This is a genomic window from Priestia koreensis, from assembly GCF_001274935.1.
In the GTDB taxonomy this organism is placed as follows: domain Bacteria; phylum Bacillota; class Bacilli; order Bacillales; family Bacillaceae_H; genus Bacillus_AG; species Bacillus_AG koreensis.
Genome location: NZ_LILC01000002.1, coordinates 173,015 through 229,851 on the forward strand (window position 1 = coordinate 173,015; position 56,837 = coordinate 229,851).

The 56,837-nt window shown below is 41.2% G+C and carries 58 protein-coding genes, 1 tRNA gene, 3 pseudogenes and 2 riboswitches (2 of these 64 running past the window's edge); of the genes and pseudogenes, 40 read left to right on the forward strand and 22 right to left on the reverse strand.

All coding sequences use genetic code 11. The features are described 5' to 3' along the window. From AMD01_RS00865 to AMD01_RS00875, 3 genes are all read right to left on the reverse strand, one after another. On the reverse strand, positions 1–910 hold the 5' portion of the coding sequence (locus AMD01_RS00865) for a CgeB family protein (protein WP_169775913.1). Its footprint begins 77 nt before the window's first position; 910 of the gene's 987 nt are visible here — the first part of the coding sequence; it begins with the start codon at positions 908–910; the stop codon falls past the left edge of the window. Next, complete coding sequence (locus AMD01_RS00870; RefSeq protein ID WP_053399496.1) at positions 907–1,719, reverse strand: hypothetical protein; 813 nt, start codon at positions 1,717–1,719, stop codon at positions 907–909. The genes AMD01_RS00865 and AMD01_RS00870 overlap by 4 nt, the downstream gene beginning before the upstream one ends. 252 nt (positions 1,720–1,971) lie before the next feature. Then, positions 1,972–2,670 (reverse strand): BMQ_0737 family morphogenetic spore coat protein, encoded by a 699-nt coding sequence (locus AMD01_RS00875; protein WP_053399497.1) that lies wholly within the window; start codon positions 2,668–2,670, stop codon positions 1,972–1,974. Between the two features lie 318 nt (positions 2,671–2,988). Between AMD01_RS00875 and AMD01_RS00880 the strand changes: the two genes are divergently transcribed. From AMD01_RS00880 to spoVIF, 6 genes are all read left to right on the forward strand, one after another. Next, positions 2,989–3,408: a hypothetical protein gene (locus AMD01_RS00880; RefSeq protein ID WP_053399498.1), complete on the forward strand. Its 420-nt coding sequence runs from the start codon at positions 2,989–2,991 to the stop codon at positions 3,406–3,408. Between the two features lie 91 nt (positions 3,409–3,499). Continuing rightward, positions 3,500–3,667, forward strand: a complete 168-nt coding sequence (locus AMD01_RS23795; RefSeq protein ID WP_157052567.1) for a hypothetical protein — start codon at positions 3,500–3,502, stop codon at positions 3,665–3,667. A 193-nt stretch (positions 3,668–3,860) separates the two neighbouring features. Beyond that, positions 3,861–4,682, forward strand: a complete 822-nt coding sequence (gene bacA / locus AMD01_RS00885; RefSeq protein ID WP_053399499.1) for an undecaprenyl-diphosphate phosphatase — start codon at positions 3,861–3,863, stop codon at positions 4,680–4,682. A 216-nt stretch (positions 4,683–4,898) separates the two neighbouring features. Next, a complete protein-coding gene (locus AMD01_RS00890; RefSeq protein WP_053399500.1) occupies positions 4,899–5,087 on the forward strand; it encodes a hypothetical protein in 189 nt (62 codons plus the stop codon). A 115-nt stretch (positions 5,088–5,202) separates the two neighbouring features. Beyond that, positions 5,203–5,337, forward strand: coding sequence for a YjcZ family sporulation protein (locus tag AMD01_RS24560; protein WP_083446362.1), 135 nt, complete (start codon positions 5,203–5,205; stop codon positions 5,335–5,337). Positions 5,338–5,487: 150 nt separating this feature from the next. After that, the gene (gene spoVIF, locus AMD01_RS00895) at positions 5,488–5,745 is read left to right on the forward strand and encodes a sporulation-specific transcription regulator SpoVIF (protein WP_053399501.1); all 258 of its coding nucleotides are present in this window, start codon (positions 5,488–5,490) and stop codon (positions 5,743–5,745) included. Positions 5,746–5,793: 48 nt separating this feature from the next. Here the strand turns inward: spoVIF and AMD01_RS00900 are convergent, their stop codons facing one another. Then, positions 5,794–8,127, reverse strand: a complete 2,334-nt coding sequence (locus AMD01_RS00900; RefSeq protein ID WP_053399502.1) for an ATP-dependent helicase — start codon at positions 8,125–8,127, stop codon at positions 5,794–5,796. 186 nt (positions 8,128–8,313) lie between these two features. Here AMD01_RS00900 and AMD01_RS00905 point away from each other — a divergent pair, with 186 nt between their 5' ends. Continuing rightward, positions 8,314–8,586, forward strand: a complete 273-nt coding sequence (locus AMD01_RS00905) for a hypothetical protein (RefSeq protein ID WP_053399503.1) — start codon at positions 8,314–8,316, stop codon at positions 8,584–8,586. Between the two features lie 110 nt (positions 8,587–8,696). Then, positions 8,697–9,029 (forward strand): chaperone CsaA, encoded by a 333-nt coding sequence (gene csaA, locus AMD01_RS00910; protein WP_053399504.1) that lies wholly within the window; start codon positions 8,697–8,699, stop codon positions 9,027–9,029. Positions 9,030–9,065: 36 nt separating this feature from the next. Here the strand turns inward: csaA and AMD01_RS00915 are convergent, their stop codons facing one another. From AMD01_RS00915 to AMD01_RS00930, 4 genes are all read right to left on the reverse strand, one after another. Then, positions 9,066–9,758 (reverse strand): DUF421 domain-containing protein, encoded by a 693-nt coding sequence (locus tag AMD01_RS00915; RefSeq protein ID WP_053400086.1) that lies wholly within the window; start codon positions 9,756–9,758, stop codon positions 9,066–9,068. A gap of 111 nt (positions 9,759–9,869) precedes the next feature. After that, positions 9,870–10,292 (reverse strand): GNAT family N-acetyltransferase, encoded by a 423-nt coding sequence (locus AMD01_RS00920; RefSeq protein ID WP_053399505.1) that lies wholly within the window; start codon positions 10,290–10,292, stop codon positions 9,870–9,872. Between the two features lie 4 nt (positions 10,293–10,296). Further along, positions 10,297–10,809, reverse strand: a complete 513-nt coding sequence (locus AMD01_RS00925) for a YjcG family protein (RefSeq protein ID WP_053399506.1) — start codon at positions 10,807–10,809, stop codon at positions 10,297–10,299. Between the two features lie 132 nt (positions 10,810–10,941). After that, positions 10,942–11,670: an alpha/beta hydrolase gene (locus AMD01_RS00930; protein WP_053399507.1), complete on the reverse strand. Its 729-nt coding sequence runs from the start codon at positions 11,668–11,670 to the stop codon at positions 10,942–10,944. 229 nt (positions 11,671–11,899) lie between these two features. Between AMD01_RS00930 and AMD01_RS00935 the strand changes: the two genes are divergently transcribed. Beyond that, positions 11,900–12,439 carry a phosphatidylglycerophosphatase A family protein gene (locus tag AMD01_RS00935; RefSeq protein ID WP_053399508.1) on the forward strand — a complete coding sequence of 180 codons (540 nt, stop codon included), beginning with the start codon at positions 11,900–11,902 and terminating at the stop codon, positions 12,437–12,439. A 401-nt stretch (positions 12,440–12,840) separates the two neighbouring features. On the opposite strand, the gene AMD01_RS00940 is transcribed toward AMD01_RS00935, so the two are convergent. Continuing rightward, positions 12,841–13,320 (reverse strand): GNAT family N-acetyltransferase, encoded by a 480-nt coding sequence (locus tag AMD01_RS00940; protein WP_053399509.1) that lies wholly within the window; start codon positions 13,318–13,320, stop codon positions 12,841–12,843. Positions 13,321–13,495: 175 nt separating this feature from the next. Here AMD01_RS00940 and AMD01_RS00945 point away from each other — a divergent pair, with 175 nt between their 5' ends. Continuing rightward, positions 13,496–14,155: a hypothetical protein gene (locus tag AMD01_RS00945; RefSeq protein WP_053399510.1), complete on the forward strand. Its 660-nt coding sequence runs from the start codon at positions 13,496–13,498 to the stop codon at positions 14,153–14,155. 37 nt (positions 14,156–14,192) lie between these two features. Here AMD01_RS00945 and AMD01_RS00950 read toward each other — a convergent pair whose 3' ends face one another. Further along, entirely contained in the window at positions 14,193–14,852 is a 660-nt protein-coding gene (locus tag AMD01_RS00950; protein WP_053399511.1) for a DUF3885 domain-containing protein, read from the reverse strand. Between the two features lie 64 nt (positions 14,853–14,916). Then, a complete protein-coding gene (locus AMD01_RS00955) occupies positions 14,917–15,675 on the reverse strand; it encodes an arylamine N-acetyltransferase family protein (RefSeq protein ID WP_053399512.1) in 759 nt (252 codons plus the stop codon). Between the two features lie 201 nt (positions 15,676–15,876). Here AMD01_RS00955 and AMD01_RS00960 point away from each other — a divergent pair. Together AMD01_RS00960 and AMD01_RS00965 are read left to right on the forward strand one after the other, a co-directional pair. Then, positions 15,877–15,948, forward strand: a tRNA-Val gene (locus AMD01_RS00960). A gap of 462 nt (positions 15,949–16,410) precedes the next feature. Beyond that, complete coding sequence (locus AMD01_RS00965; RefSeq protein WP_053399513.1) at positions 16,411–17,157, forward strand: class I SAM-dependent methyltransferase; 747 nt, start codon at positions 16,411–16,413, stop codon at positions 17,155–17,157. 63 nt (positions 17,158–17,220) lie between these two features. Here the strand turns inward: AMD01_RS00965 and AMD01_RS00970 are convergent, their stop codons facing one another. Both AMD01_RS00970 and AMD01_RS00975 read right to left on the reverse strand, forming a co-directional pair. Next, on the reverse strand, positions 17,221–17,469 hold the full coding sequence (locus AMD01_RS00970; protein ID WP_053399514.1) for a hypothetical protein: 249 nt from the start codon (positions 17,467–17,469) through the stop codon (positions 17,221–17,223). A 113-nt stretch (positions 17,470–17,582) separates the two neighbouring features. Then, the gene (locus AMD01_RS00975) at positions 17,583–17,795 is read right to left on the reverse strand and encodes a hypothetical protein (RefSeq protein ID WP_053399515.1); all 213 of its coding nucleotides are present in this window, start codon (positions 17,793–17,795) and stop codon (positions 17,583–17,585) included. Between the two features lie 574 nt (positions 17,796–18,369). On the opposite strand from AMD01_RS00975, the gene AMD01_RS00980 reads away from it, so the two are divergent. The 7 genes from AMD01_RS00980 (at position 18,370) to AMD01_RS01010 (ending at position 26,355) form a co-directional block, all read left to right on the forward strand. Continuing rightward, a complete protein-coding gene (locus AMD01_RS00980) occupies positions 18,370–18,936 on the forward strand; it encodes an SPOR domain-containing protein (RefSeq protein WP_169775914.1) in 567 nt (188 codons plus the stop codon). 407 nt (positions 18,937–19,343) lie between these two features. Further along, a riboswitch (cyclic di-GMP riboswitch) is annotated at positions 19,344–19,440 on the forward strand. Between the two features lie 113 nt (positions 19,441–19,553). Continuing rightward, a complete protein-coding gene (locus tag AMD01_RS00985; protein WP_053399517.1) occupies positions 19,554–20,651 on the forward strand; it encodes a glycosyl hydrolase family 8 in 1,098 nt (365 codons plus the stop codon). Positions 20,652–20,779: 128 nt separating this feature from the next. After that, entirely contained in the window at positions 20,780–22,468 is a 1,689-nt protein-coding gene (locus tag AMD01_RS00990; protein ID WP_053399518.1) for a polysaccharide deacetylase family protein, read from the forward strand. 426 nt (positions 22,469–22,894) lie between these two features. Next, positions 22,895–23,659: a hypothetical protein gene (locus tag AMD01_RS00995; RefSeq protein WP_053399519.1), complete on the forward strand. Its 765-nt coding sequence runs from the start codon at positions 22,895–22,897 to the stop codon at positions 23,657–23,659. After that, positions 23,656–24,885 (forward strand): glycosyltransferase family 2 protein, encoded by a 1,230-nt coding sequence (locus AMD01_RS01000; RefSeq protein WP_053399520.1) that lies wholly within the window; start codon positions 23,656–23,658, stop codon positions 24,883–24,885. The genes AMD01_RS00995 and AMD01_RS01000 overlap by 4 nt, the downstream gene beginning before the upstream one ends. Next, the gene (locus tag AMD01_RS01005; RefSeq protein ID WP_053399521.1) at positions 24,882–25,895 is read left to right on the forward strand and encodes a hypothetical protein; all 1,014 of its coding nucleotides are present in this window, start codon (positions 24,882–24,884) and stop codon (positions 25,893–25,895) included. The genes AMD01_RS01000 and AMD01_RS01005 overlap by 4 nt, the downstream gene beginning before the upstream one ends. A gap of 241 nt (positions 25,896–26,136) precedes the next feature. Then, positions 26,137–26,355 (forward strand): hypothetical protein, encoded by a 219-nt coding sequence (locus AMD01_RS01010; protein WP_157052568.1) that lies wholly within the window; start codon positions 26,137–26,139, stop codon positions 26,353–26,355. A gap of 58 nt (positions 26,356–26,413) precedes the next feature. On the opposite strand, the gene AMD01_RS01015 is transcribed toward AMD01_RS01010, so the two are convergent. Further along, on the reverse strand, positions 26,414–27,859 hold the full coding sequence (locus tag AMD01_RS01015) for a phospholipase D-like domain-containing protein (protein WP_053399523.1): 1,446 nt from the start codon (positions 27,857–27,859) through the stop codon (positions 26,414–26,416). 202 nt (positions 27,860–28,061) lie between these two features. Between AMD01_RS01015 and AMD01_RS01020 the strand changes: the two genes are divergently transcribed. The 3 genes from AMD01_RS01020 (at position 28,062) to AMD01_RS01030 (ending at position 31,111) form a co-directional block, all read left to right on the forward strand. After that, positions 28,062–28,973 carry an ROK family protein gene (locus AMD01_RS01020; protein WP_053399524.1) on the forward strand — a complete coding sequence of 304 codons (912 nt, stop codon included), beginning with the start codon at positions 28,062–28,064 and terminating at the stop codon, positions 28,971–28,973. Then, positions 28,970–29,914 carry a mannose-6-phosphate isomerase, class I gene (gene manA / locus AMD01_RS01025; protein ID WP_053399525.1) on the forward strand — a complete coding sequence of 315 codons (945 nt, stop codon included), beginning with the start codon at positions 28,970–28,972 and terminating at the stop codon, positions 29,912–29,914. Before AMD01_RS01020 ends, manA begins: the two co-directional genes overlap by 4 nt. A 165-nt stretch (positions 29,915–30,079) precedes the next feature. Beyond that, the gene (locus tag AMD01_RS01030; protein ID WP_053399526.1) at positions 30,080–31,111 is read left to right on the forward strand and encodes an STAS domain-containing protein; all 1,032 of its coding nucleotides are present in this window, start codon (positions 30,080–30,082) and stop codon (positions 31,109–31,111) included. Positions 31,112–31,159: 48 nt separating this feature from the next. Here the strand turns inward: AMD01_RS01030 and AMD01_RS01035 are convergent, their stop codons facing one another. Beyond that, entirely contained in the window at positions 31,160–31,450 is a 291-nt protein-coding gene (locus tag AMD01_RS01035; RefSeq protein ID WP_053399527.1) for a DUF3817 domain-containing protein, read from the reverse strand. 124 nt (positions 31,451–31,574) lie between these two features. On the opposite strand from AMD01_RS01035, the pseudogene AMD01_RS01040 reads away from it, so the two are divergent. After that, positions 31,575–31,736 (forward strand): annotated as a pseudogene (locus AMD01_RS01040) (SulP family inorganic anion transporter); the annotation flags it as partial. A gap of 266 nt (positions 31,737–32,002) precedes the next feature. After that, the gene (locus AMD01_RS01045; RefSeq protein ID WP_053399529.1) at positions 32,003–32,428 is read left to right on the forward strand and encodes a MerR family transcriptional regulator; all 426 of its coding nucleotides are present in this window, start codon (positions 32,003–32,005) and stop codon (positions 32,426–32,428) included. 780 nt (positions 32,429–33,208) lie between these two features. Here the strand turns inward: AMD01_RS01045 and AMD01_RS01050 are convergent. Beyond that, a complete protein-coding gene (locus AMD01_RS01050) occupies positions 33,209–33,955 on the reverse strand; it encodes a CPBP family intramembrane glutamic endopeptidase (protein WP_053399530.1) in 747 nt (248 codons plus the stop codon). Between the two features lie 112 nt (positions 33,956–34,067). On the opposite strand from AMD01_RS01050, the gene AMD01_RS01055 reads away from it, so the two are divergent. Further along, complete coding sequence (locus tag AMD01_RS01055) at positions 34,068–34,841, forward strand: Cof-type HAD-IIB family hydrolase (protein WP_053399531.1); 774 nt, start codon at positions 34,068–34,070, stop codon at positions 34,839–34,841. A gap of 145 nt (positions 34,842–34,986) precedes the next feature. Here the strand turns inward: AMD01_RS01055 and AMD01_RS23275 are convergent, their stop codons facing one another. Beyond that, a complete protein-coding gene (locus AMD01_RS23275) occupies positions 34,987–35,118 on the reverse strand; it encodes a YflJ family protein (RefSeq protein WP_083446364.1) in 132 nt (43 codons plus the stop codon). A 278-nt stretch (positions 35,119–35,396) separates the two neighbouring features. Here AMD01_RS23275 and AMD01_RS01060 point away from each other — a divergent pair, with 278 nt between their 5' ends. The 3 genes from AMD01_RS01060 (at position 35,397) to AMD01_RS01070 (ending at position 38,272) form a co-directional block, all read left to right on the forward strand. Continuing rightward, entirely contained in the window at positions 35,397–36,599 is a 1,203-nt protein-coding gene (locus AMD01_RS01060; protein ID WP_053399532.1) for an MFS transporter, read from the forward strand. Positions 36,600–36,728: 129 nt separating this feature from the next. Then, positions 36,729–37,601 (forward strand): alpha/beta fold hydrolase, encoded by an 873-nt coding sequence (locus AMD01_RS01065; protein WP_053399533.1) that lies wholly within the window; start codon positions 36,729–36,731, stop codon positions 37,599–37,601. A 71-nt stretch (positions 37,602–37,672) separates the two neighbouring features. Next, entirely contained in the window at positions 37,673–38,272 is a 600-nt protein-coding gene (locus AMD01_RS01070) for a histidine phosphatase family protein (RefSeq protein ID WP_053399534.1), read from the forward strand. A gap of 153 nt (positions 38,273–38,425) precedes the next feature. After that, a riboswitch (SAM riboswitch) is annotated at positions 38,426–38,531 on the forward strand. 211 nt (positions 38,532–38,742) lie between these two features. Here AMD01_RS01070 and AMD01_RS24615 read toward each other — a convergent pair. Beyond that, positions 38,743–39,348 carry a methyl-accepting chemotaxis protein gene (locus tag AMD01_RS24615; RefSeq protein WP_342666961.1) on the reverse strand — a complete coding sequence of 202 codons (606 nt, stop codon included), beginning with the start codon at positions 39,346–39,348 and terminating at the stop codon, positions 38,743–38,745. Between the two features lie 156 nt (positions 39,349–39,504). Continuing rightward, positions 39,505–40,041: pseudogene (locus tag AMD01_RS24620) on the reverse strand (protoglobin domain-containing protein); the annotation flags it as partial. Positions 40,042–40,221: 180 nt separating this feature from the next. On the opposite strand from AMD01_RS24620, the gene AMD01_RS01080 reads away from it, so the two are divergent. Next, entirely contained in the window at positions 40,222–43,455 is a 3,234-nt protein-coding gene (locus AMD01_RS01080) for a hypothetical protein (protein WP_083446365.1), read from the forward strand. A gap of 243 nt (positions 43,456–43,698) precedes the next feature. Next, positions 43,699–44,697, forward strand: coding sequence for a LacI family DNA-binding transcriptional regulator (locus tag AMD01_RS01085; protein ID WP_053399536.1), 999 nt, complete (start codon positions 43,699–43,701; stop codon positions 44,695–44,697). Positions 44,698–44,720: 23 nt separating this feature from the next. Here AMD01_RS01085 and AMD01_RS01090 read toward each other — a convergent pair whose 3' ends face one another. Then, on the reverse strand, positions 44,721–45,605 hold the full coding sequence (locus AMD01_RS01090) for a hypothetical protein (RefSeq protein ID WP_053399537.1): 885 nt from the start codon (positions 45,603–45,605) through the stop codon (positions 44,721–44,723). A 380-nt stretch (positions 45,606–45,985) separates the two neighbouring features. Beyond that, positions 45,986–47,020, reverse strand: coding sequence for an AbrB family transcriptional regulator (locus tag AMD01_RS01095; RefSeq protein WP_169775915.1), 1,035 nt, complete (start codon positions 47,018–47,020; stop codon positions 45,986–45,988). Positions 47,021–47,350: 330 nt separating this feature from the next. Between AMD01_RS01095 and AMD01_RS01100 the strand changes: the two genes are divergently transcribed. The 7 genes from AMD01_RS01100 (at position 47,351) to AMD01_RS01130 (ending at position 53,783) form a co-directional block, all read left to right on the forward strand. Next, a complete protein-coding gene (locus AMD01_RS01100; protein WP_053399539.1) occupies positions 47,351–48,685 on the forward strand; it encodes an NCS2 family permease in 1,335 nt (444 codons plus the stop codon). A gap of 240 nt (positions 48,686–48,925) precedes the next feature. Further along, positions 48,926–49,627, forward strand: a complete 702-nt coding sequence (gene pxpB / locus AMD01_RS01105) for a 5-oxoprolinase subunit PxpB (protein WP_053399540.1) — start codon at positions 48,926–48,928, stop codon at positions 49,625–49,627. Further along, positions 49,624–50,625, forward strand: coding sequence for a 5-oxoprolinase subunit C family protein (locus AMD01_RS01110; RefSeq protein WP_053399541.1), 1,002 nt, complete (start codon positions 49,624–49,626; stop codon positions 50,623–50,625). Before pxpB ends, AMD01_RS01110 begins: the two co-directional genes overlap by 4 nt. Before the next feature lie 5 nt (positions 50,626–50,630). Next, positions 50,631–51,392 carry a LamB/YcsF family protein gene (locus tag AMD01_RS01115; protein WP_053399542.1) on the forward strand — a complete coding sequence of 254 codons (762 nt, stop codon included), beginning with the start codon at positions 50,631–50,633 and terminating at the stop codon, positions 51,390–51,392. A gap of 12 nt (positions 51,393–51,404) precedes the next feature. Beyond that, positions 51,405–52,586 carry an NRAMP family divalent metal transporter gene (locus AMD01_RS01120; RefSeq protein ID WP_053399543.1) on the forward strand — a complete coding sequence of 394 codons (1,182 nt, stop codon included), beginning with the start codon at positions 51,405–51,407 and terminating at the stop codon, positions 52,584–52,586. Between the two features lie 105 nt (positions 52,587–52,691). Next, positions 52,692–52,934, forward strand: a complete 243-nt coding sequence (locus AMD01_RS01125; protein WP_053399544.1) for a zinc ribbon domain-containing protein — start codon at positions 52,692–52,694, stop codon at positions 52,932–52,934. A gap of 12 nt (positions 52,935–52,946) precedes the next feature. Next, complete coding sequence (locus tag AMD01_RS01130; protein ID WP_053399545.1) at positions 52,947–53,783, forward strand: GNAT family N-acetyltransferase; 837 nt, start codon at positions 52,947–52,949, stop codon at positions 53,781–53,783. A 30-nt stretch (positions 53,784–53,813) separates the two neighbouring features. Here the strand turns inward: AMD01_RS01130 and trhA are convergent, their stop codons facing one another. After that, the gene (trhA, locus tag AMD01_RS01135; RefSeq protein ID WP_053399546.1) at positions 53,814–54,464 is read right to left on the reverse strand and encodes a PAQR family membrane homeostasis protein TrhA; all 651 of its coding nucleotides are present in this window, start codon (positions 54,462–54,464) and stop codon (positions 53,814–53,816) included. Between the two features lie 269 nt (positions 54,465–54,733). On the opposite strand from trhA, the gene AMD01_RS01140 reads away from it, so the two are divergent. The 3 genes and pseudogenes from AMD01_RS01140 to AMD01_RS01150 all read left to right on the forward strand — a co-directional run. Continuing rightward, positions 54,734–55,165 (forward strand): hypothetical protein, encoded by a 432-nt coding sequence (locus tag AMD01_RS01140; RefSeq protein ID WP_053399547.1) that lies wholly within the window; start codon positions 54,734–54,736, stop codon positions 55,163–55,165. Positions 55,166–55,318: 153 nt separating this feature from the next. Beyond that, positions 55,319–56,641: an amidohydrolase family protein gene (locus tag AMD01_RS01145; RefSeq protein WP_053399548.1), complete on the forward strand. Its 1,323-nt coding sequence runs from the start codon at positions 55,319–55,321 to the stop codon at positions 56,639–56,641. Positions 56,642–56,756: 115 nt separating this feature from the next. Then, a pseudogene (locus tag AMD01_RS01150) lies at positions 56,757–56,837 on the forward strand (autorepressor SdpR family transcription factor) (it continues 186 nt past the right edge of the window).

The following is a 56,837-nucleotide window of genomic DNA, read 5'->3' on the forward strand; positions in this document are numbered from 1 at the left end:
GATCTCTTTGCGCTCTGATCATCGCCTGCTGCGCAATGTCCTGACGTTCGGTTTCATTTTGTAAATAGTACGCTAGCTTTTGAAGTAGCTGACCTTCATCCTGATATGAAACGATTTCTTTTCCAATTTCAAAAGCAGTTGATAAGCCTTCTATATGAGGGAGAAGTTGAAATGATCCGCAAGAAGCGATATCAAAAGTCCGATTGTTTATGCTGCTATTGGGGATACCCGTTTGGTTTTCATTCATGCTTTCCTGTGAGTCACGAAGCGTGTTTAAGTTGATTTTAGAACGCCTGTAAAAGGATGCGATCGTACGCGGAGGAAACCACCCTTCGTGAACATGAAGTCGAGAGGAAGCAAGATGTTCTGCCACATGCTTTTTCCATTTCCCAACGACCGTTACGTGGTGTGGCGTTTCCTGAAGAATGAGCTTTAAGAGATCGAGCCGGTTTTGATACGGATAGCCAACAAAGCTAACCTCATGTTGAGCGGGCTCATCATTCTTATAAAAAACGTTTGAATTTGTACCAAGCGGCAAATGTAAGACGTTTGGATGAAACGTTTTATAAAAGCGAACAGAGTTGGCTTCAATGGACATGACAGCATCATATTCACGAATATAAGTAAGCGTACGGTCTGTATAATAAGGGTCTTCTGTGAGCCAAACGCCGCACGTAATACGGCGCTTACGCAAGTATTGCAACTTATAAAGAGGGAGCTTATCGCCAACCATGGTGATCATAATGGTTGGACGAAATGTTGTGATCTTTGTCAAAAATGACGTCTCGGTCTCAAATGGATGAGAGACAACGTGTGGAATATTGAGCTTGCTTAAAGCCTGTACGAACCACTCGTCAAATGTTTCATAAATACGTTTATAACCAGACGGAATATAAAGAACGCGTGTCATACCGGGAAATTGAGAATGATTTTGTTTAATAAAGCCGTTCCTTCCTTCCATTCATCGGTGTACAAGTAGCCTTGAAATAAGATGGATGAGATGGACTCACTAGGCGTCACCGAAAGCTGGAAGCTGTCAAAGGACAAAAGCCCCCCTGGAGGAATAACGGATACAGAGCTTGGTTTAAGCCAGTATTCACCGTCTTGCTTAATCTTTTCTTTCCAATTCGGTAAGGCATAATACCATTGCTCAGAGGAAGATTCCTGAAGAACGCCGGATCTTGTGTCCGTATTGTCTAGACCAGGATCCGTCATTTTTCCACTTAGCTGTGTGACTGACGGTTGATTCACTTTTAAGCAAAGAATAGGTGCATGAAGAGACTTTGTGGTTTGATTTCGGATGACTACATTTCCAACGACCGTAATCGGATCGTCCGTTTGTTCCGGCCAAATAATCGAATACATAAAAAAGGCGATAAGATCGCTTTTTAAAAACCGCTCTTCCTGAACGGGTTGAGGAGGTTCTCTGCGGGCTAGTTTTTGTTTAAGTCCATCTGCTACCATCCGTTGTTCAATCAGTTCATTTTTTACTAAATTCAGCTGCTTTTCTAATTCTTCGATTTCGGCATCTTTTTCGCTTGAAATGAGTGCTTCTGAATGTTTATTACGCCAAAACGCCGTATTTTCTTTTTCCTGCTCAAGCGTACGCTCAAATTGTCTCACTTGCTGTTTATAATGATTAAGCTCGGCCTTGTAATGGATAAGCTTTTGTTTGAGTTGAATGTCATCATCATGTGAAGAAGGAAGTTTTCGGTTCATACAAGAGCTCCTTTCTAACAGTCTTCGATGATTTTATCGCCTTTTTTTAATGGTTAAAAAACGTAGCAGACAAAATGGATCAGTTCTTTTTTATATGTATGTATGAAAAAATAAATGTAGTCATAAATCAAAGCCCTCACCAAAAAAAATCCATGAATATCCAATTTGTCCACTCCATACATATAAAATGATCTTCCATCATTTTATCGGTATAAAGAAAATAGAGGAGAATTCTCTCCTCTATGGTGCCTCTCAGCAGAAATCATCGTCCGATTGGTGCGCTGGGAAAAGTTCTGGGCATTGTGGTGGGATGTGAACAGTATCACAAGAGTTAATTGGAAGCTCGGAGCGAGGTGTGCAGAAGCGTCCTTCAACTTCGATTTTAACTTCAGCTTCCATTTGAACGTCTAGGCAGAAAGAAATAGATACGTCTAATTGAGCGAATCTGCCGCCGACACAAATTAAGCTAGCATCTCCAATTTCACCATCAATTGTTGTTACTTTTCCATTTAATTTTGTTCCTTTTGGTGCACATAAGAAGAATGTTTGCGCTGTTGCAAATGGTTTTGCATCAGATACACACACATGGCCCATACGGTCTGTAATTTCAACCGTGAAGAAACCTTTTACAAGTACTTTTACTTTGTAAAGAGTGATGGTATCACCGTTAGGTAATGTCACTTCTACAGGTGTTCTGCCATGAGGCTGTTTAATTTCGCTTACTTCTACATCTTTTGTTGGCTCGCCAAACTCGTTTGTTAAAAGAACCTCTACGCTAAATGGCTCTTCTAATACAGCACACGGATCATCGTTAGATCCTGTAGCACCTTCACAATCAAAACCTAGGTCTCTAACGTTTGTATAGCTGAGTAACGGTAAATCAACTTGACGCTTTACCCAGTCATACACTTTTGGTACGCGAATACAAAGATTTTCCACAATATCATGCATGAATATTGACCTCCTAATCATAATTGTCCTTCCTCTACGCCCTTCATATGGGTGACGGACTACTATATTGTATGAATGACTATTGTTTGTGTTCCTTGACAGGAGCGGAATTTCTTCACGCAGCAACAAGGGCATAAAAGGCGACGCATACGTTATTCACCCATATCATATTCAGGGATGAGAAAAAGGTTATAAAAACGAGGGGAAAAAAGAGCCAGCTTCAACAGGGAAAGGTTCAGACGTGGAAATAATGTAAATCTTCATCATATAAGTAAGACTTTTTTTTGAAGCGCCTATTTTTTAAAAGGAGGAGATCACATGAGAAATCCATTTGCTAACCAGGACTCACTTCGAAAATATGTGGCATCATTAAAAACGGAGCTTGAATTTTATAAGGAGAAATACGCCGAGTATCAGCGAACAGAAATTGCGCAGGAAGATTGGAAAGATCAAGTGCTAGATCTACAAAAGAAGCATGAAGAAGAAAAAGAGCAGCTGTTAGAACAAATTCAATGGTTGAAAGCCCTTGTGATGACCACACCATCTGTTCGAGAAGAAGAGAAGCAAACGTCTACACCGACACCTGCCGCAGAAGTGGAGAAGCCAGCTACTCAGGCTGTGCCTGCAAGGTCTCCGAAAGTCTCGGAGGAGTCTTGGTTTGTTCAGGCTAATAGCAGTGAACGGAAAGGAGATGAGCCACCAAGAAAAAAACAGGGGACATTTTTAGATTTTCAGTAAAAATGAGACAATTACTAGAGCACACGAGAAATAATACTAGAATATACTATCCCATAACGCACCTTAAGAGAAGAAAAGAGGTGGAAGCGATATGTATTATGGACAATATCCAGGTTATTACAGCAATCAGCAATCTGGTAAGAAAAGCAAAAACTCAGGTTCTGAAATGAAAGTTTATACTTCTGGCGGCTACAATCAGCAAAAAGCTCCGCAAAAATCAAGCGGCTGTGGCTGTGGTTCAAAGCTTCCTAAACGCTAAACAATAAGTGAAGCAAAAAGGCATCACCGTCTTGGTGATGCCTTTTTCTTGTTGATTTTTTAGGGGCATTCTTCTTAACATTTCTGTAACACGTCTGTTAGGGAAAATAAACGTAAGATGACTTGTTTTTTTAATGTTCATCATATAAGATTGAAAGGTCAATCAAACTAAGTAAATAAATGGGGAATTAAAGATGATAGATTTTTTAGTTCTAGTAAAAGCATTCATATTAGGTTTAGTAGAAGGATTAACAGAATTTTTACCCGTTTCATCCACAGGACATTTGATTTTAGCCGATCACTTCCTCAACTTCCGTCAAGGAGTGATTACGAAACAGGTGGCGACAACATTTGAAGTTGTCATTCAGCTCGGATCTATTTTGGCGGTCGTGGTCGTGTTTTGGAAGCGTTTATGGTCTTCAGTTGACTTTCGTAAGCGAAACTTTACGCATTCCTTTAACATTTTCCACATCATCATCGGAATCGTTCCAGCTGGTATCCTAGGGGTATTATTTCAAAGTGATATTAAAGATAAATTATTTGGTCCACAAACGGTTGTTTATGCCCTCATTGCAGGTGGGATACTTATGCTTGTAGCAGAGTTATACAGTCGTAAAACCGTTCCAACAACGGTAACAATGGACGAGCTTTCTTACAAACAGGCATTTGCGATTGGACTGTTCCAATGTCTTGCATTATGGCCTGGGTTCTCTCGTTCAGGTTCGACGATTGCTGGGGGATTGTTTGTTCGTGCTTCTCACCAAATTGCAGCGGAATTTTCATTTATCGTAGCGGTGCCGATCATGTTCGGTGCAACGGCGCTTGATTTATACAAAAGTGCCGAATACTTATCGATGGATCTATGGCCGGTGTTTGCGGTAGGTCTTGTGACGGCATTCCTTGTCGCATTACTTGCGATCGTCACATTCTTAAAGCTTGTGTCACGCTTAAAGCTAATCCCATTTGCGATTTATCGCTTTGTGATTGCGATTATTTTATTACTTGTGTTTCTATAAGTAGAAACCCCTCAGGCTTCGCGCCTGAGGGATTTTTTTATATTTTCCATTCTTTAATTGTCTCCGTTAGCTCCGAGGTCTTGAAGGGAGAATAGTGAATTATTGTGAGCAAATGATGATGAAGGAGTAAGACATATCACCCGCTTCTTTTTTTATTCATATGTATAGAAGAGAGGGTTACTAAAAACCCCCAGTGAAATGAAGGGGAAGATGAAAATGACGAATATCTTTGATCAGCTGGAAAAGTTTTTTGAGACGCATATTATGAAGCCACACCATGATAATTTGCGCAAGCTTGAGGGCAGCTTATCATCAAAGAATGACACGTTCGGGAAGCTTCATTCTCTCGATGCGACAATGGATGAGATGGAGAAACAGAACTTGAAGGATCCATTTGGTCAGTAATCATGAGGCGACAAACGACACAGAAGAAAAATTACCTAATTCCATAATTGCCTATAACACTTTCTTGCTCAATGACATACTTTGGTAAAGAGAAAGAGAAGAGGAGGTGTAACATATGTTTGGATACGGATGTAATCCTTGTGTTGGCTACGGCTATGGCGGCGGATGTGGTATCGGTAACGGATTTGCTTTAATCGTAGTATTATTCATTCTATTAATCATCGTAGGTGCAGCTTGTTTCTGTGGCTAATCATACTAACTAAAAGTTGCACTTCAAGTACGGGTGATGAGCCCGTACTTTTCCATTTTTAGAGAATCAAACGCAAATTTTAGGCAAATGTATCACACACCCAGTGTCCCATACATACGATGTAGGGAATGTTAAGGAGGGAACTTACGAATGGATAATCATTTATTTAAAAACATTGAAAAGAAAACGGGCGTTAACATGAAGGACATTTTGGAGCTTGCTAATTCCGTACAAACGGCTAACTTTTCGGATGAAACGACGGTTCGTAATATCGTAAAACGCGTGGCTCAAATCGCCAACAAGCCTGTTTCACAAGAAAAAGAGGATAAGATTGTAAAGGCAATTACAGCAAACGGTCAGTCATTAGATTTCGGTACGATCGCAAAAATGCTTAACACCAAAAAATAACAGCAAAAAACGACCTCTTCGATCTGAAAGGTCGTTTTTTGATTCTACCTATTTCGGGGACAGTAAGGGCTGTTTTATAAGCAACGGCTTAATGAAGCGAGACGGATAGGCGGTTTTCCCGCGTCTTGTTTGCAAAATAGACAGAGCAAGTGCTTCCTTCGCACGCGTCATGGCTACATACAGCAAACGACGCTCCTCCTCAAGAGCCTCTGTTTCACCGTTTCGATAGGACTCAAGCGCGTAATCATGGGGAAGACTGCCGTCTACACCACCAAGAACATAAACGTACTTATATTCTAGACCCTTTGCACGGTGAATCGTGGTAAGCTGAATGCTATCATGAAACTGCTTGCTCATAACTTTCATCTCTTCATTCATCGCAATCATGTGATCGACGTGTTCAAGAAATTCGGGGATCGTCTTGAATTTCTTTGCGACAACCTTTAGGTCACGAACATCATCCGAGCCCTTCTCCATCTTATTCCCTTCATTCCCGCGCTTTTTAACGAAATCATCAAATCCCATATCCTTTGATACCATCTCAAGCGCCGCAAGCGGTGAAAGGTTTGAGAGTGATTTGAAACGCGGTACGATTCGCTGTATTTTTTTCTGCTGAAACGCCTGCAGATTCTCAATTTTTCCAAGCGCCTCGACGAGTGACAGGTCTTCTAAAATGCTAATTGCCTTTATATCATTTACAACGGACTGCTTAAGGAACAGGGCCATCACTAAATCTTGAATGGCAGACGCATGATTTGGATCAAGACTCAAACGTAAAAATGACAGCATGCTTCTCACCATTCTTCTCTTATAAAAGGAGTCGCTGTCTTTATCAAGAACAAAAGGTAAGTTCGACTGTGTTAGTCGCTCAAATACGGCACGAGAAGCCGAATGAGTCCGATATAAAATCGCAAAGTCTGACGGGTTGTCGCCGTTTTGAATGCGTTCTTTAATATCTGTCACAATCATTGTTGCTTCTTCTTCTTCATCATATGGATAGAAGAGAAGAGGGGCGTGATCATTGTGAAACTGTGCGAACATTTTTTTCACGCGGCGCGCTTTATTTTTAGCAATCACTCCGTTAGCAGACGTAACGATGCTATGAGTTGAGCGATAGTTTTGTGAAAGCGTCACGACTTGTGTGCCGGGAAAGTCGGTATCAAAATTCAAAATAAAGGACGGATCACTCCCACGGAAAGCGTAAATGGACTGATCATCGTCTCCTACAACGCAGAGGTTTTTGGATTCTCTGCTCAGCAATTTGATAATTTCATATTGTACTTTGTTAATATCCTGAAACTCATCAATAAGGAAATAACGAAAGCGCTGCTGATAGCGAGCGAGAAGCGCAGGATTTTCAAGCAGCGTCTGATAACAGCCGTACAGCATGTCATCAAAATCAAACAGACCGTCTCTTTTTTTCATTTCTTCATAGCGCTTGTACAAATAGTGCACGCGTTCTTCCCACTGATCTTGAGGACGAACGTCTCGTACGCCTATTAGCGTGTTTTTCCAATAGCCAATTTGCTGAAGCGCCTGATCAAACGGAAATTCCTTTTCATCAAGGTGCAGCTCACGGGCAGCTGTTTTAACCATTTGTTCCTTTTGCCATTCCCATTTTAATAAGTTGTTCATGTTCCATGTATGAGGATCATGATGAGCAACCATTCGGTAAAAAATGCTGTGGAACGTGCCGACGAGCATTTGATTTAATACTCGGTCATTCATTTGTGGATATGAACGGAGACGTTCCTTCATTTCTTTTGCCGCTTTTGCCGTAAACGTCACGAGCATAATCGAACGTGGGTCGATGCTTCGTTCATGAATCATGAACGCTGTACGTGCTGTTAATACGCGCGTTTTTCCACTTCCAGCACCGGCAAGAACGAGAAGAGGGCCTTCGGTTGTTGTCACGGCTTCCTGCTGATTTGCATCTAATAATATATGTTGATCTTTCAACATCTGCTGATAGCCTGTGTCATGTGCACTATTTTTTTGCACGGTCGGTTTAAAAGCAGGGAAATTCGATAGAGTTGTCGTATTTTTCCATTTATCGTCATTTGATTGGGCAGAAGAGGAAACAGAGCGTGAAACAGGAACGCGAAAGCCGTTTCGCTCCACATACGTAACGTTTTCTTTCGGCTTGGTTGCTGGCTTTTCCGCTCGTTTTCGATCTTTCTTTATACACTCGGACCGTTCAAAAGGTGATGTTGCATGATGAAAATAAGGATGCTTTTGAATCCCTATGTACAGCTTCAATGGTTCTTCGCAGTAAGGACAGGTCACTTGCCCACTAATACTTGCCTCGTAGATGGATTGATACATGGCTCTTGATAAGCTTGATAAACGTATGGTTTTTCCTTGATACACCGCATGCTCCATGAATCAAACCTCCTGTTCAAAAATTTTCGCTACAAATAGTCAAAATCAATGATATCAAAACGAATTGTTTTATAAAAGATTTGATTTTTAGTAAATAGGATTAAATGCGGTATTACGGGGGTAAAATCATACTATCTAATGAAGAACAAGCATATATATGAACAAAAGAGTGAGGAGGGAAGCAAGATGGGGTATATTTTGCCAGTAAATAACGAGCAATACGCGCAGTATGCAAATCGGGTGTTAGCACCGAGAAGGCAGTATCAGCAGCTTGAAGGTGTGCAACCGATTCAGGTGCACACAAAATCTGAAGAAGAAATTCCGTTTTTACAAGCGGCACAAATGGCACCTCCGTCCAAAAAGAAAAAGCGCGAAAAATCATCTCTGAAAAAAGAACACATCCAAAACCTTTATTCGAACTTAACTGGGAAGGGTCAACTTGTGAATGAAATGGTGTAAATTTAATTATTTGAATATTCCGTTTAAAGGGTATTCAACAACGTAAAAGTAGGTGTACAATCATCATATGTACAACTACTTTTTTTATTGGAAAGAAGGAGGGGATTGTCATGGCAACCATTGAAGATTTTTTGAAGCTAGATTTGCGAGTAGGGACGATCGTTAAAGCAGCACCGTTTCCAGAAGCAAAGGTGCCAGCTATTAAGGTCGAGATTGATTTTGGCGAAGAGCTAGGTATAAAGCAATCAAGTGCTCAAATTACAAAGCGCTATGACGCCGATCAGCTAATCGGAAAGCAGGTTGTAGCCGTTGTGAATTTTCCACCGCGACGCATTGCCGGCTTTAAGTCCGAGGTGCTTGTGCTCGGAGGAGTACCTGAAAAAGGTGATGTCGTATTACTTCAGGCAGATGCTCCTTTACCTAACGGAACGCCGATTGCATAGCGCTCCCTTCGTACATACGAAAAGGATGACTCGTTGTCATCCTTTTTTTTGTTCTTTATACGTTTGAATAAAAAGAGGCTGTCCGTCTTCCCACTCCGCGTACATCACGTCAGAATAGCGCCTTACCTTTTGTTTTGCAAGCTCCGTCTTCAGCCATGTTTCATCAAAGCCGCTTGCTCGTAAATTGTGACTAAGCAGACGACCGTCACTAATAAACGTGACGGGAAGAGCGATTTTTTCCTCTTTAAGCTGAAAGTCACTTTTTGTTAGCCCTGCAAACGCTGATTTTTTCAGCACGTTGACCGTTCCGTCCGTTTCTAAAATCGCATATTCCACTTCTCGTATTGAGAAAGCGTCTTTCGAACGGAGAAGGTGCTGCAGCTGATTAATATCAAGGTGATTTTTTTTGAGCTCCTTGTAATTAATCTTTCCTTTGTTTATGACAATTGAGGGACTGCCTTCTAAAAAGGTGCGAATACGAATGTTTTTTTGGGTGAGAATTTCGGTAAAATAGATGAGTACGCCCCAAAAAATCACGGCAAATAAAATCTCCATAATTCCGATTTCATGGTCATATAGCGCGTTCCCAACGAGCTCCCCCAGTACTAAAGCAGAGATAAAGTCGAACGTGGTAATTTGCGTGATCGTCATTTTCCCGAGCAGTTTCGTTAGTAGAAATAAGCTAATGAAGCCGACAAAAAGCTCGACTGCAATTCGAAAGTAGTCCATATAGTCGTTCACATATATCCCGCCTAAACGTCCGTTTTTCGTTAGTATGGATTGAGCGGTTCTATTTTATACGAAAAGAAAACGTGAAGGATGGTCTCCTTCACGTTTTCACTATAGCTCTTTGATCATCGTCACATGCGGCATTCCGGCATCTAAAAATTCGTCGGACACGGTTTCATAGCCAAGGTGCTTGTAAAACCCTTCTGCATGCGTTTGAGCATTCAATTTAAGCTTTGGTACACCTTGTTCCTTTGCGACTTCCTGCATTTTTAGCATGAGCTGCTTGCCAACCCCATCTTTGCGATGAGAGGAAAGGACACACACACGCTCTACTTTGCCGTAGCCGTCAACAATTCGAAAGCGCCCCGCACCAACAGGGCGTTCGTTGTCATACGCTACAATATGTACCGCAGTTTTGTCGTGCTGATCAATTTCTAATTCAGCTGGAACGCCTTGTTCTTCAACAAATACGGTTTTTCGAACAAAATAAGCATCATCCTGCTGTTGTTGTGTTCGTGCTGTTATGATTTTCACGTGCTTATTTTCCTCCTAAATGGAATGTTTCGTAGACGGTCCATGTTCCATTTTCAAGCTGATACAGTAAATGAAAGCGATCGACCTTTTCCTCATGTGATACGTCAACAAGCTGTAGCTGACTATACATGTCTAGATGTTCATCATCCGATAGCTTTTGGCCGATCGTAATGTGTGGAACGAAGGAATATGGAACTTCCTGATCAAGCATTCCGCTATGTACACGATCATACAAGTGCTGCAGCTCGTCCGTTGGTTCTACTTTTAAATAAACCACGTTGTTAACAGGCGAGAACGAACTTACTTTACGAATTGTAAGGTCAAAGGGGTTCGTTTCCTTTGCTGCTAACGCTAAAGCGCTCGTTACGTCTTTTAATTCCTCTTCTGATGCTTCAAACACTTCTTTAATCGTTAAATGAGGGCTAATTAGTGCATAGTGCGGATCATAGCGTTTGCGGTAAGAGTTTGCAACATCTTGTAACTTTTTAGATGGAAAAATAACAACACCAAATTTCATCATGTTCCCTCCCCGGAATGTATAGCAATCTAGCCATAGGTAGACTAGTAAAAGCTTAGCTGAACGTCATCTAGCTGAATTGAAAATATTATAACAAATTTTCAAATAACTAGATAATGAAAACAAGGAAAATTAGTTCTTCAGCATCATTTCTAATGCGCGTTTTAAATCTTTTTGCCAATATTTCCATGTATGATTACCCGCAAATTCCTCGTAAAAAACGCTATAGTTTTTTTCTTGCATAAGCGTATGAAGAGAGCGGTTTGGCTCTAAGAAATCTTGCACTTTACCATCTGTTGTGGATACGGCCGTTTCTTCTGTACCGATGATGTGATACAAATCAAGCAACGAAACGTGCTCGGATTGTTTCACTTGCTCTAAAACAGATTCGTCAACGTAAGGAGACTGCATAATCACTTTTCCAAACGTATGAGGATATGTCAGTGCAGCAGTAAGTGAAACCGTCGCCCCGAGGGAGTCCCCAATAAGTGCGCGTGCTTTGCCCATTTGAAGCGTTGGAAAACGTTCGTCTAAAAACGGAACGAGTTCGTGTGCAAGAAAACGAACGTACTGGTCACGCTGTGCGCCCTCTGGATGGTATTTTTGACGGCGATCCTCAACCGATTTATACGGAATGCCAACGAAGATCGTTTGCTCAATGTTCGCTTCGGAAAGCAGCTCTTCGAGAACACGAGGAGTACGTCCGAGCGTATAATAATCGCGACCGTCTTGTGCAATGAGTAACGTATATTTGTAAAGCGGTGAAAACGTAGAAGGAAGATAAATCATAAGCGTGAGATCTTCTTGAAGCGACTCACTGAAAAACGTTATTTCTTCTACTTTTCCTTGTGCCTGAGCCATTGTGTCATCTCCTATAGTAAAATATTGAAAGCGCTACCTAATCAGTGCGCAAACGGACTTTAATTGGGATAAAAAGCACCGTTATTTGATCTACTTCTATATTAGCATAAATTACAAAAAAGAAGCACGTTCCTCGTATTAGAACACACATTTCTCGGTTCATTTTAGTTGGTTTTTGGAAGTATTTATGTCATTCTAGTCATATAGTCATCAGAGAGGAGAATGCATGATGAGTGAACAAAAATTTGTCCCAAGTAAAGACGTAACGAAAGCAACGCTTGACGCTTTAACGGAGCGCGGCGTCACCATTTTAGACATTGCAGAAATCGTGTATGAAATGCAAATTCCCTATAACCCGTCTCTAACGATGGAGGAATGCACAGCGAGCGTGGAGCGCGTTCTGCAAAAACGTGAAATTCAGCATGCGCTTCTAGTCGGAATTGAACTTGATAAATTAGCAGAGCAAGGCAAGCTATCAGAACCACTGCAAACGATTATTGAACAAGACGAAGGTCTTTTTGGCGTTGATGAAACGATTGCGCTCGGTGCAGTGCTCACATACGGAAGTATTGCGGTCACAACGTTCGGTCACTTAGATAAAGTAAAGCGCGGAATTATTAGTAAGCTAGATTCCAAGAAACTAAGCGGGGTGAATACGTTCCTAGATGACCTCGTTGCAAGCGTAGCAGCAAGCGCGGCAAGCAGGGTCGCTCATCGTCACCGTGATCAAATTGAGCAAGAAGCAGAAAAAGATGCACCGGCTTTATAAGGTAGAGAAAACGCTGTTGGGGGATGCTCAGCAGTGTTTTTTTATGTAACAGAAGGATATTCATTTTTTTAAAAAGAATTTTACATACATCTACTTTTTTATTTAGCGATCTTTCTTACTATTGAACAAGTAACGAATCACGTTACAACACAACTCTTTAAGATGGAGGAGTGACAAAGAGGAGGTCTACACTGTGGAAAATTCCCTGCAATTTGCGCCTATTCTCGTTTGGGCCATTCTGACGATTATTGTGGTATACATCGTTATACGGATTTTGAGAAAACGATAAAAAAATGCTGTTGAGATGATCAACAGCATTCTTTTATAAGATGTGGCTATTTCAATACAGCGAGGGAAGAGGGAGGAGTTGATTCTAGCTTTGTTGCAACACGAAAATGAGGCTATTCATGAAGTGGAATGGTCATGAGCTTGTTGAGTTCATGCATTCCTACTCCTTCATAAAATTTAACCGCGTTGTTGTTCACTGACCACACCGTCAGCTGCAAATCAGAAGCGCCCTTTTGTTTGGCCCATTCCTTTGACACATGAAAAAGCTGCTTTCCGATGCCGCGATGCCGATGATCTCGGTGTACGCCAAAATATTGAATATACGCGGTATAGCGAGGTGGATATTGATTCACAGCGGGGGTGTACATCAGCTCAACGACTGAAACACCAACGATTTCCTGGTTATAAACGGCTACTAAAATATCGTTCGTCGAATAAAAAAGCATCGATTGATATTGAGTAGGAGAGAGAACGGTCGCGTTTTTTTCAAAATTCATTGGCAGCATTTCTGCATGAAGCCGCTGTGTATCGCTTAGTAACTTGTTCACCTCATGATAATCCTGCGTATTGGCAGGCCGATACGTAATCATCATGCTTTCAACCTACTTTGTAGAGAAAATTTCGTTAAAGCAATGCTGAGAGATCATTGTTTCTTCTTCATCATATGTATAGGCCGGGCTCTTGGTTAGCAGATATTTTTTTACGTGCTTCTCAAATAAAAAAGGAATTATTTCTCATACTAAGGAAAACAACGTAGGAGTGAGTCGCGTGAGAAAGCTCTTTTTGATTGGTCTATTTTTTATTGCAATGGGAACAAAAGAGGCAGGAGCATCAGGCTTTGAAGCGATTAGAAGCTGGCCACATCAGCAAACCATTCTATCTGCAAAAGAAGAACAAGGAAGGTATAAGGGATTTGTCATCAACATTCAGCAATCCAAAAAGTATTTTCCGTATTGGACTGCCCTTAAGGACCAGCGCGCACAGCCAAGCATGCGCACATTTGATTTAGACGGAGATAAGCGAAATGAATATATTGTCTTCTTGCCCCAAAAGCACGAAAACGGTGAATTTGTCAACGAGGCAAAGGTGCTGAAGCTCACAAAAGCAGGTATTCAAGAAATTGGCGTCAGCGATGTTCGGAAGCTTTTAGTAAAGGAAGTAAAGTACTACATCAACAAGCAAAACTTCTACGTACAGGTCGATCAAAAAAACGTGCTGAAGCTAAAACATGAAACGCAGGCACCGAAGCTACTCATTGACTCTTTTGTACTTTATGATGTCGAAGATGAGCAGCTAAAGGCAAAGGTACGATTAGTTGATCACAAAGGAAAATACCTTGGGGTGTTTGAAGTGCTCTATGACTACAAGCAACCGGCGAAGATGACTCCAGTTAAGACGGTGTTTAAGCAGGCGGGTTCTACGAAGTGAACGAAAAGGCATGCGAACGAGCCGCATGCCTTTTCCATTATTTAATTCTAAGACGTTCTTCAATATCCTGCCGATCGTACTCAGCGATCCAGCTTTTGTATGTTTCGTAAAGAGGGCGTATCGTATCCGCATTAAGAGAAGTGACTTCGCATCCACGATCATCATATAAGAAAAAGGTTACATTTTTCGTAGTGTTCACAAAAAGCACGTCTGGATAGCCGATAGCGTATCCACCAAATCGCGGCTTCAATGGAAAGTCTTCATGGATGGCGCTTTTTAGTAAAGGTAAAATACGAATATCATTGCGCTTACAGTTCAAGGAAAACTGCTGCATTTCATCGCCTTCCTCATCGTTTTCAAAGGGATAAGGATATGTATGAACGTGAAGTCGATATAGCGCTCTTTTATCTTTTAGATAAGGTTGGTACACCTTCAACGGTCGAACGTTTTTCTTCTCGTACTTTGATTTATACATGTTTGTTACCCAAATAAGCTCATCATCAGGATGAAATAACTCGTCAAAAATGGTCATGGCCTGCTGGTAAACGAGTTGGAAGTAGTCATTATTTATGCCATCTACATCATTTAGTGGTGAAAGATCGTCACCTAGGGAAAAGTGAATCCCAAACTCGCTTTGATGATAGAGGTGAGGAGTTCGCCTAAGATTAGGGTGGTAGGTTTGTAAATAATCATTCATGTTCTATATGTCCTTTCATAAAAACCGCACGTCAAATGAAATCATTTGACGTGCGGCTGCAATTTTAGCGCACGGGCACTTTATCAATATGAAAGCAGTGATCCAAAATTCCTTTTAAGTGTTCAGAAGGAATGTGCTGCTTTAGTTTCTTTTCATTTGTTGTAATCGTAAGCGTATTTCCAGATAGCGTAATTCGGCCGTCCTCTGTTGCAACCGTTGTTAAGTTCGTCTGTGTGAACGGAGACTGTGGAGACGTTTGATTGAACTCACACATCGGTGTAAAATCAAGCAAATCCTTCGGCTCTTTTTCCAGGCGATATTTCGTTTTCCATTGGCCGTTTTCGGCCTTTTGGAAGTCATACGTACGATCCTCAAGGTGAACAATACGATAATCACCGCTCACATCGGATACAACGTCACCTGTCAGTGGAATAGGCTTACGAACGGAATCACCAAACCCAACATCCACAATATATTCCTCGCCGTCTAACAGAACGAGAGTAGTTGCATGGCTACCGGTAATCGTCCACGTTTCATCAGGCTTTCTAACTGTTGCTGAAATAAGCTGTGCTTCATAGCCAAGTTCACGTAGCAATGTACAAAACAAGCTGTTTAACTCATAGCAAAAGCCGCCCCGGTGATGGCGAACAACTTTATCATAAAAGCGCTCCACGTCTAACACAATGGGCACCTGATTAATTACATCTAAATTCTCAAAAGGCACGTGCAGCATATGTTGCTCCTGCAAGTAGCTCAAATACTCAAAACTCACATCATGTCGGTATGCGGCATGAAATCGATCCAAATACGTTTGTACATCCATATTTCATTCCCCCTTATCCCTAATAATGTATCCTTTATTCCCTAACGATCTCTTATCATCATAATGATCACTCATTTTCAAAAAACACTTAAAAACAGTGTACCAAACTTCCCTCAACGCTTCCAACTTCAACTCCATTACCCTTAAAAAAGCGTTGACAACCCTACCAAAAACTTCATATAATATACCTATACTAAACATGACTTGTTAGCTCAGTGGGAGAGCACTTCCTTGACAGGGAAGGGGTCGGGGGTTCAAGTCCCTCACAGGTCATACGATTAAAAAGCTGAAACTTTTGTTGAAACAGGGTTTCAGCTTTTTTGTGTTCAAGAAATAACATAGCCCAGTTTCATATTGAGCTGAGCTAATTGTTTTGACTTTTTAAATTGATAAAGCGGGAGAACAGTAAGTAGCTTATTAATACTAGCTAACAAAAATAATTCCAATCATATCTCGTCTCACCTTATATCAACCCCTAGTTTTTAAAGTTCACTAACTAAATTTTAATAGTTTTATCCGCTTTGTTGTGTTAAAATTTGGTAAATTATAGATGGAGAACATAGATTAAAACGATAACATCCTGATAAGTCCATTCAACTTATATTGTTGAGGTGTATCTACAGTCTCTTTTAAATGGTCTATCACATAAAGCCAAATTATAAATTTCTTCATTAATGAAACTAAATTTATAACGTATCAACTTACCGAGTAGCGTCTCAGATTGGAGGGAAATCCATGAAAAATGAATTTAAAAACAAAACAAAAGAATACGTAAAGGGAAGACCTACCTATCCAGCAGAAGTATTAAAGATGATGAGGCAGCTAGGTGTGAATCAGGAGTCTATCATCGCAGATATTGGAGCCGGTACGGGGATTCTTACTCATATGTTAGGGAGTTTAGGTTGTAGTGTTCTTGCAATTGAGTCAAGTGAACAAATGGTAGAAGAGTGCAAAGTCTACTGTGAGGATGTTCACAATATCGAGATTATTAAAGCTTCAGCAGAAGAAACCACATTAATAAACAATAGTGTGGATGTAATTACGGTTGCCCAAGCTTTTCATTGGTTTGATAAGGAATTATGTAAGCCAGAGTTTCAACGAATTTTGAAAGAGGACGGATATGTGGTGATTGTCTGGAACGATATGCAGTTAGAAAGCCCACTTGCGAAAGAATACACACAGCTGTTAAAGAAATATACAGTTAAAACAACGGCTGCAATTGCGAAATTTGATCCGGATGAAGAAAAGCGTCAATTCTTTGGACAAGACTATACAAAAATGTATTACGACAACTGGCAAACCGTATCAGAGGAAGGGTTTGTAGCAGGAGCGCTATCACTATCTTACACACCGTCAGAATTGGATTCTACGTACGACGAGTTTGTCACAGATCTTCGCGAACTTTTCTCCAACTATCAGCAAAAAGAGCGGGTGACGTTTTATTATAAAACTGAAGTATACATTTGTCAGTTTGCAAAATAATGGATTGCTTGTATCAAAAAGAGCCCTGCTTAAAAGCAAGGCTCTTTAACATTGAACGATTTATCACTTCAAATACGTGCGCAGCTGATCATCACAGCTTTCCAACCGCTTCACCTCGGAATGGGGATACCCATCCACATTCGTTTTTACTGCACAAAGACAGCAAGAGCAGTGCACTTTTCCTTTTGCAAAATAGCCAACAGAAGGAACGTGCCAACCTGTATGTTCGGCAAGCCTCGTCTTACGCTGGATAACTCTTCTACGATGATAGCGATAATAGGAATGTGTTCGATTTTTGTGATTTGGTTTCATGACCAACAACTCCTTGGGATAAGGCTCAGCCTCTAAAAGTCCCCCAAAGAACGATTTAGACGATTACAGGCTGAGTATGTTGGTCGTTACTAATTGATTACTATTCACGTATATCACTCCGTATGTGATTTGACTGTTTTTGCTGAGCGCCACTGTACGCCTAACACATTAATGATTAAAAGCGCAATGAGTCCTCCAAGAACAATTCCTTGAACATTTTTCATAAAGAGGAATGGAAAGATAAAAATTCCGAACAACGTCACAATCAAATTCATAGCTGAAGCTAGTTTTGGATGCTGCTGAAAAAACTTTCTGATGTGTTTCACAAGCTGTTCACTCCAAAATATGTATTCTGTTTCATTCTATCATTATATTGGAAAATAAACCAAAAATATGGGAGGTTTAAAGGACGTATTTTTCCTTTTTATAATGAAAAAGAGAAAGGAGGAATTTGTTTGGTTTATCGTCTAGCTTTGTTTATTTGTATCTATGTCATATGCCTTACATTTGATTATTATGATACGAAGAGCGTAGAGTTGGCTGAGAACTTTGTTCAAAGTATTGTTATTGTGGGCGTATATGTAATGTTGAATAAGTTATTTACGAATAAAAGGCATTTTTATAAGTAATAAAAATAAGAACCAATTTAAATAAAAAACTAGAACTTTTAACCTATAAATATATTGTCTAAATGACTAATGAAAGGTAAAATTTTGTAGTTGGCTTATGTGACAATGAAAAGTAAGTGGTGCCAAGAAAACAATAGAATTTAGTACATAGTAAAGTCGCTACATTCTTTCAAAGTATGACGTGAAGAGATGATTAGCTATCGGAAGCTATTGAAGTTACCTTTCAGCAGGTGCAATTTCAAAACAAATAAAAGATAGAGATGAAGAGGTTATGATGAAAAAGGAATTATTGTTCGTTGCTTCTGTAGCGATGGTGATGGGATTAGCAGGGTGTGGAAGCACGACTGTGTATGTGACGGACGAGTCTAAGACTGAAGCTTCGGTTACAAAGGAAGAGAACGATACAAGTGTAGAGGTTACTCCTCCTGATGAATCGATTTCAGATGAGGATGTTTCTCCCCCAGAGAACGAGGACGAGGTCTATAGCGAAGAGGATTGGACAACCGATGAGTCCGTTGATGGCGTCAGCGACTGGGTCGACGAAGAGGACGCAGAGGAAAGCGAATGGACAGAAGATGAAGAGGTAAGTGAAGGAGGCGCAGCTGCTTCTGCTTCGTCAGATAAGCTATATCGAATACAAGCAGGCGTTTTTTCTGATAATAAGCGTGCAGTCGTGATTCAAAACGAGATTTTACAGAGCGGACTAGAAGCCGTTGTGACTGAAATAGACGGCCAGTTCGTGGTGTATGCGGGAGCCTTTCGAGAAAAAGCGAACGCAGATCAACGTGTTCAGGCGCTTAAAGACGCAGGATTTGATGTTTTCATGAAATATGAATAAGTTACCGAAAAAGCATCGTCATGTGACGGTGCTTTTTCTCATTAAAACAGAAGATTTGATCGATCATTAACAGAAAGTGACCGATAAAATCAGCAAATTAGTCGATAGCTCTCAAAAAGTGATCGATAAAACGAGCAAATTGATCGATAGAGCGGTGCCTTAACTCTAAAATACGTATTGAACAACTTCCATTAATAAAACTATGTTCCAATAGAAAAAATTTTCTACCATAGCAATCCTAAATTACTCGTAAACTAGTAATCTCCCAACTCAATTAATTCCTACTTCTCAAATCTACCAAATAAGACTTTAGGCTCAATACCTATTTCATCCTAATTTAAAAATATTTTTAGAAAAAACAAAAAAACTGTAGCAATTTACCTACAATGTAATATAATAATAGTAAATTAATAATAGGGCATACTTACTGAAAGGTAAGGACGCAAAGCTATGGGTCTAAGGGTGAAATTACTAGATTTCACCTATGATTGCCAGGTTGCAGATTCTAAATTCTTATTTTAGAGCTATGCCCTTTTCTGTTTGTCTGGAAAAGGGCTATTTGTAGTTCTAGGAGACTTCTTAGATCTGAATCCCTATGAAAACTTAGGAGGATTCATGTGAAAAAAGTTTTGTCTTTGTTGTTTGTTGCGATGTTTTTTGTGACTAGCATGAGCGTACCTGCGAATGCGCAAACAGATTTGACGACGGGAACGGAGAATTTTATTAATTCCGCTCTGATGAATGGAAACGGCACGTTGGCTACGTATTTAGTAGAACAGCAGTCAATTGATCCTGATTTTGCAGCGGGCAGAGAATCACTATCAGAGTCAATGGGTCTTATGATGATGTATCTTGCTCAAAAGGGCGATCGCGTGACGTTTTCAAAGTATTACCAGGAGCTCAAGCAATATTACCTTTCAAAACAGACAAACATTGTCTATTGGAAACTCAGCAATGATGGAAACACTCATGCGACGATGAATGCGATCATTGATGATTGGAGAATTGCTGATGCCTTGTTCATGGCAGGTGAGGCTTGGAACAACAAAACGTATATTCAAACAGCCCTTGATATTTCAAATGCGCTGAACAAATACAATCAAAAACAAAAACATTTCGTCGATTTTTACGACGAACAATATAAAGTAAATAACGACACGATTAGTCTTTTCTATATCGACCCAGTTGCGTTGAACTACATGGTGAAATACGGTGTGATTGATAGCACGATGTATAACCGAATGGTTGCCGTTCTTCGTAAATCAGCAGGAGACGGGCCGTTCTTTCCGCAAAATTACAACGTGCGAACAAAAGCGTATCAGTACAACGATCAAGTGAACTTAATTGAACAGATTTATACCGCTTATTTTAGAAAACAAGCAGGGATTAATTCCCCGGCATTTTATTCGTTCTTGAAAAAAGAGTTTAATACAAATGGAGTCATTTATGGTCAGTATGATCGCGTGACTAGACAGCCTGCGGTAGACTTTGAATCAAATGCTGTATATGGCATGACGATTCTTTACGCACTTCAAATGAACGACGTTACGTTTGCGAAAAAAGTGTACAAGCGCATGAAAGAATACGAGATTGCAGATGTGAAAAATCCTTACTACGGTGGGTATGTAGTTTTAACACCTACAGGGTATGACACGCACATCTTTGATAATCTATTTCCTCTGTTAGCAAAACAGCAGTTAGAAAAATTATATTAATCCAGAAGACGTGGCTATGATTTTATAGCCGCGTCTTTTTTCGTGCAAGTAAAGCATTGCTTGTACACTTTATCTAAAAGAGTCTGCTATAATACTAGATACGATTTGTAGGTAAAGGTGGTTACAATGTGAAAAAAATTGCGGTTATGTTTATCGCTATAGTAATGCTACTCACCGTTAGTAGTGTGCCTTCGCACGCTGAAAAGGCGGATAAGCCAGCCGTTTTGGTCGTGTATTCGTCTGATGATGAGAGCGATCATGAACAGCTGAAAATTTTAGATTTGCTTCTTGGGCAATTTACAAGTGATGTTACGTTTATAAAAGATGAGGACCTATCTTCTATCAAAAACAAGCGCTACTCTCACATGGTATATGTAGGGCTTGTTAAAAAGAAGATACCATCCTTAGTTGTGCAGAAACTAAATTCCTTTGATGGATCAGCCTTAGCTATTGGCAAAAATGTTGAACAGCTGGGCAAGCGCTTTTCGTTCATACAAGCAAACGGTGAAGCGGTCATTACGTCAGCTAAGCTCGTATCAAAAAACTTAGACAAAAAGCTATCAGAGAAGCGGATCATTGTAAATGCGAAGCCGATTGGAAAGGTAAAAACGCTCATCACGGGTCAAACAAAAGATGGCGACGAACAGCTTCTGATGGCGCAAAAGGGAAAAGATTACTACTTAGCGACAGAATCTTTTTATGATCCAATTGGACAGTTTGTTGGGGAAAAGTTATTTTCTTTTTTTGGAAAAAAGCCAACGGGTACGCATAAAGTGTATTTACGTTTAGAAGATGTTCATCCTATGTATGATCCTGAAGTGCTAAAGCAAGCTGCTGATTATTTGAAGAAAAAGGATATTCCGTATATGATCGCGGTCATTCCACTCTATATTAATCCGAAAACGCATGAGGTTATTCATATGTCGGATTCTCCGAAGCTTGTGAAGGTACTTCAGTATATGCAAGATAACGGCGCAACAATCGTACTACACGGTTATCGTCATCAGTACAAAGATGAGGAAACGGGTGAAGGCTTTGAATTTTGGGATGTTAAGCGTGATGAACCAATTTTGACAAGTCGGAATGATGATGTAAAAGGTCGAAAGGATTTTGAAACGACCGCTGATTACCGAGGGTATTTGAAAAAAGGTGAGGCTTTTGAACGGAAATACGTTGAAAATGCGATGCAAAGTGGAATAGAAGAACTTGTTACTCACAAGCTTTATCCGCTCGCATTTGAAGCTCCTCACTATGCGATGTCACAAACAGGCTACGACGTTCTGTCAAAACATTTTTCTACGTATGTTGGGCAAACACAGGTGACCGATTTAACATGGACCGGTCAGTACGCTCCTCTAAACGAGAGTCAGCCTACATTTTTAAACGGAATGACGCTCCTTCCGGAAACAATTGGCTACGTTAGTCATGATGCAGAGCATTCGGTTGATGCAGCTAAAAGTAACGTAAAAGAAGTTAGTGAATTTACCGACTCCTACGTTGCAGGATTTTATCACCCATATTTAAAGCTTTCGAATTTAAAAGAGCTCGTCGAAAGCCTAGATCGTGTTCCAAACCGTGAGTGGGTGGATTTGAAAAAGCTAGACAATCGTGTAAAAGTACAAAACGTGACCATCTCATCAAATAGTAGTGGAGTGAAAGTAGATAAGTCGTTTATTGCTAGCAGCTATGAACGACAGTATCTGTTTAAAAAATATGGTGTCTGGTTCATTATCGGTGTTGTGGCGTTACTACTTGCTTGCTACTACGTTTTCAATCGTTTCTTCAATAAAAATAAAGATGACAATAATTATATTTAGGTCGAGACAGCGATTAGGGAAGATGTTCCTTGATCGCTTTTTTGAGTTGATTCGTTGGTCCTATTTTTTGAAAGATGAGCACGTCCGTGGGGGAACTACCAGAAAAGTTGTGTTACCATTAGCAAAATAACCGACTTGTGCGGTGCGAACTTTCAAATCACCTGTTAAAATGGAAAAAAACGGGTATATAAAAGGTAGATTTTAGCGATACCATAATTCCCATTTTTGTGGTGAAATAGTTGAGTAATAAATTTAAACGTAGCTTTTATGATCCAAATGGAGCATCCTAACGTTTACCAATTGTACAGTTGAAGAGAAATAGACTTATTTTATGATACAATCTAAATCTCTCGTCCATCATATGATTTCGAAACGTTCACGCTCTGCATATAGGTTCAGAAAAAAATAGATAAAGGGAATGGTCAAATGAAACGAAATTCTACGTTATGGATCGTTGCAGGGCTTATGTTAATTATGTTGCTCACGATTGCGTACTTACCGTTAGAACGAGCGGTCATTAACTATATTATGATCTTTGCATACATACTTGTACTGCTAAGCGTCAATAGTTCAAAAAGTTTTATTGCGTTGCTAGTGATGGTTCTGGGGTATGGTTTTGCACTAACCTTCTATTGCTACAAAGCCGGATTCACAGGCGGCATCCAAGCGCAATTTGTTGTACTTCACCTGTTCTTAACAGCGAGCTTACTTTTACTTTGGATCCTTTTTTACCATGTGAAACGATTAATTAAAAAAGTCAACACGTTAGAAGCACAGGTTCAAAACCTAGAAAAGTATGAAGACGTGCCAAATTTATTGTCAGAAAATGAATTTGTGAGTCAGGCTCAGCTTTTAATAACAGGAACAAAAAGAAGAAATGAAAGCTCCTATTTGTTAAAAGTTCAAAGCACTCATCAAAATGAAACGTCCAAGTCGACGCTTTATACAGCGACGAAAATTTGCTTGGAGATGTTAAGAAACAATTATGATCTTGTGACGAGATATGAAGATCAAATGTTGCTGATCTTTTTGCAAAATACGGATGAATCAGGTGCTCAAGTCGTCATTAACCGTATGAAGGAAAAGCTGAAAATAGAATTCTCAACATCTGCTGTTTCCATTCAGTCTACGCCCATCGACACTCTAGAATCGGCATTTGAAGATTTCAACGTAAGGATGAATGAAGCATGAAGATTGCATTATTAACTGTGATGAGCTTTTTTTGGCTCCTTCTTATCTATTATTCGGTGCTTGCAATTGCAGGGGTGTATCACCGCATAAAGAAAAAAGAGAAGGTGTCACTAGATCGTTATCCATCGGTAGCGATCTTAATTCCTGCTCATAACGAAGGGGTAGTTATCAGCGATACGCTTCATGCGATGTCGCAGTTAAATTACCCTGGACAATTAGACATATACGTATTAGACGACGCATCAGAGGATGAAACTGCTACTATCGTTCGTTCATACGAACAAATATTCAAGCGAATTCATTACGTAAAGGTTCCTCCAGGAAGTCCAAAAGGGAAATCTCGCGTACTTAATTACGGTCTATCTGTTACGGATTCGGATTATTTTTTAGTATATGATGCCGACAATCAGCCCGAGGAAGATGCCGTTAAAATTCTCGTAGAAACAGCTGAAACGACACCAAAGGCCGCAGGAGCGGTCGGTTATGTGAAGACGGTGAATGCGAATAAAAATCTGTTGACGCGCATGATTGCCATTGAATTTCAGGTGTTTCAACTTCTCATGCAGTCAGGGCGTTGGCTGTTATTTAAAATTGGGACGCTTGCAGGGACGAATATGCTGCTTAGACGTTCGGTTTTAGATGAGATGGGAGGATATGATCCATATGCGCTTGCAGAAGATTCTGAGCTTACGATGCGGATTACGGCAGCGGGCTATCTCATTCCCGTTGTACCAGAGGCAAGAACGTGGGAGCAGGAACCTGAAAGTATGAAAGTGTTTATTCGCCAGCGAACAAGATGGCTGATTGGAAATATCTATATTCTTGAAAAATCTCTCTATAACCTGAAATTTTGGCGTGGGAAAACGTTTTTTCATACGTTTCAGCATTTGCTGACATACCTTTTCTTTACGGTGTTCTTATTGTTCTCAAACGTTTGGTTTGTGCTGAGTCTGTTTGGGATGGATCTCCCAGACATTGGATCACCGCTCCTCATGTTTTGGTTTATGAGCTATATTGTGTATTCACTACAAATTCTTGGAGGAATGGTTCTTGACCGGACCACTTCGCCTTATAATATCTTTGTAGGGGTCATTATGTATTTCACCTACGCGCAGCTGTTTTTAATTTTGTTAGTCAAAAGCCTCTACTCGTATACATGGAACCGAATTCGAAATAAGACGATTGAGTGGGACAAAACGAGGAGGTTTAAAGGGGAGCAAATGTGAATAAGTACGGAGTCATTTTGATTGTAGGAGGCGTGTTCATTATTTTACTGTTTTCTTTTCTTCATTACGTACCCCCTAAGCGGGATGTGATTACGATTATTGAAAGTGAGTATATGGATAAAGAAGGAATCATCCGAGACTACGGACGAAAAGATAATGTGAAATTATTGTCTGAGAGTCTTGGCCTCTACATGGAATACCTGCTGCTACGAGGTGATCAAAAAAGGTTTGATCAGCAGTTTGATGTGCTGATGGATCATTTCCTCGTGCTTAAAGGCTCCGATACCTTTTTGAAATGGGAGATTGCAAAAGGAGTATCCACAAATGCACTCGTAGATGATTTACGAATAATTAACGTTCTTCTTCGGGCAAGTGAGACGTTTCATAACGTTGCCTACCGAGAAACCGCACTAAAACTATTTCAGACGATTCAAGAAAAGCAAAAAACGTCTGCGGGCTATGTGGATTTTTATGATTGGCACCACGAGGAGCGAGCGGATACGCTACATCTCAGCTACCTTTACGTTCAGCTACTGACTAAGCTGGATCCAGCGATGAAAAGTAGCGACGTGTATGCAAGATTTCGTGAGCGTCACGCTAGTCTTTTTTATCATGAGTATTACTCATACGATACGCATACCTTCAAGGAAGAACATAAGGGAGAAGTTAACCTGATTGATCAGTTCTTAATTGAGCTGCAGCTGACGTCGATTGGAAAGCGGAACGAAGCTTTTTACAAGTGGGCGAAAAGCGAAATGATGAACGACCATAAGCTTTACGGCCGGTATACGAAGGATCGTCATCCAAAGCCAGCTGTTTCATATGAATCATCAGCAGTGTATGCGCTTGGTACGCAATATTTTCTAGACAACCATGATCAGCAAATGGCAAAAGAGTTTCATCAACGTCTCGCAAAATTCAAGCTTCAATCACAAGCTGATTATGATTCCATTCACTTTTTTGATTTCATCAACTATGCGTTAGCTGATTGGAAGTATCAACATCAATAGGAAAAGACTCACGTTAAGTGGGTCTTTTTTATGTGGGAGTAAATAACAATTAATAAGGGAGAAAAAAGACGTTTTCGCTACATAAATGGAGAAGAAGAAAGCGCATACTATAGAGAAGAAAAAATGTCCTTTTATTGGAAAGTGATAGGTGATAAGACCAAGTGGGTCGAAAGTAATAGGAGAAGTGTGGTAAAATAGAATAAACCATAAACAGGGAGAGGATACATTGCAATCATTCTATATGATTGGTATACAGGTATTTCTTATTCTCGGCATTATTGGGATTATCGTGTCGGGTTTGTTATTAGAAACTTGGACAAGTGAACCGGGTAAAAGGGTCAACGTGCATGCGGAAACCATTCCTTATGCAGCCGTTCGATCTAAAATAGCGCTTTATGCAGGGCTTAGCGGTCTAGGATCGCTCGTACTTGCCACGTTTATTTATCTTTTGCACCGGTAATCAAGGAAGAGGCTCTATGGGAACAGAAACTGTTCCCATAGAGCCTCTTCTTTCGTTTTTATTGCACTGTTAGCGTAGCCGCTTGAAGATTGACCGGTAAATAATCGTAGAGATCACTTGCTCCGCTCGTAACCGTTTCGGCATACCATGTATAGTCTCCTGCAATGGTTGGTGCTAACCAGTTTGAGAAGGTGAACGTAATGCTTTGGTTTCCTGCTAAATTAGCCGTATTGGCGTAAACATAGTTTCCTGAGAATGTAAGGGAACTAGAAAGATTAGTCCCATCACTTTTCGTAGCCGTTACCGTTGTTGCGGTAGGATCAGGCCACTTTGGTGGAGCCATCAGTTTTACCTTTTGGATTGGATACGTAGACGGCGCGCGCAGCGTGACGCTGATCGTTTGCGTGCTTCCAACTGGAACCGCTGTTGTACTAATGGAAGAAGTACCGCGTCCATATGAACCTCTAATACGTAAAAATTCATTGTAGTATTGATCAGCGGTTGCTTTATCATGAATGACCATCAAATTTTCACTATTTGTGTCATTTGCGTTGGCACTTGCATTGAAGGAGCCTGTGACAACTTGTGCAGAGGTGTATCCTTTATCAGCGATCAGCACCTTGTCGTGAAGTTTGCCTCCGTAAGGGTTATCAGCAATACTTACCGGAATGCCTTCTTTTGCTAGATAAGCAAGTTCTCCGTAAGGACCGTTACTTCCATATTGGCTTTGATCAAAAATCCCCTCTACGTTTACACCACGATTTTTCGCTGCAATGAGCGCTTGACGAATATTATCATCTGTAAATGAGAAGTAATCAAAATAAACGTTGTATTTTGCACTGTTAATGACGTTCACGATTGCACTTGCCGGATTATCTTCTGGTGCGAAGTATACTTCGACCGGAATGGACCCTGTTGCGGTTGTGACGGTTACCTTTTGGTCAGCTGTAGTAGAAGGTGAGGCTGTTTTAGTGAACTGTCCGTACACATACATCTCGTCAAAATCGGTTTTATAAATGGATGCTAAAGAAGATGACTTCCATAAAACCGTGTTGTTGTAGTTGTTTGCATTGCACGTGTCAGTTGTATTAGTAGATCCCATCCATACCTTTTGATCATCTAAAATAATGTACTTGTTGTGCATAAGAGCAGATCGATTATCACCTTTGACGGCAATGCCTGCACTTATGAGCTGCTGAGTGAACGTATTGGTTATGTAGTCTGAATCTGTCATGATACGAATGTTAACACCGCGATTTTTCGCTTGAATAAGCGCATCCACAAATGGCTGATAGCGTATTTCATAGAGAGCTGCATCAATGGTCGTAGTAGCACTATTGATCTCTGTAATGAGCGCATCTACTAAATTGACAGTTTTGCCAGGACCAAATAAGACGGTTTCTGAATCATACGATGCGGCTGTACTATTTACATCACTAGCAGTAAAAAGGGCTGCGGCAGAAAAAAGAAGAATAAATGCTTTTCGAACAAACAGTTTGGGCATAAAAAGCCACCTTTCAATTTTTTAGAAAATCCTTCTTAACTCTACCAAGGATGGAATTTTCAGATAAGGGTAAATAGACACAAAAATTTTTAATTTTTTGTAAAGTTTACATAGGCTATTTTTAGTCGCTTCTCGAAAAGAGATAAGACCATAAACTTAAACAATAAGAAAAAATAATTTGTAAGCAACAGGGGGAAATAAGATGACTTTACGGGTTGGGGTAGATTTAGGAGGAACAAATATACGCGTAGCTCTTATTGATCACGAAGGGGAAATTGTTCATCAAGTCCATGAGTTAACAGACGCAGCGCGAGGACCAGAACCGATTATAACGCAACTTATTCAAATGATCGAAGATGTGATTGGATTAGAGACAATTGTGGGAATTGGAATCGGAGCTCCGGGACCGCTTGATCCTGTGAAAGGAATTATCCTTGGACCATCAAACTTGCCCGGTTGGGATTATGTTGAATTGGCGCAGATGGTGAAAGGAAAGTTTGATGTGCCGGTAATCGTCAATAACGATGCGAACGTAGCTGCTCTAGCAGAAGCCCATATAGGAAACGGTAAGAGCTACCGAAGCGTTTTTTACGTCACGGTCAGCACAGGAGTTGGAGGTGGTTTTGTTTTAGATGGTCATGTTCATAACGGCTCATTTGGTTATGCGGGTGAAATAGGAAATATGATTGTACAGCCAAATGGCTACAAGCATGCAGATATGAACAGAGGATCTCTTGAAGCATATGCCAGTGGAACCGCAATTGGGCGAGTGGCAAAGGAAAAGTACGGCATTACGGGAGGGGCGAAGGAAGTATTTCGGCTTATGGGGGAAGGGGATGAAAAAGCCAAAGAAGTCGTAGAAGAATCCATGAATTACTTAGCGATTGGTATTGCAAATATTGCTCATACGCTTGATCCAGAGATTTTCATCCTTGGTGGTGGAGTTATGCAATCTTCTCATCTCGTTTTACCGTATCTCACAATGAAGGTGAAAGAATATCTTTTCCCGCAAATGGCAGATCGATTAACGATTGTAAAAGCGTCTCTTGATCGGGACAGTGGTGTCATAGGGGCTGCCATGCTTATCCAATCGGAAGGAAAAGTAAATACATGAGCACCGAACCTTTATTTTTTGAGCCGGTGTTCAAGGAGAGAATTTGGGGCGGAGAAAAGCTGAAGGCGTTTGGATATGATTTGCCGTATAAGAGAACGGGCGAGTGCTGGGCTTTTGCCGGTCATCCACATGGTCAAAGCGTCGTAAAAGAGGGAAAGTATAAGTGGAAAACGTTAGGCGAACTGTGGGAAAAAGAACGTCAGCTGTTTGGTGAACTAGAGGGAGGACGCTTTCCGCTTCTAACAAAATTATTAGATGCCAATGATAATTTATCCATTCAAGTGCATCCTCCAGATGAATATGCACAACGTTTCGAAAATGACTGTGGTAAAACCGAGTGTTGGTACGTCGTACACTGCGAAGAGGGAGCAGAAATCGTCTACGGGCATTACCCTAAAACGAAAGAAGAATTTTCACAGATGGTTCGTGAAGGGAGATGGACAGAGCTTCTAAGAAAAGTTTCAGTGAACCAAGGAGACTTTTACTATGTTCCGAGTGGGACCATTCATGCGATTGGAAAGGGAATTGTCATTTTAGAAACGCAGCAAAACTCAGACACCACCTACCGGTTGTACGATTATGAGCGAATGGATCAAGATGGAAAGAAGCGTGAACTGCACGTTGCTCAATCACTTGACGTTCTTGCCACACCGTTTGTAGAGTCTAAGCTTGTCATGTTGAAGAACCAGGTAGAGGGTGTACACGTTACGACATTTATTCAATCCCCTTATTTTACCGTACATAAATGGATAGTAAAAGGAAGCGCTAGGCTTTGTCAGAAGAAACCATTTTTATTGATCAGTGTGTTAAAAGGAAATGGACACATTGAGAAGAACAAAAAAGGATATGCATTTTCAGTAGGTGACCACGTTTTATTACCCGCTGACTTTGGTTCATTCACAATCAGCGGAGATGCGGAATGTATTGTCTCTCACGTATAGAATGGTAAGAAGCGTGTTGCGAATAGCGAGGCGCTTCTTACCGGTTGAATTTTTTTTGTGTTATTTTTTAAAAACAGGTTTAATAATAAAGAAAGAATGGAAAAAGAATAGATGGACATTTTGTAAATGCAGCACACTAAGACTTGGAGTTAGGGAGAGAACGTCATGAACGTAGAACAGGAAAAGTATTCAATTAAAATTAAGGAATCTACATTTGATTGGGATTTAGAAGAAGGTACGTTCAAATTTGAAGGAGATGAGGTTGTCTTATTTTGGGTGAATACCGCGTTTAAAACTTTTTTTGATGCGATCGAAGAAGTATCGGGATCAAAAGCTGCAAGCATCGTCTTAGAAACGGCAGGGTATCGAACCGGTGAAATTGTGAGCGCTTTTTATCAAAAATCCATGGGCGATTTTGAGCAAATACTGTTAACATTGCCTAATACATATCTAACGGCAGGATGGGGAAAGACGTCTATTAACATCGTGTCAAAAGAAGAGAAAAGAGCGATTGTACGCATTCAGGATAGCTGGGAATACAAGGTGACCATGGCTCAAGGAAAAGGTGAAGAAGGAACATTTTTACCAGGGCACTGGGCAGGCGTTTTTAGCGGCTTGTACGGCACATCTATGTGGTACCAAGTTAATAAAAGCCAGATGAAGGGTGATCCGTACACAGAATTTGAATTTTTTCCTTCTTCCATTACCCCACAAAAAAATATTCATTCACTTGTGAACGAGCAGCGTCAAGCCGAAATTGAAGCATCCGAAAAGTACGTGGTGGAACGAACGGAACAACTATCAAAGATCATCAAAGACATTTCTTCTCCCATTATTCCGGTGCTTGAGAATATTGTTGTCATCCCGCTTTTAGGAGAATACGATGAGTCGCGTGCGGAAGAATTACTTTCTAAGACGCTCTTTCATCTACCTGAATACAAAGCCAACTATTTGCTGCTGGATTTGACAGGGATTTCCGGGGTAAATGAATTTACGATTGACCTGCTGCAAAAATTGGTGCGTTCCACATCACTTCTAGGAACGGAAGCCATTCTTGTGGGGATATCTCCCGAGCTCAGCATGAAAATGACGAGCGCTGGTTTTCTGTTAAGTAACATTCCATGTTTTTCAACGCTTCAGCATGGAATTAATCACGCGCTCAGTGAAGAAGGTCTTCATATTGTGAAAAAATCATAACAAAAAAGCCCCTTGTTTTTGATAAATGAGGGGCCTTTTTGCTATGTATTAATCGTTATCCCGTAGCTTTGCATCTAGCACGAAGGTGCCAAATGGAATAACGGACGCTACGACTGCACCGATAGCTGACACAAACGACCATTTTTTTACGAACGTAACATGAGCAACAGCCAGTAAAAACAGAACAAAAAACAAACCGTGTAAAGCACCAACAACAGATACTGCCTGAGGAATATCAAACATATATTTCAACGGCATCGCGATCCCCAGTAGCAACAAATATGAGATTCCCTCAATAATTCCGACAAAGCGTAAACGCCCAACAGCAGTTGCAAGCATAGGTCATCCTCCTATCATTATTCTTATCCTTATTATATACAAGCATCCTACCTCTTTAATACTAGATTGTTGAAATATTAATGGGATTGCCACAATTTCGTCTTTCGCTCCCGTTATTGCTTGACGAACAGCGACGAATATTCAAAGCGGGGCGGTTTTACCTGTATCAGGAATCGTGCACGGAGTTGTCGTTCTACTTGTTTTGTTAGTGCTCGATCCGCACGCTTCTAATATTCCACTAGCAAGCATGGCGCCAATTTTAATGGTTGTAGCATGGAATATGAGCGTTTCTCTTCATATTAAAAAAGTCGTTCCAAGTGCGATTAGTGCAGAGCTGAAGCATTACTGTGGTCAAGGACCGTAAAAGATAAGAAGGGCAAAACCATCTTCTGCACTACATAATTTACCGACCAAAAATCCCCGTTGCTTTCGGAAGGGGATTTTTGTTTGTAAAAAGAAGTTTAACAAAACTGTAAAAAAAGGAAGTAAAGATAACAGGAACATTATATGTTATAGTAATGAATAGTAAAACGGTAGTAAGAAGGTGAAGAGATGTACCGAATTGGGCAGTTAGCCAAGCTTAGTGATGTATCAAAGCGTACCATTGATTACTATACACAAATTGGTCTCCTCAAAACAGCAGAAACAACGTCAAAGTTTCGTTCCTATCCTGAACATTCACTAGAGCGTCTGAAGCTGATTGAGCACTACAAGCAACAGCACATGACGCTAAAGGAAATTCGCAAACAGCTAGAAATGTTTGATGATGATACGATTGCGGAAGGAAACGTATTAGAAAAAGTGAACCAAATTCAAGCACAAATTGAAGGGCTCGAAAAAGAAGTGCTCGAGCTACAGCCGTTGCTGAAAAAGCTAGATGAAAATCAGCTACAGCTTCTGACCAAACAACTTTCGGCAAAGGGAATGTCTCTCGTCCACATTATTGCGATGATTTCTGAAGGATCGTTAATGCTATAAGTTCCACTCATATAAGAAGGTATAAAAACTCAACCAAATTGCGGTTGAGTTTTTTTGTCATGTGGAGTAAGTGAAATGTCGATAGCGGAGTGCAAATGATCGATAGGCGGTGGGAATTAATCGATAGCCGAGTGAAATTGATCGATAGGCGAGGAAAAGTGATCGATGGAAGTGGTGAGGGTCATGTGTTGTGAGCGAAATGTCGATAGCGGAGTGCAAATGACCGATAGGAGGTGGGAATTAATCGATAGGCGAGGAAAATGATCGATAGGCGAGGAAAAGTGATCGATGGAAGTAGTGAGGGTCATGTGTTGTGAGCGAAATGTCGATAGCGGAGTGCAAATGACCGATAGGCGGTGGGAATTAATCGATAGGCCGAGAAAAATGATCGATAGCCAGGAAAAAATGATCGATAAACCGGGCAACATGACCAATAGAAGTGCTGGGAGTCGCGCAGAATGAGTGAAATGTCGATAGCGGNGGAGAGAAAATGAACGATAGGCCGAGAAAAATGATCGATAGCCAGGAAAAAATGATCGATAAACCGGGCAACATGACCAATAGAAGTGCTGGGAGTCGCGCAGAATGAGTGAAATGTCGATAGCCGAGTGCAAATGGCCGATAGACCAGAAAAAATGAACGATAGCGAAGAAAAAGTGATCGATAAACCGAGTGAAAGAGACCGATAGAAGTGCCCCAAGTCGCGTAGCGTGAGCGAAACGCCACTAACAGACAGAGAAAGCGCGACCTCTTTCCATGAAAGGAGATCGCGCTTTCTCATTAGATAATAAAGCCACTGTACACCATGCCAATGTTAATGACGAGGTGAAAGACGATGGCAGGGTAGAGGCTGTTCGTTTTAATCGTGAGAACGGCATAAATGACGCCGGCTCCTGAAATAAGGAGGCTGAGGAAAAGTGGAAATCCAATCGAAAGGTGCAGCAATCCGAAGCCAACGCTCGTTAGAACAATCGCATAGAGAAGAGAAGCAGCATGTTGAAGAGCAGACAGCATTACACCTCGCCAGATAACTTCTTCAAATACTGCATTGATTAGTGAAAAGGCAATACAAAACCAGAGAAGAGAGAAAAAAAGAGATCGATCCTGCTGAGCAATAAAGAAGAAGTAAACGATGCAGTTTGAGAGCACGCCGATCAGTAAAAAGAGACGTGTATGGATCTTGTGTCTTCCGATTATAATCGGTTCGTTCCAATTAGGCTTATGACTATACCAGTTCACTGATTTCTTAAATAATCGTTGCTGACAAGCGGGTAGAACAATCATCCAAAAGAGCATGAGACGTTTAAGAAGAATCGTCATTTCTTTTGAAAGCGCGAGGTTATTCACCCAAACGTTGCAGAGTGTAAAGCATAGAAAACCTAGCAAAAAAGACAGGAAAAGGGATGATAGAAATCGGTTTGCTTTGTTAAATGCTACGATCAACACAAAACTCATAGCGATAGCAAGCGACCACCAAACGTGTTGATAAGAAATGGACATAATGCCTCCAAAAAACAACAGCGCCATTAAAATAGGGATACGGACTCCCCTCCTTTATAAAAATAAACCTTTTATTACCATTTTATATAGATTATGAAAAAAAGATAGCTTTATAATAAAAAAGAGGAGAGGAGCTAACATGACCTATAAAATTGCATTTTTTGATGTAGATGGAACGCTTACTAACTATAAAACAGGCCTTATTTCAAATGAAACAAAGCGGGCGATTCGCGAATTAAAAGAGAAGGGAATCGAAGTGGTTGCCGCAACTGGAAGGCCTTTATCGATGTGCGAGGAATTAAAAAAACTAGGCATTGAAACATTTATTACGGCAAATGGAGGATACGTTGCGCACGGGGAAATCGTGATTCATAAAGTAGCGATGCGTTCCGAAGTAGTGAAGGAAGTCGTAGCGTATGCGGCGTCCAAACAGCACGGCTTATCCTTTTATACAGAAGGTTTTGCTATGAACGGGGTGCGGAATGAAACCATTTTGTCTGCGCTGCGTGAAACGCTATCGTTAACTGAGTATCCAACGAATACGTTTACGCAAGAGGAAGAGGTTTATTTGCTTTGTCTGTTTGCGGACGAAGAAGCAGTGCGAGACTACGAACAGAAATTTTCGCAGCTGACTTTCAGAAGGTGGCATCCTTCTATCGTAAACGTGCTAGACGAGGACGTATCGAAGTCACTAGCAATCAAAAAGGTACTACAGCATTTTGGGTTTACACCTTCACAGGCCATCGCATTTGGAGACGGTGACAATGACATTGATATGCTTCAATTAGCTGGATTCGGTGTAGCGATGGGAAACGGAAGTGAACAGCTTAAAGAGGCAGCCGATTTTGTGACGAAAACGTCAGAGAAGAATGGTGTTTCATTCGCGCTGAAGCATCTCCACATTATCTCATAAAAAATCCCCCAGTCTGCCACTAGCAGCTTGGGGGATTTTTGTTGAAGCACCAAACGACGACGGAAAAAGAAGAATCGACTTCCTTCTACAAAAGGAAGAGGGAATAACTTCATTTATCCGACCGTCTATTTGAGGTGATGGCGTCTTATTTTTGACGTTCAGCTAATAGGTTTGCTAAGAAGTGTGATTTGTAGCTTTCCAGACGTTTCTCTTCAAAGCGGCGAACACCTAATTTTTTTAATTCTTGTACGTACCATCCTTTGCTTCCGATATGCATATGATCCATCCTTTCTTGTATTTATCATGCTTTTTTCTCTATCAATAGAAGACGATGTGTCCTCTCTATTGACAACAGGGTGCCATTGTAACATCTATAACAAGGGAGACAAAAGGGGGATAGTAAAATTCCTTTTTGCCAATTTATTCTTCGTTTGAATGAGGCTGTAAACAAATAAGGTGTCTTTACATATGTAAAAAATATGTTGCCATTTAAAACATCTGACAATTATAATGTAAAGGTAATAAGTTTACACATGTATTGTATGGGGGTTTACAATGGAAAATACAACAGTTTCGAAACGAAAGCTTTTAACCATTGCCGGAACAGGATGGATGTTTGATGCGATGGATGTCGGCATTTTGTCCTTTATTATTGTGGCACTTCAAAAGGATTGGGGACTAACGCCTCAACAGATGGGCTGGATCGGAAGCGTGAATTCAATTGGAATGGCGGTAGGAGCTCTTGTTTTTGGGCTTTTAGCAGATAAAATTGGGCGAAAACACGTGTTTATGATCACCATTTTACTTTTTTCAATTGGAAGTGGGCTCTCCGCTTTCACAACAACGCTCTCATTATTTCTCGTTTTACGGTTCTTAATTGGGATGGGGCTTGGAGGAGAGCTTCCTGTTGCCTCTACGCTCGTATCTGAAAGTGTAGCTGCTCACGAGCGAGGTCGTATTGTCGTACTACTGGAAAGCTTTTGGGCCGGTGGGTGGCTGATTGGAGCACTTATTTCCTTTTTCGTCATTCCATCGTACGGATGGGAAAGTGCGCTATTAATTAGTGCTGTACCTGCTCTTTATTCACTCGTCTTACGCTTTAAGCTGCCAGATTCACCGCGCTTTGAAAAGGTCAAGGCGGTGAAAAAGGTATCCGTTCTTCAAAACATGCGAGCGGTTTTCGCAAAGGGTTACACAAAACGCACGGTTATGCTGTGGATTTTATGGTTTTGCGTCGTATTCTCTTACTACGGCATGTTTTTATGGTTGCCGAGTGTTATGGTGATGAAAGGATTTAGCATGATAAAAAGCTTTGAGTACGTCGTTATTATGACGCTTGCTCAGCTTCCTGGTTATTTCAGCGCGGCGTGGCTAATCGAGCGAATGGGTCGAAAATTTGTACTTGTTACGTATCTTCTCGGTACGGCGCTTAGTGCCTACTTCTTCGGTACCGCAGAGTCGTTAACGCTCTTAATTGTGTGTGGAGCGCTGCTTTCTTTCTTCAATCTCGGGGCTTGGGGCGCGTTATATGCGTATACACCAGAGCAATATCCAACTGAAATTCGAAGCACTGGTGCTGGAATGGCCGCTTCGTTTGGGCGAATTGGAGGAGTTTTAGGTCCCTTACTTATTGGTTCTCTTGTCACAAAGGGAGTGGCAATTCCCACGATCTTTATGATTTTCTGTATCGCGATTGTTGTTGGTGTTCTTTCTGTTATTTTTTTAGGAGAAGAAACGAAACAGCGTCAGCTTGCGTAAGCGAACACACTCGTGTTCGCTTTTCTTTATGGAGTAAAAGGTGTAGGAATGAAACAAAGAGGGTATTACTAACCGAACATATTCTCAGAAACAAATTTCATCATGAATGATACACAGGAGTGACGAGAAGTGAAGGTATGGTTAGGAATTTTACTCGCCGTTATTGTAATCGTTGTATTAATTTTCTTTATTGGCGAAAAGAAAAACGCAAAAGAAGCAGCGAAAAAAGATCGAAAACCTATTGTATTCGTCCATGGATTTCGCGGTCAGGCACGATCGATGGATACGATGATTGAACGATTTGAACAGAAGAAGTGGGGAAGACGAGAAGGGACATGTCGAGTTGATGCACACGGAAACGTGACGTGTGAGAAGCCTATCACTCTAACTGGTAACGGTGCACCGATGATCCAGGTGATTTTTGAGAACAATACAGCAAGTATCAAAGATCAAGGTCTATGGATGAAAGAAGTGCTGAAAAAAGTAAAAGCCACGTACGGGAATGATCACGTGAACGTGATCGCTCATAGTATGGGTGGATTAGCGATGATGAACTATTTAATGAACTACGAAGGTGAGAAAGGGACACCAAAAGTTGATCGTATGGTCACAATGGGATCGCCGATGAAGGGCATTGAGATGAGCCGTTTAATTGAGCAATACCCAAAAGCAGCTGAGAAGAAATATTCAGAAGCGGCCGTTGATCTTCAGACAGGTTCACCTGCACTTGAACATATGTACAAAGATCCCTCAGTATTCAACAAGATCTCGACGAAAATGTTAGCCATTGCAGGAAACGTGGTCGATGAGAAGCCAAAAGAACCGGGTTCACCTCTTAACGATCATCTAGGTGATGGAACGGTTTCTGTTGCGAGCGCGTGGTACTTGAAGAAATATATCCCGAATTTAGAGCTCAAATGGTTTGCGGTTAATCATTTTAATCTTCATGAAAGTCCAGCTGTTGATGCCGCCGCTTACCAATTTCTAACGGATAAAAAATAACGTTGCCACACGGCAACGTTATTTTTGTGGTGTTATAATAGATCATATTCCGAACAAAAGGAGAGAGGTCTATGCTATATCTAGTAAGGCACGGGGAAACAGATTGGAACAAGCAAAAGTTATTACAAGGGCACACAAATATACCGTTAAATGAACAAGGAAAGCGCCAAGCGAAACAGCTCGCGGAGAAATTCAAGGATATTGAAGTTGACCGAATTTACGCAAGTGATTTGGAGCGCGCACTTGAAACGGCTCGTACAGTTGGAGAGAAAAAAGGGATTACAGACGTTCAGACATTTGAACGTCTTCGTGAGCGCTGCTTTGGTGAAATGGAAGGAATCCAGGTAGTAAAACTAGATGAGCTGCTCCCAAACTGCTGGACGAACTGGGGCGAGGAGTCTGTGCATGGCATTGAACCACTAGAGGAGATGCAAAGCCGCATGGCGGAACAGCTCAAGGAAATCATGGAAGAAGCAAAAGAAGAGGATGTGTTAGTCGTAAGCCACGGAGCAGCGATTAATAGCTTTATTCACTTTGTCACAAAAGGTGAAAGCGGCACGGGGATATTGCGGTTAAAAAATACGGCGGTTACAAGCTTTACGTATAAAGAGGGAGAGTGGGAAATGGTTACGTGCAACGACGATTCTCACTTGGAAATTCCAGTTTCGTAAAAAAGTTTCTATTTTTATGAACGCCTATAGTCATAAGGATGGTACCGATTTCATATTATCAGAATAAAACAAGTTGTTTGAAAGGCTGTTGACAACACTGTAACAAAGGTGTAAATTAATAAATATCTTAACAAACAACAAATTTCGACAAACTTCTTATCCAGAGAGACTGAGGGAACTGGTCCTATGACGTCTCGGCAACGGACTCCAATGAGCACCGTGCCACTTCCAACAAGCGTTTGCGCTTGATAGATGAGAAGAGGTAGCATCCCACTATTTTGTGATCCCAACCTCTTCTTGCGATCTATTAGCCATCGCAAGTGGGGGTTTTTTATATGAAAATGGAGAAATAATTTTGACATAAATGAACCATAAATCACCAAAAGCACCTCATTCCACTCGATGGATGAGGTGCTTTTTAGTATAAATTTCTAGCGCCTTGGCTTGCAGGAAATGTTCCTTGCTTACGATTAGTCTGTACTTCTGTTCAACTGCTCTGCGAGTGTTAATAAATTATTTGTTGTCGCCGCTACTTCTTCGATGGATGTGACGATCGTATCAAGGTCACGACGATTTGCTTCAAACATCGTCATGTAGTTCTCGGTTTCAAAGCTTGTCGCATCTAGCCCCGCCTTTACTTCATCAACGACACTAAAGGTTTGCTTTGTTGTGCCGATCATGGTGTTAAGTTTTGTTACAATTTCTTCCATGCTAGAGGACGTTGCGCCAACGAGTTCGTTAATCATATTGTTCGTTTCCTTCGTTTGTTCGGCAAGCTTTCGTACCTCATCTGCAACAACTGAGAACCCACGTCCGTGCTCGCCTGCTCTTGCGGCTTCAATAGAAGCATTTAGTGCGAGAAGATTCGTTTGATTGGCAATCGTTTCGATATCTTTGGACATGTCCATAACCTTCGATAAAATGGTTGCGAGATCATTCACTTGTTTGGAGAGGCTTGTCACATCTCCTTGTAAATTCGTCATTTTTGAACCGGCACTGATGATTTTTTCTAAGCTGTGCTTTGTTAAGTGGTGAAGATTTTGGCTACTTTTCATCGTGATTTCTAAATCTTTCATGACTTTATGCGCCCGTTCATTGGTATGTAGAGTTGAATGCTCGGTTTGCTGAGCGGATGCAGCTAAACGCTCGCTAACTTCCTGAAGCTCACGCTGAACCGCACTTTGTTCTTCATAGAGCTGTTCAATACGTTGAATACGGGATGCTAAGTATTCCTTTGATACGAGCTGTGCGTCAAAATTAGTAAGTCCTGTAATGGCTAGTAAGTAACGTGTGAGCTTTTCCGGCTCCTGGTGGTATGTTTGAACGAGAACTGGAATAAGATGCGTGTATACGAGCTGATAGGTCGCTAAAAACCAGTCAATCGGCAAGGTTGTGCCGTTATGAGTTTGACCAATTCGCTGTCTCGAACGAATGTATTCGTCATTAATAGTTCCTTGAAATAAGGTATCAAAATATTGAATAAAAACAGCCATGAGGCGTTCTTTAGATGAATGATCTTCTGCAATTTTTTTCATGCGTGGATATTGATACAATGTCTCAAGCATTGCCTCAACAACCTCTTTCGCCTTTGACATAATGATTGGGTGCAGTTCCCGAAGTGCTTCGATATGAGATTGATCTAATTTCATAAAACGCAACAGACCTTCAAGAGCGGGATTTTCTAGTGCAATCGGTTGAGCAATCTTTTCTTGTTGTACGTAAATGGGAGCAGACGCTTTCCGTTTTTTAAAAGGTGAGCCTAACTTCATATTTTTTCCACTACCTTCTTTATTTAGTTTAATTTTCCTGCTATTCTAATTGTAATATAATTGATTACTCCTTTTGGAGCAATCGTAAATACTTTTTAAGTTGTTTATTGACTTATTATGTAAAATAAATAGGTCTTTTGGTGTTGTTTCGGGTTTGTGGACATTGGGAGGAAAAGGGAAATGAAGATGAGTTTTTCAAAATGGATTGCCGTTTTACTTTTATTTTTCGTTCTGTTGCCATTTGTATGGTGGCAGCTACAGGCAAAAAAACCATTAAACGTGATGCTAATTGACAAAACGGTGCCGACGACATCGTATCGTGAACATAAAGGATTAACGTGGTTATTTAACTACGAAAAATATGTGAAAGATAATGGTCAATTTTATAACCCTAAAAAAGACTACGAGGGAATTAAGCCGACGGGTTCGAATTTTCAGGAGGATGATCTTGTCAGTGGGCTGAAAAAGAAGCGTGATTTAATCTACCTTGCCGATACGTACGGTGTGTATCAAGCTGATTTGCCTCATACCAAGCACGATGGACGTAAATCAGAGCAGCTTTATGGTGGCTTAACGGCAGAGGAGGCAGAGGCTATCTCCCGCCATTTGTTTGAAAAAGGTGGAACGTTTATTTCGGAGTTTAACTCCTTTGCAAGTCCAACGAGACCGGACGTTCGTGAGCAAATGTATGATTTGCTTAACTTAAAATGGTCTGGCTGGACCGGACGTTATTTCAAAGATTTAAGCAATGATGAAGTACCTGTTTGGATGAGAGAAAACTACGAAAAGCAAACAAATAAGAAATGGGCGTTTACAGGTGTAGGTATTGTTCTTGTAAATGCTGAAGAGCGTCTAGTTGTCATTCCAGAGCGCCACTTGAAAGGTGATTTGCTTTTTTCATTCACAAAGGAAGGCGACAAACAACTGGGGCTATCTTCCACGTCTAAATATCGCTATTGGTTTGATATTGTTATTCCACTCGACAAAAAGGAAGTTCTAGCAAACTACCATCTTCAAGTAGACGATGAAACCAAACGTCTATTAAAAAATGAAGGTGTTCCGCTCACATTTCCAGCGGTTGTCCATCATCAAACAAAGCGATTCCAAACGTATTATTTTGCTGGTGATTACGCGGATAACGAAGAAATTCCTAGTTTTTATCAAGCAAAAGGTATCCCTCTGCTAGAAAAGGTCCTTTCCTACGTTCGCAAAAAAGATAGCAACTTTTATTGGCAGACGTATATTCCTATGACACAGCGTATTCTGAAGGATCTTCCGTATAAAACGGAGAAATCTAGCGTACAAACGACTAAAGTAAAAGATGTTACGATGAACGGTCGTGTGGGAAAAAGCTATTTGCAAATATATAAGGATGGAAAATGGCAGGATCTCTTAATCAAAGGAATTAATTTAGGTCTTGGAAAGCCCGGTTATTACCCAGGAGAAGTAGCGGTTACGAAGGCGGAATACATGCGCTGGTTTAAACAAATGGGCGCCATGAATGCAAATACGCTACGAATCTATACGCTCCATCCTCCGAGTTTTTATCAAGCGCTTGCCGAGTATAATGCGACGGCTAAAAAGCCTCTTTATCTGTTTCAAGGTGTTTGGGTAGACGAAGAACCGTTTGTAAAGTCTCAAAATGCTTTTAAACCCGAAGTATCAGATGTGTTTGAAAAAGAGATTAAACGAATGGTTGACGTAGTGCATGGCAATGCGACCGTAACACCTGTAAAGGGGCATGCAAGCGGAACGTACCAAGCCGACGTCTCAAAATATTTGCTTGGTTGGATCATTGGAATTGAATGGGACCCTTATGTGGTAGAAAATACTGACAAGGCAAACAAGGGACTAAGTGATTTTGAAGGGAAATATGTCTATACAAGACAAGCGAGTCCATTTGAGCATTGGGTTGCAAGTCATTTAAATACGCTAGCAGTCTATGAAGATACGAAATACAAATGGCAGAGACCGATCAGCTTTGTTGATTGGCCAACCACAGACTTATTAAAGCACCCGTTTGAGCCATCAAACAAAGAAGACAGGGTGTCAGTGGATCCTAACCATATTTATACGAATAAAAGTTTTTACCCTGGAATGTTTGCTTCCTATCACTTTTACCCGTATTATCCAGACTTTATGAACTACGAACCAAAGTACGTAAACTACAAAGATCATGAAGGAAATAAAAACAACTATGCGGGCTATTTAAACGACATGAAGGCAGCTCATCGTATGCCGATTGTTGTAGCTGAATTCGGTGTTCCGGGTTCGCGTGGAATGACGCATCGAAACGTAAATGGGATGGATCAGGGCATGCATTCTGAGCAAGAGCAGGGAACCATTAACACAAAGCTGTTTAAGGACATTGTAAATGAGAAGATGGCTGGCGGCATGGTATTTACATGGCAGGACGAATGGTTCAAGCGCACATGGAATACAATGGATGTTGATGATCCAGATCGACGCCCGTTCTGGTCAAACGTGCAAACAAACGAACAGCACTTTGGTTTAATGAGCTTTGATCCTGGGTTAGAATCGCAGGCCATTTATGTAGACGGAGATTCGTCTGACTGGGAAAAGAGAAAGGATAAAACCGTTTATAACATTCAGCAGCCAGAAAGCCCGCTGAAGGATGTAGCAGTTGCCAGTGACGAGTCGTACTTGTATTTAAAAATGGATTATAAAAAATCTGTTAATAAAAAGCAGCTAAATACGTACGTTGCTTTTGACACGCTAGGTAATCAAGGACAGTCAACTTTACCAAAGGTTCCGTCCTTTAAAACAACAGGAAGTATCGACTTTTTAATGGATTTAAAAGACAGTTCTACTTCACGTATGCTTGTGGATAGTTATTACGATACGTTCTATTTTCAATATGCTCATCAGTTGCATATGATTAAAGAAGTTCCCTATGCTTCCAAAAAGAATAATGGAACGTACCACCCAATTCGTCTTGTTCTAAACCGAAAATTCAACATTAAAGGTCGACAAAAAGTACCGTTTGAGGAGTACGAAACAGGAATCTTGAAGATGGGTAATGGTCATCCAGATGCTAAAAATTACAACTCGTTAACGGACTTTGCGGTGAAAGGAACGGTGGTAGAGGCGCGCATTCCTTGGCAGCTATTAAACGTTAAAGATCCAAGCACACATGAAATTATGGGGGATATGTGGAAAGCAGAGAATGTTTATCTTGGGTTAGAGGAAAAAGCGACGACCAAATCGATTCGCTTTGGGATTGTAAACTACGACCAAAAGGGAAACATGACCTCGACTACGATCGATAAACAAGGGGAAATGTGGAAATATGATTGGAAGCAGTGGGAAGAGCCTTTTTATCACGAACGATTGAAAAAATCGTATGATATTATGAAAAAAGCCTACAACGATATTGGTTTTCCAACAAAATAAAGCAAGGAAAGGCTTCTACGGTAACGCCGCTTTATGCGTCACGCCCATAGAGGTCTTTTTCGCTTGATTTCACTCTAACGTATGAAAAGCATTTCAGTGCAAGGAATTTTCGAAAAAATAATGGAATTTAAGCTGTTTTTCCTATTTTTTTAATGAGGATAAAGGATTTGTAAGAAAAGTCCAAACGGTAGGCGTATAATAAAAGGGACAATTATAGACTGTATAAAAGCTAAGGTGAGATCAATGAGTAATATTCGAACAATTGCAGAGAGGGCCGGCGTATCTGTCACGACGGTTTCTCGTGTATTAAACGATCATCCATATGTAAGCGAAGAAAAGCGACTGGCTGTAAAGCGCGTGATCGACGAGCTTCAATATACAAAAAATATTAACGCGGTTCATTTGGTCAAAGGGCAAACATACATGATTGGCGTGATTCTTCCTTATGTCAATCATCCGTATTACAATCAAATTATCGAGGGGATTGCGAAAGAAGCACTTCTACATGGCTATAAGCTCGTGATTTGCCAAACCAATTATCAAGTCGATAAGGAAAAAGAAGCGCTTGAGATGCTGAAGGTCAAGCAAGTCGATGGTCTCGTTATTTGTTCACGTGAGAGCGACTGGGCAATCATTGAGTCCTACGAGCGATTTGGTCCCATTGTGATGTGTGAAGAAGCAAAAGACCGTCTCGTATCCTCTGTATACATTAACCATTACGACGGATTTAAGCTAGGAATGGAGTATTTTATTTCGAAAGGTCATACCTCGATCGGGTGCTGCCTAGCGCGTCCAAACAGCGAAAATAGCAAGAAAAGAAGAAACGCCTACCAAGACGTTCTTCAACAGGTTGACATAAAGGATCGTGAAGACTGGGTCTTTTACGGGTGTTTGACGATTGAGGACGGAGAAGGAGTAGCGGAAAAGCTGTTTCAAATGGGTGATCGTCCTGAAGCACTACTTGTATCAAGTGATCAAGTTGCGGCAGGAATCATAACGAAAAGCCAACAGCTAGGCATGAATGTTCCGGAGGATTTATCTGTTATTGGTTTTGATAATCATCCGATTTCAAGGGCACTGGGCATTACGACGATTGAGCATCCCGGACTTGAAATGGGGCAAAAAGCATTCACGCAGATTTATAAGCAAATCGTGCAAAAAGAAAGTTCGTCTGACCATGAGCTTTCTTTCCAACTGATCGAGCGTCATAGCGTATGTAACAAAGCCGAGAGAAGCGAATAGCTTTCCTCGGCTTTGTCTAAACGCTATTTTTCCACAAGCTGCTTCCACGTGTTGTAGTAATGAATCCCCATGTTTGAAAATCCAGCGCTGCTTTTAAAACGATTCATGACTTGTTTTGTTTCCGTTTCCATTGTGGAGAGCGGATAGCTTCCGAACGAGAGGCTAGCTTCAATAGCGGGGTTCGTTTCCACTGCAATTTCCACTTTTTTCTTCAGGTGCTCTGCCCATGCAACTTCGGTTTTGGTGATTTGAATAATGCCATCAGGCCCTTCTGCTTTTGAGCGGTAGGCCATAATGGTTGTCCCATCCGTGTATTTTATTACCCATCTAGCAAGAAAATCATTGCCAAACTGATTTTTAAACGGTACCCGATCATACCAAGAGGGAATATCAACGGTAAACGGTACGTTCATGCTTTTTGATAAAAAGGCAATGTATTGAATCGCCGTTTGGTAATCGGCGACGCTTTTGGCCACATCGTTTTCCCATTCAGGAAGCGTGTATGGTTCGATATCTAAGTGAACACCTTTAAAACGTTCGGTCAAACCGGCACTTTGCTGATAGTCTTGGAGCCAAATAAAGAAAGAGTCAATTCTGTCCCGGTCATGAGCCCATTGAGGAGCGCCGTCTAAGGCATATACCTGAATTCCTGTTTTCGCAGCTTTGCTTAAAAATGACATATAAATTGAATAAGGAACGTCTTGGTCAATTTGTAAGTACAAGCGTGTTACGCGTTGTTTAACGAGGAAGTTCATTACGGTGTCAGGATTTTTCACAATCTCTTGTGTATCCCATAGCCACGTCGAACGCTCATTTGGTGATCCGACAGCCTCTGAATGAATGCTACCGATTAGCATAAATATAAGAATCAGACACCCGATGATGCGCTTCATGATTGCTTGTCCCATCCTCTCAAGTGAAAATTTGTAGAATGTTACACCACTCTACATCATTAGTATACAAAGAAGAAAAGCAAATGGTTCAGGGGTAAATGAACTGCTTTTTAAAAAAAGATCACTTATCTTTGTTATCAGCAGGACAGCATTCAATGTTCAATAAACCGGATTTTTTAAAAGGTAAAAAAACAATGTGAGGTTTTCTAACAAAAAAGTAGCACGGATGTCAGAACAACTGTATGATGAACTCAAGATCACATTATTCTCCTGCGATTTCGTATAACCTCAATAATATGGTCGCACGGATCTGAGAAGATCCAACTCTTTGCCTAGCATCGTTTTGCTAGGTCTTTTTTTATGAAAAAAAAACGATATGTCTCATGGACACATCGTTAACGATCGCGAAAATAAGGGCGTTTGAACAACCACTTCAGAGTGGGGGGGACGATTAACAAAATAAATAAAATGCGAAAGAGCTGATACCCTGTTAGCACGGAAAGAGAAGCGCCAACGTCCCGACCGACTACAGCCATTTCCGCCATCCCACCAGGTGAGGTGCTCAAAAACGCTGTTACGAATGAAACGTGATGGAAGTGCACAAGCGCAAAGCCGAACCCTACTGAACATGCGATCAGAATAAGCGTTGTCATAATCGTAGAGGTCGTAAGCGTAAGCTTTTTATCCAATTGCTCTGGTTTAAGCATCAATCCTAAATATGCCCCCATAAAAATCTGAGCAATCTCGATGAGTCCGTTCGGTGGAGGCGGAGCATGAACACCTGTTAGCATAATAATTGCTGTTAGGATAATGGGAACAAGCAGGTAAGGCGTTGGAAATTTTAATTTCTTTCCGATTATGCTAGCACCGTAGGCGACTAAGAGAAGGAGTACGAGCAGCCAGCTAGAAGACCACGTAAAAGATTCAACGTTTGCAGCGGTATGCTCCACGGGCCCCTTTGTTTCAAATAATGAGCTTGAGGCGAGAAACGGAACGACAAAAACAACACCCATCAACCGAAAGACTTGAATAAAGGTGACCACGGTAAGGTCAACGCCTTTCATTTCTTCGCCTAACGTAACCATCTGCGATAAGCCACCAGGAACGCTTCCTGTGATCGTCGTTTTCAGATTAATCCCTGTAATTTTGGAAATGATAACAGCAAGCATGCAACTAGCTAAAATAATGGAGACGGTCATGACCAGCATAGAAGGAAGCTGTGTAAGCATTTCAGTTAGCGTATCCTTTGTGAACGAACGCCCGATCATGTAGCCAATGACGACTAATCCGATATTTCGTAACAGGCTCGGCCAGTAAAAAGATAGCGGTGTGAGCTTTGAGACAATGAGGACAGCAAGCATCGAACCGAGTAACCAAGGAAGCGGGGAGTGAATGAGATTAAAAACAATTCCTCCCAATAAGGCCGTCATAAAAGTTATAAGCATGCTAGTAAAACGATTTTTATACATAAAATCCCTTCTAACGTTTGAGAATTGTAAACAATATTTGCAATAAAAAAACATTTTAAATGTAAGCCTTTTCGCTGTGAAATCTCTTTGCGCATTCGAACTTTTATTACTATAATAATACAAAATGATTATACACTTATTTGTCAAGGAAAACAGATTACGGTACGTCCAAGAGAGGGCGTTTTTTCGTTTTAGCATGTTCATTCTAGCTACAAATATGTGGTCCGTTAGGCTCGGTTTCGGGCATTTCTATATGAGTCGTTACTACTTTATTAAAGGGAGGACAATGTTTTGAGCGGTGGAACATCTCAAGGAAAACTAGATCGTTTTTTTAAGCTTTCAGAGCGAAAAACGAACACGAAAACAGAAATCTTAGCAGGCATTACAACGTTCATGACAATCAGCTATGTCATTATCGTAAACCCCTTGATTTTATCTGATGCGGGTATACCAAAAGAAGCAGCGCTTGCAGCAACGATTTATGCGATTTTGTTCAGTACGTTAATTATGGCACTTTGGGCAAACTTCCCCATTGTAACCGGTCCTGGTATGGGACTTAATGCGTTTTTTACGTATTCCGTCGTTTTAGGACAAGGCCTTTCATGGCAAACAGCACTTGGAGCTGTGTTTATATCAGGAATTGTGTTTTTCCTGCTAACCGTTACAGGAATTCGAAGTAAGATTATTGACGCCATTCCAAACGTGTTAAAATCATCGATTGCGGTGGGAATTGGCTTTTTCGTTGCGTTTATTGGCTTAAAAAATGCGGAAATCATTATTCCGAATGAATCTTCATTTGTCGGGATCGGAAACCTTGCACATAAAGGACCTCTTTTAGCACTGTTTGGGTTAATTCTTGGAGCCGTGTTAATGGCGCGACGTGTAAAAGGTGCGCTCATTATTAGCATTATCGCTACGACAGTTTTAGCGATGATTATAGGCTTTCAACATGTCCCGAAGCAGACGAGTGATGTATTCTCACTTCATCTTCCAAGCATGTCTGCAACGTTCATGCAAATGGACTTAAAAGGCGCGTTCGCATACGGGATCTTTTCGGTTGTGTTCTCATTTACGATTGTCGAACTGTTTGATACGTTAGCAACGCTGATTGGATTATCGAAAAAAGCCAATCTAGTGGATCGAAATGGAAAGATTCCTAATTTAAATCGTGCACTTGCAGCAGATTCAATTGGGACAATGGCAAGTGCTATCTTTGGAAGCACAGCGCTGAATACGTATATTGAAAATGCAACAGGCATTGCAGAAGGAGGGCGCACAGGTCTTAAAGGACTGACGGTTGCGATTCTTTTCTTCTTTACCCTTTTCTTTGCGCCACTTATTCAATTTATTCCGGATGTCGCAACAGCACCGGCACTCATTATTATTGGATCTCTAATGCTTAGTGATATTCGAAACATTAACTTCGATGACTTTACAGAGTTTGTTCCGGCATTTTTAACGGTACTGCTAATGCCACTAACGTTCAGCATTGCGGAAGGACTGGCTTTTGGATTTATCTCTTATACTCTTCTAAAAGTGTTAACAGGTCGCTATCGTGAAGTACACTGGATGATGTATATCATCAGCGTTGCGTTTATCATTAATTTTTATATGATGAGTCATTAAATCTTTTTCATAAAAAGAAACCCGCTATTTTTACGAGAAATAGCGGGTTTCTTTTATGTTTGGAAACACTAATGTGGAAGAGGTCTTCTGAGCGAAAAGAAAGAAAAAAAGGTAAATGGGAAAAATAGACTGGGTCAATTTGTTTTCAGTATGTTAAGATAGTTTACATGTTAGGTTTTGTAACATGAAAAAGAGGTATCTTTTCATCAGTACAGTCAGCCACGAAAGGAAGGTAGAAGGATGGAAAAATCGACTTTTCACTTGTATCCACTCGGTGATGCGGCGATTGTGGTTCAGTTTGGGGATCGTATTGACCGTGATATACACCGAAAAATCAAAACATTCGTTCATTATCTAGAGAAAGCTCCTATAAAAGCACTCGTTGAGTATGTTCCAGCTTTTACGACTGTAACCATTTATTATGACCCTCTTCAACTTCAATTTTCTCCGTATGACCAGATCAAAGATGAATTGACGCGTATATTACTCGCGCTTGATGTAGAGGAAGAAGCTCCTTCACGAACGGTTCAAATTCCTGTTTGTTATGAAGGTGAGTTTTCACCTGATTTAGCAGAGGTTGCAGGACATAATGGACTCTCACAGCAGGAAGTCATTGATTTACATACAAGCGGTGAATACTTGGTGTACATGCTTGGGTTTGCACCTGGTTTTCCGTATCTTGGAGGCCTGTCAGAACGACTTGCTACGCCAAGAAAGGCATCACCGCGCTCTGCTATTCCAGCAGGATCCGTTGGAATAGCAGGAAATCAAACGGGCGTTTATCCGTTTGAAAGTCCAGGAGGTTGGCAAATTATTGGCCGCACACCGCTTGCGCTTTTTCAACCTCATGAAGACACTCCGACGCTTTTACAGGCAGGAGATATTATTCAATTTACGGCGATTTCAAAAAAAGAATACGATGAATGGAGCGTGAGCATATGAGAATGAAAATGGTTCGTCCAGGGCTGCTCACGACGGTTCAAGACACGGGTAGAATAGGCTATCAACAGTATGGCATTACCACAAGCGGTCCAATGGATCAGCTTGCTCTACGCGTCGCAAACTTACTAGCAGGAAATGAGGAAAACGCAGGAGCCCTTGAAATTACGCTCATGGGACCGAAAATCTCCTTTTTAGAAGATACGCTTATTGCGCTTACTGGTGCTGATTTGTCACCCGTTATCGACGGCAAAGAAGTTGGCATGTGGCGTCCTGTTCTCGTGAAAGCGGGAAGCTTGCTGCAGTTTGGTATTCCAAAGAGCGGTTGTAGGGCGTATCTCGCAATTGGGGGAGGCATTCAAACAGAGCCTGTGATGAACAGTCGTTCGACGTACGTTCGTGCAGGAATCGGTGGCGTTAACGGACGAGCGCTTCAAGCAGGTGATGAGCTAACGTGCGGTTCTCCGAGTGATAAGAGTCAGCATCTGCTTTCAAAACTTCAGAAAAAGGAAGGGGAAGCGTTTGTTGCTGCATCTTGGACGTTGAGCTCTGAACTACTTCCAACTTACAAAGATGAGCCATCTATTCAAGTTGTGGAGGGGCCTGAATATGCGTATTTTACAGAAGAAAGTCAGCAACAGTTAACGAAGGACTCGTTCCAAGTTACGCCTCAATCTGATCGAATGGGATACCGTCTAAAGGGAACTGAGCTTAAGCTACGTGAGAATCTAGAGCTTGTCTCAAGCGCAGTTACGTTCGGAACCGTTCAAGTACCACCTGATGGAAATCCCATTGTTCTTGTTGCGGATCACCAGACGACGGGAGGGTATCCGCGAATTGCCCAAGTGGCAAGCGTTGATTTCTCAAAGCTCGCACAAGTGGCACCAGGAAAATCAATGCGCTTTACGTACATCTCGTTAGAGGAAGCCCAAAAAGCCTATATTCAACGGGAAACAACGATTTCGACGATCAAAAAAGCACTTCAATTTCAATTTAATTAGGGGGAATGGCAGTGAAGGTAGATCTAAATTGTGATTTAGGGGAAAGCTTTGGCGCATATCAAATCGGCAATGATCAAGAGATATTGAACTATGTGACATCCGCTAATATTGCCTGTGGCTTTCACGCAGGTGATCCCTCTGTTATGCGTAAAACGGTGAAATTCGCTTTAGCGAAAAACGTGGCAATTGGCGCACATCCAGGTCTTCCAGATTTGGCAGGGTTTGGACGACGGAACATGGTGATTTCTAGTGATGAAGCCTATGATATGGTACTTTATCAGCTCGGAGCCTTAAATGCATTTGTCCAGGCGGAAGGTGGAAGATTGAATCATGTGAAGCCACACGGTGCGCTTTATAACATGGCTGCGAAAGATCCTGTCTTAGCGACTGCGATCGCAAAAGCAATTGCGAAGTTTGATGGTGAACTTTATTTATACGGACTAGCCGGAAGCGAATTAATTAAGGCTGGTGAAAGAGCAGGGCTTCGTGTTCGTCATGAAGTGTTTGCGGACCGAACATATCAAGAGGATGGCACGTTAACACCGAGATCCATGGCCAATGCGTTAATTACAGATGCGGGCGATGCGATTGCCCAAGTTGTTCGAATGATCAAGCAAGGGGAAGTTCACACCATTCAGGGCCAGTCGATTTCGATTCAAGCAGACACGGTATGCATCCACGGTGACGGTGAGCATGCGCTTCAGTTTGCACAGCATATCGGAAACGTTTTACAGAAAGAAGGAATTCATATTACATCATCGACATAAAAGGAGACAATCATGAGCAATCAAACGAGAAAATGGAGCGTACTGCTCGGTGCCGCCTTTTTAATGGCAACTTCGGCAGTCGGACCAGGCTTTTTAACACAAACAACCGTATTTACACAAAGTTTAGGTGCAAGCTTTGGTTTTGTCATTTTAATTTCGATCTTACTTGATATCGGTGTTCAGCTTAACGTTTGGCGGATTATTACCGTATCGGAGAAACGAGCCCAAGATATCGCGAATATCCTTCTGCCAGGGCTAGGAATTTTTATTGCCGTTTTGATCGTCATTGGTGGACTAGCCTTTAATATCGGAAACGTGGGCGGTGCGGGACTCGGGTTTCAGGTTTTATTTGGCATCGATGCAAAAATTGGTGCGCTAATTGCCGCTGTCATTTCTATTGCCGTCTTTCTTGTCAAAGAAGCTGGGAAGCTAATGGACCGTTTTGCACAAATTATGGGTGGGGTCATGATTCTTCTCATGATTTATGTCGCATTTACGTCTCATCCTCCTTTAGGAGAAGCGGCCCTTCGTACGATTATGCCGACCGAGCTTGATCCGATTGCGATCGTTACGCTTGTTGGTGGAACGGTTGGCGGATACATCACTTTTTCTGGTGGTCATCGCCTTTTAGATGCGAATATCAAAGGAAGATCCGCGATTCCAGACGCAACAAGAGGATCGGTTTCTGGCATTACGATTGCTTCCATTATTCGTATCTTCTTATTTCTAGCTGCTCTAGGCGTTGTGAGTCAAGGATTAGCGATTAATCCAAACAATCCGCCTGCATCTGTGTTTCAGCTAGCAGCCGGAAATATTGGTTATAAGCTGTTTGGTGTTGTCATGCTTGCCGCTGCGATTACATCGATTATTGGATCAGCGTATACGTCTGTGTCCTTTATTCGCACGTTTCATCCAGCGATTGCAAAGTACGAGAACTGGATTATTATTGCGTTTATCGTATTTTCAACGATCGTCTTTATGACGATTGGACAACCTGTTAAAACGCTTGTGTTCGTTGGGGCGCTAAACGGACTCATCTTGCCGATTACGCTAACGATTATGCTAATTGCTGCCTATAAAAAGAAAGTTGTCGGGGATTACAAGCACCCAGTATGGTTAACTATTTTCGGATGGTTTGTTGTTGTGATTATGGGGGTCATGGGAGTATACACGTTAATCAAACAGTTACTTTAATGAAAAGCACTGTGGCTGAAGCCGCAGTGCTTTTTTTGAGTAGTGATTGAAACTTTTATTGGCTCTGTTTCGTATTTAATACTAATAAAAAAGGAGGAAACCCAAATGTCAAAAGTAGAAAATGCGATTAGTGATCGGTTTAAATGTGTGAAGTGTGAGCATACAAGTTGCAGGACAAAGCGTGTAGCGATGACGGGAACGGGACTGAGTAAAATATTTGATATTCAGCACAACCAGTTTTTATTTGTCTCCTGCAATAACTGTGGATACGTTGAAGTGTATAATCCAGAGATTTTAGAAGGAAAGAAGGGACAGCTAGGGAATATATTAGATGTACTGTTTGGTTAAGGAGGAGTAAAGATGTTGGAGTTTCAGTATGATGAAGACTTTCGAGTGTTCAAAGAAAAAGTCATTCCCGTGTTAGAGACGAAGGAAGCTGAGCACAATTTAATCTTAGGAATTACGGAGCGGTTAAACGAACACACGCCGCCTTTATTCATGGCAATCGTCTTAAAGGCCAAGGAAGTCAGCGCAATATTTTTACAAACGCATCCGAATCAAGTGATTTTAGCAAAAATAGCGGACTTTTCAAAGGAAGAAATGGATCACATTGCACAGGAACTGTATACGATCTATCCGACCATTCCTGGTATCGTCGGTGATCGAAACATGTCCCTGGCACTCATTGAGCAGTGGGCGAAATGGCGAAATGCCACATTATCTGTACATATGAATCAACGTATTTATCAGTTAAAAGAAGTAAAGGTTCCAGTGAATTCACAAGGGCTAAAGCACATTGAAAAAGAGGATCTTGCCATTGCCTGTCAGTTTCTCTATGACTTTTCACAAGAAGTGAATGAGCCGATGACGATGGAAGCGGTACGTGAGAAGATCATGATGTGGTTTGATGTCGGTAGCTTGTACGGCTTGTATAAGGACGGGGAGTTAATTTCGATGGCCGCCACTACTCGTCCGACAAAAAGTAATATTTCCGTGAATGCCGTCTACACGCCGCCGTCGCATCGTAAAAAGGGTTACGCCTCGCAGTGTGTCGCCGCTCTGACGCAGCGCATGCTAGATCAAGGGTATGCCTCAACGTCGCTTTATACGGATCTTGATAACCCAACATCGAATAAAATTTACATGGAGATCGGCTATGAACCAGTCGCTGATTCCATTCATATCCTGTTGAACTAAAAAAAACACGACGCGAACGTCGTGTTTTTTTTAGTAAATCGGGACATTTAAAACGTACAGAATGACGGCTAAGAAGTGAAGAACCGTACCCGCTAACACAAATAAATGCCAGATCATGTGATGAAACTTAAATCCTCTCCATACGTAGAACACCGCACCGACCGTATACAATACGCCACCGATCACAAGCAGCATAATTCCCGGCTCAGGTAGGATGGATTGAAGTGGCTCCCATGCGAATACGATGAGCCATCCCATAAGAACGTACAAAATGGTTGACATGAATAAAAACTTTTTCGTAAAAAAGGCTTTAAACACAATCCCACCAACGGCCATTCCCCAAACAATGCCGAAGATCGTCCAGCCGAGGGCACCGTTTAACATAAACATAAATGGTGTATATGTTCCGGCAATAAAGAGGTAAATGGATGAATGATCAAAGATCTCAAACAAATCTTTTACTTTGCCTTCAGGAAAGCTGTGTACAAGAGTTGATGACACGTATAAAAGCAGCATCGTAATTCCGTAAATCGTAAAGCTTACTACGTGCCATGGCGTTCCATGCTGAACGGAAAAAACCACTAGCAGCGTTAATCCTACAATACTTAAAATAGCTCCAATTCCATGAGTAATTGCATTTGCAATCTCTTCGGGCTTAGAGTATGTGTGTGTATTTGCCATAAACACAACCCCTTATCGTTCAAATATAGCGTTACTATCATTTATATGAGCCCACCTAGAAAAGGGGACTTTCTTTTAATGTTGAATAAGCCTGTTGTTTTTTTAAGATGATCTATCTTGTTAATGCTATCAAATTCTTTCGCAAAATGATAGTAGAAAGTGAAATGCTTCTCAATGTTTCCTCCAGTCGAAAGTTTTATAACAGGAATCATAATTGGGCCTTCTGTTTCATATAAAACAAGAAGAAGGACAAGAGGAGGAGTAAGGAAATGAAGATTAGTGAAAGCTTGCAGCGTATGGAAGGGATTTATCACGCGCTGCATGAAGATTGTTTTGTCTATGTCGGAACGCTTCTACATGACGAAATTACGCTTCAACCCAATCATTTGAAAGAACTGCGTGTCTTAGTGGAACATTTAAAATCAACGGATTTATATAATACGCTTTTATTAAATGCGATCTTGAACTTAGTCGATTATGATCAGCCGATTTACCAGCTATCCGTGCTGCGCCCTATTACGCTCGACGGCTACGAAGAAAAAATTGACGTACTGTATCATGAGAAAGTTAGCATTGAGAAAGAACTGCAAAAAATTTATCAAAATCAGCGTAAAAGGCTGCTACGAGAATCACGAGAGCCATTAGCAAAGCTCAGTCGTTTGTTGGAACAGCTTCTATACGCAAAAGAACCGGTCGGATAAATGTTCGTCCTGCTTTTCTCTTCTAGTATGAGAAAAGCAGGGCTATTTTTATGTATACTTGTCGAATACATTTCCATTCTTTGAAAAAGGATTTAGTGGGTGTATGCCGAACCTTTTTAGTGGGGGATTATGAAGAAGGAGGCGACCTATTTTATGCTTCACTTTATCAACGTACATCTACCGCTAGAAGATCGATCATCGTTGTATGAGGTAATCATTCAGGAAGGTAAATATGAGTCTATAAAGAAACAAGATGACTATCGTGAAGAGGACACGTTCATTCCATTAAAGGGTGAGCACGTCGGAAAGACGCGGAAAATTGACTGTGAGGGTCGCGTCATGCTGCCAGGCCTTGTGGATATGCATATGCACCTCGATAAGGCGTATTCATTCAGTAGCGTACCGAACGAGAGCGGCACGCTAGAGGAAGCGATCCATAATTATGATAAGCTGACACCGACGTTTACGAGTGAAATTTTACGGCAGCGTATGATTAAAGCATCGCTTGAAGCATTAAGCTACGGGACGACAACGATTCGAACACATATAGATTTCAGCTTTACGCTACCAGAGGAAGTGGCTTTTCGGGGGTTAGAGACTGCTCTTGAAGTAAAAGAAGAGCTGAAAGAGTTTATGGACATTGAAGTCGCACCGATGTTCTCAGGTATTGATGTGAATGATGAATCGCACTTTGAACGTATGAGAAAAGCAATCGAACTTGGAATTGATGCAATTGGAGGGGCACCTCATTTAGCGAAAGAACCAGAAAAGGAAATTGAGCTTCTATTTTTAATGGCGAAAACGTACGATAAGCCGCTTGACTTACATACGGATGAAAGCGATGATCCCGATCGTGATACGGTTATTTCCATTGCTGAACAGACGGTGAAGTCCGACATGAAGGGCCGCGTTGTTGTGGATCACTTATGTTCGCTTGCAGCAATGACAGAAGATAAGGCACATCGAGTGATTGAGCTTATGAAAGAAGCGGATTTAGGTGTTGTCACGCTTCCGGCTGTGAACATGTATTTACAGGGCCGCGGTGACGAGGGGATTGTCAGAAGGGGAACGACACGAATTCGAGAGCTAAAAGCAGAAGGAATTCGAGTTGCAACAGCGTCCGACAATATTCACGATCCGTTTCACCCATTCGGAAAAGCAGACCTCATCCAAATAGGTCTCATGACGGCATATGTGGCGCATATGGGTACGAGGGGCGAGCAGCACGACTTATTAAAAATGATGACGCACGTGCCGGCAAGTATTTTAGGATTACGTCAGTACGGAATAAAAGAAGGGCATCCCGCTAACTTTGTCATTTTCAACGCTCAATCTGTAGAAGGAGTTTTCACAGACATTCCATCTACACGCTACGTATTCAATCGCCACCGCTGGGTGAGCGTCACTGAAACATCCAAGCGCTTAGCGACTCACTCAATGACAGAGCTATGGCGCGCGAACCAATTTCAGATCTAACGAAAAACAGCGAGCATTCGCTGTTTTTTTATTTATGTATTTACAAATAAAACCAATTTTATTAACGTATAGTCATATAGCTATATGTTAATTTGTTGAAAAGGAGGAATTTTTTTTGTCTGACACTTACAAAGCGCTTGCTGACCCGACAAGAAGAAGAATCGTGGAACTGTTAAAACAAAAAGACATGACGGTC

What these genes read in the sequence shown, in the direction of transcription:
- AMD01_RS00870 (WP_053399496.1), bottom strand. Translation starts at nt 1,719, where the DNA reads ATGAACCGAAAACTTCCTTCTTCACATGATGATGACATTCAACTCAAA.
- AMD01_RS00875 (WP_053399497.1), bottom strand. Translation starts at nt 2,670, where the DNA reads ATGCATGATATTGTGGAAAATCTTTGTATTCGCGTACCAAAAGTGTAT.
- AMD01_RS00880 (WP_053399498.1), top strand. Translation starts at nt 2,989, where the DNA reads ATGAGAAATCCATTTGCTAACCAGGACTCACTTCGAAAATATGTGGCA.
- AMD01_RS23795 (WP_157052567.1), top strand. Translation starts at nt 3,500, where the DNA reads ATGTATTATGGACAATATCCAGGTTATTACAGCAATCAGCAATCTGGT.
- bacA (WP_053399499.1), top strand. Translation starts at nt 3,861, where the DNA reads ATGATAGATTTTTTAGTTCTAGTAAAAGCATTCATATTAGGTTTAGTA.
- AMD01_RS00890 (WP_053399500.1), top strand. Translation starts at nt 4,899, where the DNA reads ATGACGAATATCTTTGATCAGCTGGAAAAGTTTTTTGAGACGCATATT.
- AMD01_RS24560 (WP_083446362.1), top strand. Translation starts at nt 5,203, where the DNA reads ATGTTTGGATACGGATGTAATCCTTGTGTTGGCTACGGCTATGGCGGC.
- spoVIF (WP_053399501.1), top strand. Translation starts at nt 5,488, where the DNA reads ATGGATAATCATTTATTTAAAAACATTGAAAAGAAAACGGGCGTTAAC.
- AMD01_RS00900 (WP_053399502.1), bottom strand. Translation starts at nt 8,127, where the DNA reads ATGGAGCATGCGGTGTATCAAGGAAAAACCATACGTTTATCAAGCTTA.
- AMD01_RS00905 (WP_053399503.1), top strand. Translation starts at nt 8,314, where the DNA reads ATGGGGTATATTTTGCCAGTAAATAACGAGCAATACGCGCAGTATGCA.
- csaA (WP_053399504.1), top strand. Translation starts at nt 8,697, where the DNA reads ATGGCAACCATTGAAGATTTTTTGAAGCTAGATTTGCGAGTAGGGACG.
- AMD01_RS00915 (WP_053400086.1), bottom strand. Translation starts at nt 9,758, where the DNA reads ATGGACTACTTTCGAATTGCAGTCGAGCTTTTTGTCGGCTTCATTAGC.
- AMD01_RS00925 (WP_053399506.1), bottom strand. Translation starts at nt 10,809, where the DNA reads ATGAAATTTGGTGTTGTTATTTTTCCATCTAAAAAGTTACAAGATGTT.
- AMD01_RS00930 (WP_053399507.1), bottom strand. Translation starts at nt 11,670, where the DNA reads ATGGCTCAGGCACAAGGAAAAGTAGAAGAAATAACGTTTTTCAGTGAG.
- AMD01_RS00935 (WP_053399508.1), top strand. Translation starts at nt 11,900, where the DNA reads ATGAGTGAACAAAAATTTGTCCCAAGTAAAGACGTAACGAAAGCAACG.
- AMD01_RS00940 (WP_053399509.1), bottom strand. Translation starts at nt 13,320, where the DNA reads ATGATGATTACGTATCGGCCTGCCAATACGCAGGATTATCATGAGGTG.
- AMD01_RS00950 (WP_053399511.1), bottom strand. Translation starts at nt 14,852, where the DNA reads ATGAATGATTATTTACAAACCTACCACCCTAATCTTAGGCGAACTCCT.
- AMD01_RS00955 (WP_053399512.1), bottom strand. Translation starts at nt 15,675, where the DNA reads ATGGATGTACAAACGTATTTGGATCGATTTCATGCCGCATACCGACAT.
- AMD01_RS00965 (WP_053399513.1), top strand. Translation starts at nt 16,411, where the DNA reads ATGAAAAATGAATTTAAAAACAAAACAAAAGAATACGTAAAGGGAAGA.
- AMD01_RS00970 (WP_053399514.1), bottom strand. Translation starts at nt 17,469, where the DNA reads ATGAAACCAAATCACAAAAATCGAACACATTCCTATTATCGCTATCAT.
- AMD01_RS00980 (WP_169775914.1), top strand. Translation starts at nt 18,370, where the DNA reads ATGATGAAAAAGGAATTATTGTTCGTTGCTTCTGTAGCGATGGTGATG.
- AMD01_RS00995 (WP_053399519.1), top strand. Translation starts at nt 22,895, where the DNA reads ATGAAACGAAATTCTACGTTATGGATCGTTGCAGGGCTTATGTTAATT.
- AMD01_RS01000 (WP_053399520.1), top strand. Translation starts at nt 23,656, where the DNA reads ATGAAGATTGCATTATTAACTGTGATGAGCTTTTTTTGGCTCCTTCTT.
- AMD01_RS01010 (WP_157052568.1), top strand. Translation starts at nt 26,137, where the DNA reads ATGATTGGTATACAGGTATTTCTTATTCTCGGCATTATTGGGATTATC.
- AMD01_RS01015 (WP_053399523.1), bottom strand. Translation starts at nt 27,859, where the DNA reads ATGCCCAAACTGTTTGTTCGAAAAGCATTTATTCTTCTTTTTTCTGCC.
- AMD01_RS01020 (WP_053399524.1), top strand. Translation starts at nt 28,062, where the DNA reads ATGACTTTACGGGTTGGGGTAGATTTAGGAGGAACAAATATACGCGTA.
- manA (WP_053399525.1), top strand. Translation starts at nt 28,970, where the DNA reads ATGAGCACCGAACCTTTATTTTTTGAGCCGGTGTTCAAGGAGAGAATT.
- AMD01_RS01030 (WP_053399526.1), top strand. Translation starts at nt 30,080, where the DNA reads ATGAACGTAGAACAGGAAAAGTATTCAATTAAAATTAAGGAATCTACA.
- AMD01_RS01035 (WP_053399527.1), bottom strand. Translation starts at nt 31,450, where the DNA reads ATGCTTGCAACTGCTGTTGGGCGTTTACGCTTTGTCGGAATTATTGAG.
- AMD01_RS01045 (WP_053399529.1), top strand. Translation starts at nt 32,003, where the DNA reads ATGTACCGAATTGGGCAGTTAGCCAAGCTTAGTGATGTATCAAAGCGT.
- AMD01_RS01050 (WP_053399530.1), bottom strand. Translation starts at nt 33,955, where the DNA reads ATGGCGCTGTTGTTTTTTGGAGGCATTATGTCCATTTCTTATCAACAC.
- AMD01_RS01055 (WP_053399531.1), top strand. Translation starts at nt 34,068, where the DNA reads ATGACCTATAAAATTGCATTTTTTGATGTAGATGGAACGCTTACTAAC.
- AMD01_RS23275 (WP_083446364.1), bottom strand. Translation starts at nt 35,118, where the DNA reads ATGCATATCGGAAGCAAAGGATGGTACGTACAAGAATTAAAAAAATTA.
- AMD01_RS01060 (WP_053399532.1), top strand. Translation starts at nt 35,397, where the DNA reads ATGGAAAATACAACAGTTTCGAAACGAAAGCTTTTAACCATTGCCGGA.
- AMD01_RS01070 (WP_053399534.1), top strand. Translation starts at nt 37,673, where the DNA reads ATGCTATATCTAGTAAGGCACGGGGAAACAGATTGGAACAAGCAAAAG.
- AMD01_RS24615 (WP_342666961.1), bottom strand. Translation starts at nt 39,348, where the DNA reads ATGAAAGATTTAGAAATCACGATGAAAAGTAGCCAAAATCTTCACCAC.
- AMD01_RS01080 (WP_083446365.1), top strand. Translation starts at nt 40,222, where the DNA reads ATGAAGATGAGTTTTTCAAAATGGATTGCCGTTTTACTTTTATTTTTC.
- AMD01_RS01085 (WP_053399536.1), top strand. Translation starts at nt 43,699, where the DNA reads ATGAGTAATATTCGAACAATTGCAGAGAGGGCCGGCGTATCTGTCACG.
- AMD01_RS01090 (WP_053399537.1), bottom strand. Translation starts at nt 45,605, where the DNA reads ATGGGACAAGCAATCATGAAGCGCATCATCGGGTGTCTGATTCTTATA.
- AMD01_RS01095 (WP_169775915.1), bottom strand. Translation starts at nt 47,020, where the DNA reads ATGACGGCCTTATTGGGAGGAATTGTTTTTAATCTCATTCACTCCCCG.
- pxpB (WP_053399540.1), top strand. Translation starts at nt 48,926, where the DNA reads ATGGAAAAATCGACTTTTCACTTGTATCCACTCGGTGATGCGGCGATT.
- AMD01_RS01110 (WP_053399541.1), top strand. Translation starts at nt 49,624, where the DNA reads ATGAGAATGAAAATGGTTCGTCCAGGGCTGCTCACGACGGTTCAAGAC.
- AMD01_RS01115 (WP_053399542.1), top strand. Translation starts at nt 50,631, where the DNA reads ATGGCAGTGAAGGTAGATCTAAATTGTGATTTAGGGGAAAGCTTTGGC.
- AMD01_RS01120 (WP_053399543.1), top strand. Translation starts at nt 51,405, where the DNA reads ATGAGCAATCAAACGAGAAAATGGAGCGTACTGCTCGGTGCCGCCTTT.
- AMD01_RS01125 (WP_053399544.1), top strand. Translation starts at nt 52,692, where the DNA reads ATGTCAAAAGTAGAAAATGCGATTAGTGATCGGTTTAAATGTGTGAAG.
- AMD01_RS01130 (WP_053399545.1), top strand. Translation starts at nt 52,947, where the DNA reads ATGTTGGAGTTTCAGTATGATGAAGACTTTCGAGTGTTCAAAGAAAAA.
- trhA (WP_053399546.1), bottom strand. Translation starts at nt 54,464, where the DNA reads ATGGCAAATACACACACATACTCTAAGCCCGAAGAGATTGCAAATGCA.
- AMD01_RS01140 (WP_053399547.1), top strand. Translation starts at nt 54,734, where the DNA reads ATGAAGATTAGTGAAAGCTTGCAGCGTATGGAAGGGATTTATCACGCG.
- AMD01_RS01145 (WP_053399548.1), top strand. Translation starts at nt 55,319, where the DNA reads ATGCTTCACTTTATCAACGTACATCTACCGCTAGAAGATCGATCATCG.